Genomic DNA, 57,671 nt, shown 5'->3' on the forward strand with positions numbered 1-57,671 from the left:
GTCCCGGCATCAGAAAACCGGTCGTGGCATCTCGCGCCTGCGGCGCATGCGCTTCGACGACTCGGACGCGAGACGGGCCGCGAACGGTCGCTCGTAAGACTCGCTCGTTGTGGTTACGTCCGAGCGGGCCTGCGGCGTAACAACTTTCAGCTGAGTAGCGCGGGGGTTTCGCGTGGCGCGTAGCTCGGCTCGTGTTTCTTCAGGAAGGCGATCACCCGGTAGGTGATCGGCAGCACGATGACCTCGGCAAGGGTCTTCCAGACGAATCCGACGATCACGTAGTTCACGAACTGTCCCCAGCTGTCGATGCCGATGGCGGTGGCCGCGATCGAGCAGAAGATCAGCGTGTCGCCGAATTCGCCGACGATCGTGGAGCCGATCAGCCGCGCCCACAGGTGCTTTTCCTTGGTCTTCTCCTTGATCAGCACCAGTGACGCCGAATTGAGCATCTCACCGACGAAGTAGCCGGACAGGCCAGCGGCGACCAACTGTGGTGTGGTGCCGATGACGGACCGGAAGGCCTCCTGATTGTCGTAGAAGGTCGCGGCGGGCAGCTCGATGGCGATCTTGAAGCAGACGACCGCGAGCAGCAGGATGGCGAAACCGTAGTAGATGGCCCGGCGGGCGGCCTTGAAGCCGTAGACCTCGCTGAGGACGTCGCCGATGATGTAGGCCAGGGGGAACAGGAACCACGCACCATCGGTCGAGATCGGCAGGATCTCGACCGGGCCGACCTTCACGGAATGATCGGTGAAGAATTGGACACCTTTGGTTGCGCAGATATTCGAGATGATCAGCGTCGCGGTGAACAGGGCGACGACGGGGGTGTAGTAGCCCCGCGCGGCGACGGCGAATGCCGCGTGGGCCGCCGCGGGGCCCCCAGATTCTGGGTGTTCTTCAACTGTTTTGGACTCACTCACGCGCTTCATCCAACCAGGTTGTGGAATAGGCTGTAGCAATGACGAATCCCGGCGATTCCGACGAATGGTGGAAACAGTACGGCGGCGAAGGCGTATCGCCGGAGGCCGGCGCCCAGGGGTCGGTACCGCAGTACCCCTCGGCGCCGCAGTACCCTTCCGCGCCGCAGTATCCGCAGCAGCCGGCTCCGACGCCGCCACCGCAGCCGCAGTACCCGAGCTACCCGCAGCAGCCGGTCGCCGGCGCGCAGCAGCCGTACCCGCAGACCCCGGCCTATCCGAACGCGTATCAGCCGTACGGATATCAGCAGCAGGCGCAGGGCACCAACGGACTCGCGATCGGTTCGCTGGTCGCCTCACTGGTCGGGCTGTGCACCTGCATCGGCTCGATTGTCGGGATCGTGCTCGGTGTCATCGCGCTGAATCAGATCAAGGAGCGCGGACAGGAGGGCCGCGGCCTGGCGCTGGCCGGAATCTGGGTGGGCGCGGGCGGCATCGTGCTCGCCATTGCGTATGTGATTCTCAACATCGCGCTGTCGACGACATAGGACTCGAAAACATCAGGGGCGCTCCCGTTTCCGGGAGCGCCCCTGAGCTGTACCTGGGGTACCTGATCAGGCCTTGACGACCTGAGTGCCGCCGGCGAACTTGTCGTGCCAGCCCTGCTTGTTCGGGTCCTGCGAAGTGGTGATGATCATGTAGATGATCAGACCGAGCTCGGCCAGGCCACCGATGCACGGAATGATGCCGAGAAGAACATAGAGGTTGCGCTTCAGCGAGACCTCCGGGGTGATCTTCGCCGCGCCGCCAGGGGCTACGACCTTGAGGCCCAGGATCTTCTTGCCGAGGGTGGTGCCCTGGGAGGTCTCCATGCCGACGAAGTACCCGATCCCCGCGATCGCGCCCACCAGACCGGTCACGACCTGCCCACCGAGTCCGGAGCCCAGGATGAGCAAGATGATGACGTAGACCGGGATGCCGACGATCAGGTGATCGATGACGCGGGCACCGATGCGGGCCCCGATATCACCGGGCTGTCCGCCGTACCCATATCCCGGCTGCTCGCCATAGGGCTGCTGGGGGTAGGGCTGCTGCTGGCCGTAGGGATCCTGCGGCTGTCCGTACTGGGGCTGACCATAGGGCTGCTGGCCGTACTGGGGCTGCTGCCCGTACTGCGGCGGCTGCTGGCCGTATTGGGGCTGTCCCCCCTGCGGGTACTGCTGTCCGCCCCCCTGCGGGTACTGCTGGCCGCCCGGGTATTGCTGCCCGCCTTGCGGATATTGGTTGGGGTCGTACCCACCGCTTGTCATATGTGCGTCCTCGTCAGTGATCAGTAGATCGGTCGATGGGTACGTTACGGACATCGCGCGGGTTGCAACAACCCATTCTCGTCGAGTATCCACGGTTGCTCGGTCAGATCGGCCGGGTCGAATCGGTCGAGCAGCTCGGTGGGCGAAACCGGGGGATAGCCCAGTGAACTGGCCAGTGCGGCCGCGACCCGGTCGGGTGGATTGCCGAGGGCGAGCTGATCGGCGAGGGTCACCGCGCCGTCGCGTTTGGCCAGTCGCTTGCCCTCGGTATTCAGCACCAGCGGCACATGTGCGTAGTGCGGAATCGGAAGGTCCAGTAGCGTCGCGAGATAGGCCTGGCGTGGGGTCGACGGCAGCAGATCGTCGCCGCGGACCACCTGATCGATACCCTGCTCCGCATCGTCGACGACGACGGCCAGGTTGTACGCCGGGATTCCGTCGCCGCGGCGCAGCACGACATCGTCGACGGGGCCGCGGTAGCGCCCGTGCAATTCATCGGTGATCTCGAATTCGCGCGCGTGCGCGCGCAAACGCAAGGCGGCCGGACGGCCGTCGGTGCGATGCGCGGCCCGCTCGGCTTCGGTCAGATCGCGGCAGGTGCCCGGATAGTGGCCGAGCGGTCCGTGCGGCGCGGTCGCGGCCTGCTGGATCTCCCTTCGGGTGCAATAACACTCGTAGGTGCGGCCGGCCGCGGTGAGCCGATCGATGGCCGCCTGATAGTGGGGCAGCCGGTCGCTCTGCCGCACGACCGGACCGTCCCAGTCCAGGCCGATCGCGGCGAGGTCCGCCAGTTGGCGCTGTTCGGCGCCGGGCCGGACGCGGTCCAGATCGTCGATACGGAGCACGAATCGGCGTCCGGTCGACCGTGCGAACAACCAGGCCAGCACCGCGGTGCGCAGATTTCCGATGTGCAGATCGCCGGACGGGCTCGGGGCGTACCTGCCTGCTGGAGTTCTGATTACTGGCACGTTTGCCATGCTAGGGGCTCCGGTGCGGTTCACCGGATCAGCAGTCGTGGCTTGAGTCGGTCTTCGGGAATCGAGGTTCCGCTGTCGAGGGCGGCCAACAGTGCCTCGGCGTGCGCGATCAGGCCCGCGCCGTCGATTCCGTATGGCATATCGCTGTTTCGGTTCGGTCGGTCGGTATCCGGCTCGGCCGCGTAGGCGCGCAGCCGGGTCACCGCACGGGTGAGCAGGGTGCGCGCGCCCTTCGGATTCGCGCGCTGGATGTGGGTCAGCCCGACCGCGTATTGCGCAAGACCCTGCCACAGCATCCTTTCGGCGAACGGCCCGTTCTTCCATGCGGCCTCCAATACCTCGTGTGCGTTGAATGCCAGGCCGTCATCCAGCAGTTGCTGGGCGTAGGAAAGAGTTTGCCGCGGAGGCAGATTCAGGTCGTCCGGAATTCGCGGCACACCGACGCTGCCGACCGGCAACGGCCGCCCGAAGCGGTCGCGCGGGCGTGGATTACGGGCGCGACCTGCCTCGTCGCGCGGGCGTTCGACCATGCTGCCCATCATCCACGGACGGAGCCGAAGGCGTCCACCGGAGTTCTGTCGATCTTGATTAATTGACGGATCACGGAGTAATCACATTGTGAAAAGTTTGCTGGCCAGCAAACATATGAATGAATGTCATCTTCTGGCAATGATCCCGCAACTCCAAATCTTCGCAAGATTGGCAAATGCGATGACTGAATGGGCAAGAGATCGGCAAATTCTGCATGAACCTGCTAGTCTTTAGCGCGCGGGGGCGACCCCGTGAGGTGAATTCACCTCGAAGTGCAGTGCGATCACGACGCACCGTGAAAGTCGCGCGCTTTGGCAAGGCGCACCGCGGGATTCGGCGTTCCGCGCCGGATGCCGGTGCTAGTTAGAACGATGTCAGAAGAAAATCTCGTTCTCGACGCAGCAAAGGAGCTAGTGCCGTGGTAGTTGACTTGACGGGCGCTGTGTGGCGTAAGAGCACATACAGCGGCCCCGATGGGAACTGTGTGGAAGTCGCATTTCTCGTCGACGGCAACGTGGCGGTCCGCGACACCAAAGACAACGGCAATGGTCCGTTGTTGGCGTTCACGCCAAGCGAGTGGGACGCATTCCTAAACGGAATGTCAGAGGGGGAGTTCGGACGCGCCTGAACGACGGGTACGTCCGAACCAACAGCACGGGCCCCGGGTCGGCACGGACTCGGGGCCTTCGCGGTGTTGAGTGGCCCTTTCTCAATGGTGCTGGCCGTCGGTCTGCTGCTGAACGGCGCGTAGTACGGCGAGCTGTTTGCGCTCTTCCTCATGCTCGGCCGCCAGGTTGGCGCGGGATTCCTGCCACGGATCGGGGCGGAAGAATCCGCCGGTGCCCGGCTTGCCCGCCGAACCCAGCTTGTTCATCTTCTTCGGTACCGTCGCGCCCTGGTAGGTCAGCGGAATCGGGTGACCGTGCTCGTCGACCGGCCCGAGCGGCTGGTGGATCTCGATGTATTCGCCATCCGGCAACCGCCTGATGATGCCCGTTTCGATGCCGTGCTCGAGCACCGCGCGGTCGCTGCGCTGCAGGCCGAGGCAGATGCGGTAGGCGGCGTAGTAGGCCACAGCCGGCAAGGTCAGAATGCCGATCCGGCCGACCCACGTGGTCGCATTCAGCGAGACGTCGAATTTGAAGGCGATGATGTCGTTCACGCAGGACAGCGTCAGCACTGCATAGAAGGTGATCGCCATCGCGCCGATCGCGGTGCGGACCGGCACGTCACGCGGGCGCTGCAGCAGATTGTGATGCGCGGTGTCCTTGGTCAGTCGGCGCTCGATCCATGGATAGGCGATCAGCACCGTGAACACCAGGCCCATGATCAGCGCACCCCAGAACGGTGCGGGCACGGTATAGCGGCCCGGATACAGCTCCCAGGGCGGGATCAGGCGCATCATGCCGTCGGTCCACATCATGTAGAAGTCCGGCTGGGTGCCCGCCGAGACCTTGGCCGGGCTGTAGGGGCCGAAGGCCCAGATCGGGTTGATCTGCAGCAGGCCGCCCATGAGTGCGACGACACCGAGCGTGAACGCGAAGAACGCGCCCTGATCCAGCGAGAACACCGGCACGATGCGAGTGCCGATCACATTGCGTTCGGTCCGGCCCGGCCCCGGGAACTGAGTGTGCTTCTGGTACCAGACCAACGCGATATGCGCGGCGATCAGCGCGAGCATGATGCCGGGGAACAGCAGCACATGCGCGATGAACAGGCGCGGGAGGATGATCTCGCCCGGATAGTCGCCGCCGAACATCAACCAGTGCATCCAGGTGCCGATGACCGGAATGCCGAGCGTGATAGAAGAGAACGCCGCCCGCAGGCCGGTGCCCGAGAGTAGGTCGTCGGGCAGTGAGTAGCCGAAGTACCCCTCGAACATGGCCAGGATCAGCAGCAGTGAGCCGAGCACCCAGTTCGCCTCACGCGGTTTGCGGAACGCGCCGGTGAAGAAGATCCGGAACAGGTGCACGATGATGGACGCCGCGAAAAGTAGCGCGGCCCAATGGTGGACCTGGCGCACGAATAGACCGCCGCGGACCTCGAAGGAGATGTTCAGTGCCGTCTCGTAGGCGCGGGTCATGGACACCCCGCGCAGCGGCTGGTAGGCGCCGTTGTAGGTGACCTCGGCCATCGATGGGTCGAAGTACAGCGTCAGATAGGTACCGGACAGCACCAGGATGATGAAGCTGTAGAGCGCGATCTCGCCGAGTAAGAACGACCAGTGGGTCGGGAAAACCTTGTTGATCGACCGTTTGGTGAATGCCGCGGCCCGATATCGCTCGTCGAAGGAGTTGGCCTGTTCGCCCGCCCTACGACCTATGTCAATAGCCATGGTCGACACCTCGCTTTGGGGTGAGAGGTGATACATGTTCTACTACAGACGGTAGCAGGGGATCGAGCGGGAATCGATAGGTTTCCCGATCACAATGTGGAACAAGATCATTCAGTTTTCCCGGTGCTGGGCGCTACCCCCGGTAGCCGGTGCCATATCGTCGAGCCGTGAGTGCGGTGGCAGCCCAGGACGCGACGATGTACTGGCTGTCCGGCCGTACTCGAAATGACCTCTTCATGCTGTATTGCTTCGACGATTCCGGGTGTTCCGGTGCGGAACTGCGCGAGTTCGTCGCGCGCCGCAGTGCGGACATAGCCGATCTGTCGGTCCGGCTGCGCCCGCTGCCCGGCGATCTGGGCTATCCGGCGTGGGTTCGATGTGAATTCCGTGCCGAGCAATTTGTGGAACATTTCCTTCCGGAACCGAATTGGCCGGGTGTGTGTACGGTGCTCGGCAAACTGCTCGGCACCGGAGTGGATGCCGCGGTGCGTCCGTGGCGATTGCACGTGTTCCGTGGAGTCGACGGTGCGCCGTGGGGTGCTGGCCCCGCGATGGTGGTGGTCCTGCAGATATCACATGCGCTGGCGGATGGGCGGCGGGGTGCGGATCTTGCCAGGGCACTGTTCACCGAGGTAGATCACCGTGGTGGGGCGGCGGTGGTCGCGCGGGGCGAGTTGGTTACGCGGGGCACAGTGGCTGTGCAGGAGGGGGTCGGCCAGGACGGGATGGCCGAGCCGGTCGCCGGTGCCGCGTCGATTGTCGATGCCGCCCCGGTTGCTGCGTTGCCGGATTCGGTTGCTCGGGCCGAGCGGCTCGTTTCGTCCGAGCAAGTAGCCGGAGCAGCGCCGATTACCGGTGCCGCGCCGTTTGCCGATGACGCCTTTTATGCCGCGCCGGTTGCTGTGTTGCGGGATTCGGTTGCTCGGGCGCTGGGCGAGCATGCCGTCCGATTCGGTCGACGTCTCGGTGCGGCACTGGTCGAGGCGGCACCGGTGGATCCCATATCTGTGCGTTCGGCGCTGGCGCTGCTTCGGATGCCGATTCAGTTCGCGCGCACGGCTGTTCGGGGTTATCAGGCATTCCGGGCGCAGCAGGAGTTGGCCGAATTGACCGCTGCGGGAGGGCTTCCGGGGCCGGGGCCCGGGTTCACGCCGAGTCTGGTGAACCGGAGCGATTCGACAGCCAGGCCTGCTCATCAGGTGCGGATGATCGTTTGCCATGCCGAACGGATGCGCATCCCGGGTCACACCGTGACCGTGGTCGCACTGACCGCGGTGTCGATCGCACTCGATCGCTACCTCGCGGCGCGCGGCGCGCGAGTGGACCGCTTGGGCGCACAGGTCCCGATGGCGTTATCCGACAATCGGATCGCGGCTCGCAACAATTACCGCAGCCTCGGCGTCGAGTTGTTCGTCGACGAACCGGATCCACTTGTCCGCGCGAACAAGATCGCCGCCGCGCTCGCCGCGCGCCGTATCCGCGCTCGGCACCCGCTGCTGACCGCGCAGGACCGCGTCACGGCCGTCACTCCCGCCCTGCTACTGCGTCGCGATATCGAGCGCTACCCGCTCGACACCGTCCCCGACTCGATAGCCGGGCACACCGTGGTCTCCAGCGTCCACCGCGGGCCTGCGGATCTGGCCTTCGGCGGCGCACCCGTCCGCTTCACCGGCGGTTTCCCCGCGATCGGCTCGGTAATGCACCTGACCCACGGCGTACACGGCCTCGGTGACACCGTCACCGTCTCGGTCCATGCCGACGCCGCCGCACTACCGGACATCGATACCTACACCGACCTGCTGCGCGATGCGCTGAACGAGGTATTCGACTGTGCCATAGGAGAATTGGGTAGTTGAGAATCCCGACCGGGTGATTCGTCGCACGCCGACGCAGTCGCCTACGAACTCTGGCAGCGGCTCCCGCACCCGCTGTGGCGGTTACCCCGTATCGCCACCTGAAAGTCATTCAGCCGATGAACAAGTGGGCCACCCAGATCATGACCACGATTTTCGACAACTGACCGACGGGCAACGGTAAGTGGCGCGTCCGATGGTAGGCGATGGCCGGACCGTCATGCGACCGTATTCGTCTGTTCCGCACGCGAGCGCGCAACGACCTCGGCTCGCGGCCGCGGACTGCTTCGGCGGTTGGCGAAGCCTCAGCGTTTTTCACCGCCGCTCGACCGGTGCGAAAAGTGCCCCTTTTCGGCCTGCTCCATCAGACGCATGAACTGATCCGTACCCAGGTGGACGAGTTCCTCGTGGTCTCCGGCCTCGAAGTAGACATCGGGCACGGTGGTGAGACTTTCGTCCATCAGCGTCTGTATGCCATACGCGGTACAGACGGCCGGGATCGCGCCGACCTCGCAATCCGGGAACACGGTGCGAAGCTCGGATTCCTTGGCCAGCACCAGATGCCGTCCGGTTTGCGACCACAACTTCGACAGACGCAGGTGATGGGTAGACGGCACCACCGCGCCGACGTAGCCCTGCTCGTCTTCGAGCATGATCGTCTTGGCCAGACGGTCGCCCGGGATATGTGCCGCTTCCGCTGCTTGGGCGCTGGTAAAGCTGTGCGGATGACGTACGACTTCGTACGTGACGCCCGCATCGCGCAAACACGCTTCCACAGTCGACGAAATAGACATTGCGGACCTCCACTGATCGGCTCGTGCACCACCGAAACGCGGTGGCAATGGGCACTCGGGTACACAGCGCTAGACCGTTCTGCGGGATAGTCTGCGCCTTTCAGCGATCGGTGTCGGCCCGAACCGGCAAATCCCACCGAGAGCCGGTTGCGCCCGCGTCCACGAACGCCATATCACCACTGGTCCCATGAGCTGCTGCGATCCGCCGGTCCGTTTCAGGCGGTATCGTCACCTGTTCGACAAGGTGGAACGCCTGTCAATCGGTCGCGGGTCCGTCGGTGGCGGCCTCAGCTGGGCCGAGGGCTTGTGGGGGTGCGGTCAGGGCCTGCATCGCGCCGAGACCTGCGCCTATTCCCGCGCCGATGGCGGCGAGCGGTGCCGCCATGATGGCCGCGCCGTATGCGGCGCCGATGGGCCCCGCCGCGAGACCGATCGGTGCGAACGGCAAGCCGATCGCCAGACCGAGTGCACCGCCGAGACCTGCGCCGATCAGTGCGAACGGGCTCGCCACCACTGCGCCTGCGGCAGCACCGAGCGCCGCGGAGCCGACGGTCTGACTCGCTACTCGATCGGAGCGAGTGCGTTCCAAACCGATCGAGTCGAAGAACGTTGCGAGATCGGCCTCGGTAACCGCCGCGGCGTCGTTGAGTTGGATGGCGGGCTCCCGTGGCAGCCAGTCCGGCGCCTCGACCTGCAGGTTGCCGAAACGCAACATGCCCGGTGGCGGCGCGATCGGCGGCACCGGGGCGACCGGGACCGGGCCGTGCAGGGACTCGACCGGCGACAGATACTCGTTTTTCGGTACCGGCCGCGCCCACTGCAGCGAACTGCGCGTGTCGTCCGGGATGCGCGTTCCCCGGTACGGGCGCACATTCGGCGCTTGGGCGGCGGGCCAGTCCGAGGACTGCTTCGTCTGCGCTGCCTGCCCGGCGGGGGCCTCCTCGCCTGAATCCGTGGTGTCGGCCACGAAGGCGGCGAGGCCGTGCTCGGTCTGGCTCACCGGAACGTACCGGCCGGGCTCGGCGTTTGCGGTGCCGCCGTTACCCACCAGAGTGAGAACAACGGGAACCGCTCCCGCCACGACCATCGACCCCGCTTTCTGTTGACGCGGACTGACTTTTCGGTGCTTGCCTGTGCCCATCTATTGCCTTTCACAGTGCAGAGAGACCTTGTTTATTCGCATTCGGATCCCGGGGCGGCTTCGGATGGTCGAGTACGCTGTGACAGGTTCGAGCCACGGCTGTGACCAGGACTTTCCGGGCTGTTAAGCACCCTGGATCGTCGTGCACATGTCCACCATCAACCAGTCGTGCCGCAACAATGAAGATGACCGGGGCGGACTTGCAGAGCGGTGGGAGTTGGATCCCGGGGTGTCCCTATGTCTTTCGTCGAGCGGCAGCGCGGTAAGGCTGCTTGTTGTCGAGCATGGCGTAGACGACGCCGGTCCGGAGTCGGGCAGAGCGGATGAGGGCGGAGTCGTGTTTCTTGCCCTCGGCACGTTACCGACCTGCGGGCTCGACGATGCCGTGACCGATGGGAGTTACCCGTGAACAAAAACAGCAGGTCAGAGCAATGCATTGCCCTGACCTGCTGTTTTTTGGCGGAGGATAGGGGATTTGAACCCCTGAGGGCGTTAACCCAACCCGCGTTCCAGGCGAGCGCCATAGGCCACTAGGCGAATCCTCCGTGCAGCAGCATACCGGGTGCCCCCGGTCGGTCACCAAATTGGGGCTGGTCGGGGCGGGAAGTCCCAGTTCGGTCCCGTTTTCTGCCCTGGTGGTGCACCCGGTGGTGATCATTGTCGGATCCGCCCGCTACACTTGCCAATGGATCCCGCGCGGCGCGCATCCTGTGAACTCCCCCAGGGCCGGAAGGCAGCAAGGGTCAACGGGCTCTGCCGGGTGCGCGGGGTCCCCTATATTCACTCCAATTCGGAGCAACCGCCGGGTAACGTGAACACGGTCCGCCGGACGTCGAACGCGCTCGGCTGGATCAAACGGTCCGACCGCGGTACATCGGCTCGGACGTCAATCACCCCTTCGCTGCTTCGAAAGGCTGCTCAGGATGCCCCGGCAAATGCAGATCGGTTTGATGAGCCCCCCGGAGCTCGTGTCCGAACACGAGACCCAAACCGCGAATTACGCGACGCTCGAGACCGAGAAGCTCACGCTGGATCTGACCAGGGGTAAACCTTCGCCGGAACAACTCGACCTCTCCGCGGAACTGCTCACACTGCCCGGCCCCGGCGATTACAAGGACGGCACCGGCACCGACTGCCGCAACTACGGTGGGCTGCACGGTCTTCCGGAATTGCGCGCGATCTTCGGTGAGCTGCTCGGCATTCCGGTCGAGAACCTGATCGCGGGCAATAACGCCAGTCTCGAGCTGATGCACGATGCGATCAGTTACGCATTGCTGTACGGCACACCGGATTCCGAGCGCCGCTGGGTGGCTGAGCCCAAGCTGAAGTTCCTGTGTCCGAGCCCCGGCTACGACCGGCACTTCGCGATCACCGAGGCGCTCGGCTTCGAGATGATTCCGATTCCGATCCGTCACGACGGTCCGGATGCGCACGCCATCGCCGAACTGGTGGCCGATGATCCGCAGATCAAGGGGCTGTGGGCGGTGCCGAACTATTCCAACCCGACCGGCGTCATCTTCTCCGAAGAGATTGTCCAGGAGTTGGTTTCGATGCCGACCGCGGCACCGGACTTCCGGCTGCTCTGGGACAACGCCTACGCGGTGCATCCGCTGACCGATACCGCCGCCCCCGTCCTCGACGTGCTCGGCATGGCCGCCGCGGCCGGAAATCCCAACCGGCCCATCGTTTTCGCCTCCACCTCGAAGATCACCTTCGCCGGTGCGGGGGTGAGCTTCCTCGGTGCGTCCACGCCGAACCTGAACTGGTACCTGGACCACGCCTCGAAGAAGAGCATCGGTCCCGACAAGATCAACCAACTGCGCCACCTGCGCTTCTTCAAGGACGCCGACGGCGTGCGCGCGCATATGCAGAAGCATCGCGCCATCCTCGAACCGAAATTCGCGCTGGTACTGAAGATTCTGGAGGATCGGCTCGGTGCGTCCAAGGTGGCGTCCTGGACCGAGCCGAAGGGCGGCTACTTCATCAGCCTCGATGTCCTGGAGGGCACCGCGGCCAGGGTGATCGCGCTGGCCAAGGACGCGGGCATCGCGCTAACCGCGGCCGGTTCGGCCTTCCCGTACCGGAATGACCCGGAGGACAAGAACATTCGCATCGCCCCCAGCTTCCCGCAGCTGCCGGAACTGGAAAAGGCGATGGACGGTCTGGCCACCTGCGTACTGCTCGCGGCCACCGAGAAGCTGCTCCAGAAATAGCTTGCCGAGCCGGTGGGCGCATATCCACATCAATACGCGCCCACCGTATTCGGCTCAGCGCTCGATCACGGCCTCGGTCGAAACTCGACGGCCACGATCAGCGGGGTTTATGGGCGAGCACCGCGAACATGGTCACCGATAGGTGGACATCACCGTTTTCGGCGCCGCGTTCCAGATCCGCGATGAGCTGGTCGCGCTGTGTCTCGGTGATGGAACCGCGCGCGACCGCCATGGCCGAGATGCGGTTGACCAACGCGCCTGCGCCGACCGTTCGATCCTGTACCAGGGCGTGCGAGCCGATCTCGTCGATCACCAGGCCCGCCTTGGTCAGCAGTCCGGGTAGCCTGCGGCCGGAGAAGGGATTGGTGGTCGCGGCGATCAGGGTGTCGATGACCTCGCGGACCACCTGCCGATCGCCGGGGTGCACGATTGCCGTACCCCAGTCGCTGTCCACCACCACGACGCGGCCGCCGGGTTTGAGCACCCTGGCGATCTCGGTGGCGGCGCGATTCGGCGCGGTCAGGTGTTGGAACACCCGCTCGCAGAGTGCGGCGTCGAAGGTCTTCGCGCCGAACGGCAGCCCGTAGGCGTCACCGGTTTGGAATTTGGCCGTCGAACCGGCCTGTGCGGCGCGGCGTTCGGCGGAGGCGAGCAGCTGCGGATCGGGTTCGACGCCGATCGCGGTGCCGGTCGGGCCGACTGCATCCGCGAAGGCGATGACCTCCGAGCCCGTGCCCGACCCGATATCGACCGCACTCTCGCCGGGCTGCAGCGCCAATGCTTCCTGTGCCCACGTGCGCAGTCGGCGGATGCCCGGCAGTGCCGCCTGCAGATCCCGCACGTCGACCAATTGATCCTGGCCCGCGCTGTCGAAGCGATCCGGGCGCAACCCCTGCATATTCATGGGCCCGATTCCGTCTCTTGGTATTGCCGTCGTCTGAGGCATGGCGCTGAGCCTACTTCGGTGCCGACGGCATCGCACGGCAGGTATGTGAGGTGGGTCACGATTCGAGCATGCCACCGATCCGGGTGGGCCGGGACCATGTGATGGTGCCGAGTGAGATGATCGGTGAGTCCGGTACCAGCGAAAGGAAGTCCCGTGGCCAAAGCGAAGTCCGCGACTGTCAAGCTGTGTCTCGCCCAGGAGCCGGCGGCGGACAAACTCCTTTCCGAGGATCCCTTCGCATTGCTGACGGGCATGCTGCTCGATCAGCAGTTCCCGCTCGAACACGCCTTCCGCGGGCCGAAGAAGATCGCCGATCGAATGGACGGCTTCGATATCCAACGGATCGCCGACGCCGATGCCGAGGCATTCGAGGAACTGTGCGCGACCCCGCCCGCCATTCATCGCTACGGCCGGTCCATGGCCCGCCGCACCCAGGAACTCGCGCGCTATGTGGTCGAGCATTACGACGGCAAGACCGAACGCATCTGGACCCAGGGCGATCCGGACGGCAAAGAGGTACTGCGCCGCTTGAAGGATCTGCCCGGCTACGGCGATCAGAAGGCCAGGATCTTCCTCGCGCTGCTCGGCAAGCAGCTCGCTGTGCGACCGACGGGGTGGGAAACCGCGGCCGGCGCCTACTCCGAACCCGGCTCCCGGCGCTCGGCCGCCGATATTGTCGACGGCGAATCCCTTTTGGAAGTAAGGGCTTTCAAGAAGCAGATGAAGGCCGCGGCCAAGAAGTCCTGAGGTCGCTCCGGGTTTGCTTATTCGAATCTGTCTGCATTTTTCCCTCGTGCCCGATTGAGTTCTCGCCGATGCTTTCCCCTCGAGAGCAACACCGAGATGAGGGAATGCAGTACATGAGGATGAGGAAACTCGCCGTCGCCGCGGCCCTGGTGACCGCGGCGACCGGGGTGGCCGCGGGCACCTCCGGCGCCGCCCCGGCCGCGACCGAAAACGACAATGGCGCAATAAATTTCACCGCCGAGGCGGTAAACGATTCATCGATCATCAAGACCGACGCGGGTTCGCTTGCTGTCGAGGGCGATGTCTTCGAAATCAAGGCGGCCGATGGGACCGTGCTAGCGGGCACTCCCCTGCGGTTCCGGATCGATGACTTCGAATTCCCCATCGCCGCACAGATTTCCGATCGCACCGCGACATTGACCCCGCAGATCGATCGCGAGCAGGCGGTCTACAAGCCGGTGGCGCTGCCGTATGAGGACAAGGCGCCGTGGAAGACCGAATACGACCGTGAAGTCGCGGCCTGGACCCGCCTGACGAGCACCATTTCGGCGGGGGCCACCATCGGCACGCTGGTCGGTGGTCTCGTCGGCGGTGCGGCCGGCTGCGTGCTCGGCGGTATCGCCGGCGCCACGGTCGCCTCGGCCACCATCGTCGGTCTGTTCGGTGCGTTCATCCCGGCCGCGGCCATCGGCTGCCTCGGCGGCATCATCGCCATCGGCGCGCTCGGCACCCTGGCCGGCCAGATCCTGATCACGGCTCCGGTCGCGATCGGTGCGGCGATCCAATACTTCACCACTATCAACCAGCCGCTCGTACCGGCCAAGTAGGTCGTACGGCATCCGTGGCCCCACCGTCGCCACAGAAACCGGCCCCGCCCAGTATCTCTCGACTGGGCGGGGCCTTCTTGTGTCCGGGAAGCGGGGGTCGACCGGGGCTGGCATGCTCAGGCTGTTCAGACTCTGCAAGCAGAAGGGATAGTGATGAATTTCGAGATCACGCGTGTTCTGCGGATCGCGCTACTCTTCGCCACGGGCGGTGCCACGCTGCTGATCGGTGCGGGCACTGCCGCTGCCGACGACTGGCCCTCCGACGGCGGCGGCGCATTGGAGGTCTATGAGACCAAGAACTTCGCGGTCCAATCCGATCCCGACTACTGGAATCCGCTTTCCGACCGGAACCGGTTGACCTCACCGTTCGGTATCAGCACCCGGATCGTGTGCACCAGCTTCCATGGCGTACAGCAGGATTGCTGGCAAGCGGACCTCGATGGCAATCCGCATAAGCTCACCATCGCCCCACTCGACGTGCCATACGCCGGGTCCAGTGGCACCGGCCACTTCGGGCCCAAGCACTACGTCTACCCGGGCTGACCCCGCGACCACGGAAACCGGCCCCGCTCAGCACCTCGCAACGGGCGGGGCCTTTTCGTGCCGTCGGGCAAGATCACGACCAGGCGGTTTATGCACGAGCATTACTTGCATTGACATTTAATGCGTGTGCATCTAAATTACCGAACGTGACTATGACAGCTACCGCATCCGAGACCCGGACCGCCGCGCCTACCGAGCACACCCCGAGCCGTTGGGGCCCGACGTTGTGGGCCGTGCTGTTCGTCGCCGGTCTGGCGATGTTCCTCGACGCACTCGACGTCTCCATGGTCGGCGTCGCCCTCCCGTCCATCGGATCCGAACTCGGCCTGAATACCGAGAGCCTGCAATGGATCGTGAACGGCTACATCCTCGGCTACGGCGGCCTGCTGCTGCTCGGCGGCCGAGCCGCCGACCTGCTCGGCCGCAGACAGGTATTCCTCACCGCCCTGGTGGTTTTCGGACTCGCCTCGCTCGCTGGCGGTCTGGTCGATGACGGTGCGCTGCTGATTGCCAGCCGCATCATCAAGGGCGTCGCCGCCGCATTCACCGCACCTGCCGCACTCTCGATCATCACCACTACCTTCAAGGAGGGGCACGATCGCAACCGCGCGCTGTCGATCTTCACGGTCTTCGGCGCCACCGGTTACGCCTCCGGCCTGATCGTGTCGGGTCTGCTCACCGGCGTCGACTGGCGACTGACCTTCTATGTCCCGGTGCTGGTCGTCGCCGCCGTGGTGCTCACCGCCTATTTCGTGGTGCCACGCAATGTCGAGAAGGAGCAGGGCCGCGTCGACTTCGCCGGTGCCGCACTGCTGACCGGTGGCATGCTGGCCGCCGTCTACACCATCGTCACCGCACCCGAAAAGGGCCTCACCGCAACGGTTGTCGCGACCGCCATCATCGCCATCGCCCTGCTGAGCGCCTTCTTCGTGGTCGAGAACAAGGTGGCCCACCCGCTGGTGCGGTTGAGCATCTTCAAGGTGAAGTCGATCGTGCGTGCGAATCTGGCCGCGCTGGCCATCTTCGGCTCCTACATCAGCTTCCAGACCATTGTGTCGCTGTACCTGCAGAACACCCTGGGCTGGCAGCCGCTGGAGATGGCGTTGGCCCTGGCGCCGACGGGCATTATCGTGGCGATCCTGTCGCCGATCGCGGGCAAGCTGATCGACCGCTACGGCACCACGCCGATGATCATCGCCTCGATGACCTCGTTCGTGATCGGGTATGTCTGGTTCATCTCCTTCGGCGGCAGCGCCGATCCGACCTACGCCGTGGACTACCTGCCCGCGTTCCTGCTGCTCGGCCTGGGTTTCGCGCTCGGCTTCTCCTCGGTCATGGTGCAGGCCACCGAGGGCATCGCCGACCACGAGCAGGGGCTGGCCTCCGGACTGGTGCAGACCTCCGGGCAGATCGGTGGAGCGGTCGTGCTGGCCGTGGTCACCGGGCTGATCAGCGGCGGCGCCGCCACCGGTATCGCGCAGTACCGGCCGGGTCTGTACCTGGTCACCGTGGTCGCGCTGGTCGGGCTGATCGCCTCGGCTACCGCACTGCTGGCCCGTCGTCAGCTGGTCGCGGAAGCGGCATAACCGAACAGCCCGGGATCGGGCGCGCCAGTCACCCCATGGGGGTCGCCAAATGGCGACCCCCATTCGGCGTTTTCAGGCGCATCGTGTGCTGGGCCACAGTATGATCGGAACATGGTGCGCGGCAAGGATTTCGATGCGAATCACGCATTCGGCGAGGTCGCGCGCCACTGGCAGGGCTTGGTACACGGCGATTTCGGTGTTAACTTTGATCCCATGTCTGCGAGCCGTCCGACCGTCCTGCGGGTCACCTACGTGACCGCCGCATTGGGTCTGCGACTGCCGTTGACTCGCGAACTGTGTTGTTCCTGCTGCAGCTGAGCCGCTCTTTCGGCTCGCGCGCTGCCCCGCCGCCGCACGTGTAGGCACGTCCCGTGGTATGGGACTTCAGCAAGGAATCTTCATATGTCCCTCCCCACCCTTGATCGATCCACTTCCAGGGTCGTCACCGGTCGTGTCCGTGTTCAGCGCCCCGTCGTCGCACCGGAACTGCGCATCGCCGACAATCCGGCGGCAGCCGTGCTGCGCGCCGCGACCGGCGGTCCGGTCTCCCGTGACAATGCCGCGCGCACAACAGGTTTGAGCATCGCGACGGTCAACCGCCAGGTGTCGGCGCTGTTGGCCGCCGGACTGCTGCGCGAGCGGCCCGACCTGACCGCATCGGGTGCGGTCGGTCGCCCGCGGATTCCGTTCGAAATCGACCACGAGGCCTATCTGACCCTCGGCATCCACATCGGCGCCGCGGTCACCAAGATCGTCGCGGCCGACCTACGTGGACGCATCCTCGGTGGACTGGCGATCGCGACCCCGCAGACCGGTCAGGACTTCGCGACCACGACCGTCGCGCGTAGCGCCAAGGCCTTCCTGCAGCGCTGGCATCGGCGCAAACCGCTCTGGGCCGGCGTGGCCATCGGTGGGCGGGTCGATACCGCGACCGGTGTCGTCGATCACCCCAAGTTGGCTTGGCAAGGCGCGCAGGTCGGTTCGGTGCTCGGCGAGGTGCTCGAGCTGCCGGTTTCGGTCGCGCCGCACGTCGAGGCCATGGCCGCGTCGGAGTTGCTGTTGCCGACCGGCGAGCCGCGTGATGGTGCGCGCGCCGGTGGGCCTGGCAGCAGCCTGTACTTCTATGTCCGCGAAACCGCCGGTATCGCAGTGACTTTGGACGGCCGGGTGCATACGCCCAGCAGCGGTCCCGGCTCGATCGCGCACTTCCCGACCGGCTCCGATGTCGAATGCACCTGCGGACGGCGCGGCTGCCTCGAGGTGACCGTCGGGGATCGGTCGCTGCACGCCAGAGCCGTTGGGCGCGGGATCATTCCGGCGCACAAGGGCACCGGTGGCACCACCATCGCCGACCTGTACCGCGCCGCCGAGGCGGGTGCGGCGGATGCGCAGGAGCTGCTCGCCGAGCGCGCCACCATACTCGGGCACACCGTCGCGATGGTCCGTGACATGCTCAATCCCGACCGGGTGATTCTCGGCGGCCAGGCCTTCACCGGCTACCGCCCCGCGGTCGCCCACGTCGCGCGTGCCTTCACCCACTCTTCCCAACTGCCACCGACCGATATCCGCATCAGCGGATTCGGCGGCAAGGTCCAGGAATTCGCCGCGGTGGTCACCGCACTCAGCACCATCTATGCCGATCCCCTCTCCGCCATCCGCCGCACCGCACTGACCGACTAGGTCACTGCCGAGCCAGTCGACGACCGGCCCCGGGATGACCCCCGTGGCCGGCCGATCACGTTGTACCCCGACCACCGCCGGCACCGCGGTCTCGGCCCGGCATAGCGAATTGGGTTATGCGAAGAGTGCTTCGAGGGCGGTGATGAAGTAGGGGAAGTGGCCCGCGAAGCGTTGGAGGTTGCGGTCGCGTTCGAAGGTGCCGAACCAGTAGAGGCCGGGTTGGGAGTCGGCGGCGAGGTTCAGATCGCGGAAAGCGCGGATCCAGTTGTCGGCGCGGCCGCCGATCACCATGAACGGCAGCGCTCTGGAGAAGACCAATTCCTGGTCGGCGGGTGGGATCTGGTCGCGGCTGGTCGCGTCGAGGCCGCGCTGCAGTGCGCGGATCTGCGCGACGAGTTCGCGGCCATGGGCCGTGCGGACCGGTAGGAATCGCGGCAGCAGCACAGTCGCGACCCCGGCGAGCAGGATCGCGACACCGACCAGTGCGCTGCCCGAGGTGAGTGCCAACGCGATGGTCGCGGCGATACCGCCGACAATCAGCGCCCCACCCAACAGGATCGGCAGACCGACCCGGGCCCGATCGATGAAGGCGCCGCGCTCGACCGCGTCGGCGAGCATTGCGCTGCGCACCGGCTGGGACTGCGCGCGGCCCGGCGCGCGCAACTCGCCGACGGTCACCGAATCGGTGCCGTCCGGCAGCAGTGCGCGGTAGACCGCCTTCTCGTAATCGCGCAGCTGGTCATCCGGTGTGTTGACCCGATCGATGCGCCAATCGCTATCGCTGACCGGCGCGATCCAGATGTACCGGCGCACCGCGAGGTCGATCACCGTCGCGGCGATATCGCTCGGATCGACATGTTCGTCGAGCAGTACGCCCGCCTCGCCGGGCAGAAGGCCCGCGGGGGAGGTGAACTGAACCTGATTGCCGTCGCGCAACAGCGGGTCGATCGTCTCCGAACCGGCAGTGGCCGCGGCGTTTTCCCGCCTGGTCTTGACCACGTAGGCCGCCATGGCGGCAAGTGCGAGCAGCAGCACTCCGAACGCGACGAGCACCGGAGTCGTGAAGGAGAAGGCACCCGCCGCTTTGTGGTCGCGAATATCGGCGTTGGCGGGGACCGTGCCCGGCGGCAGCTGCAGAGTCAGGTCGATATTGTCGCCCTTGCGCAGGTCGGTCTGGCGCCAGTAGAGCACCCCGTCCGCCTCGATCTGCAGATCGGAGCACTGCCGCAGATTGCCGGGCGGGCCCAGTTTGCAGTCCACCACGCCCATTTCGTAACTCGGGCTGATCAGGGATGCGTCGATCGATGCGACATCGGCATTGATGGTGCCGAGCCAGCGGAAGACTTGGGTGCCGGGTGCGTCGCTGACCGTGTTGTGGATCGCATAGGTAAAGGTCGATTCGCCCGGCTTGGCGTCGATGGTGAACAGATCGTTCGCGACCGTCGCGGTGCCGGTGCCCTTGGTATCGACATCGGTGACCTTGAAGACGCGTTCGACGTCGTCGCCGACCTTGAGGCGCAGTGGCAGTGTCATTTTGAAGCTGCCGTCGGCGGGGACGACGACCTTCTCGGTGACCTCGAGCACGCCCTCGCGGCTCAGTTTCAGATCCGCGACAATATCGACGCCATCGGTTGCGGGCTCCGTGTGGGCAACCGGTGCGGCGGCCAGCATTCCCGCGGTTGCGAGAAGCAGCGCGCTCGCGGCGCCCCCCCGTAAAGTCAGCATGGCTGCCTACTCTAGACAAGTTGCTAAGCTGCGTCAGCAGCCCGGCGCGAGCGACGGGCCCGCAGGCGGTAGCGCAGCGTGACCACGAAGGGACCTGGGAGCGCCGCAAATTCAATACCGTAGGCGATCATGAGACGAGGGGGTACGGGGGACGTGAACCAACCACCGTACGGCTATGGGCCGGTTCCGCCTGGTGGACAACCGGTTCCGCCGCGTCCCGGACCCGGTTCGCCCTATGGGCAGCCCGGATATCGTCCCGTGCCGGGCCAGCCCGGTTATGGCCAGCAGCCGGGTTATTATCCGCCCGGTTATGGCCAGCAGTCCGGTTATGGTCCGCCGCCTGGTTATGGCCAGCAGCCCGGGTACCCGGTGCCCGGATACGGACAGCGTGCGCCGATGCCGCCGCCCTACGGACCACCCGGACGTCGACCGCAGCAGCGCAAGAGCGGTGGCGGATGGATCGCGCTGCTGTTGATCGTCGTCTTCGTGGTCGCGGGTGGTCTGGTGCGTGGTGCGATTTCGCACGGCAGGACCAGCAGCACCTCGTCGGGCTCCGGTCCGAGCATGACCTACACCCCCGATTCGAATGGCGGCGTATCGGAGACCGGAACGAATCCACTACTGACCGATGCGAATACCACGTTGATCCCGGCGAAGTGCTCGTACTCGCCGTGGAGCACGCAGGTGGACACCGCGCGCAAGTTCTTCGAGACTGCCGCGAGCTGCCTGGAGTCGGCGTGGAAACCCGTACTGGCACAGAAGAATCTGCCGTTCCAGTCGCCGACGCTGAATGTCAGCGCCACCACGGACGGCATCACCACGCCGTGCACCGGTTCCACCAGTAATTTCGCCGCGTTCTACTGCCCGGCGAACAAGACGATCTACATGCCGCTCAGCCAGCTGCAGACCGATCTGTTCAAGGACAACTGGATCGTCTACCTGTCGGTCTTCGCGCACGAGTACGGCCACCATGTACAGGCCATGGCCGGAATCCTGCGCAAGGCCAATAGCGATCGCGTCGACGCGGGCGTGCGCAGTGAAAAGGGTTTGGAGCTCTCGCGCCGAATCGAGTTGCAGGCCAACTGTTTCGACGGCATGTACCTCGGCTCCGCGTCCAATGGCGGTTCGCTGACCACGTCGCAGATCACCCTCGCCCGCCGCGACGCACACGGCCGCGGTGACCAGCGCGGCGATATGCGCGATCACGGAACCGCGGAGAACGGTGGTACCTGGTTCGAGATCGGCGTGGACAAAAACCGTGCGGCACAGTGCAATACGTTCACCGCATCGACCGGTTCGGTGTCGTGAGCAGATGACGCAGCCGCCGCACGGCTATGGTGCGCCGCCCGGATCTCCGCGGCCCGGGTATCAACCTGCACCTGGCTTGCCGCCCGGAGCTCGTCCGCCCGAGCACCAACCAGCACTGGAGCACCAGCTGTCTGGGCCTCTGCCGCCGCTCGTATCTCACTCGCCCGGGTACCAGCCACTGCCGGGATCTGCCGCGTCACCGGGTTATCCGCCTGGTCATCGTGCACCGAACGCTGCCCCGTATGGTCCGCCGGTGCCGTACCGGCGGCCCGGTTATCCGCCGCGTCCGTACTCGCCACGGCGACGGAGTTCGGGTGCGGGGCTCAGTGCTCTGCTCGGTGTACTGACGGTCGTCGTCTTGGTCGTCGGACTGTTTGTCTCATCGGCGATTTCGGCCGACAACGAGAAGAAGCGGCACCGCCCGTCGGCCTACCCGCCGCCGACGCCGAGCTACACCTATGCTCCGCCGACATCGTCGACCTCCTCGCCGAGCCCGACATCGCGCGCCGCGGCGGTGACCACCAGCCGCGCCGCCGCGCCGACCACGACGAAACCCGCTGGGCCGCAACCGGTTGTCAAAACCGGTGACAACCCGCTGTTCGGTGACAGCGACTCGGGTCTGATCAATACCGAGTGCGGCTATCCGGCCTGGGCAGCGACGGTCGATGCGGCCACCCGGTTCTTCCAGGCTGCCGCCACATGTCTCGACAAGAAATGGCGTACCGCGCTACAGGGCGCGAACCTGCCGTACTCCAGCCCGGCCGTGAGCGTGCCGGCACGCGGGGCGGCCGCGGCATCACCGTGCGGCTCGGCCAGTGGCAATTCCGCCGCGTTCTACTGTTCGGCGAACCACACGATCTACATGCCCTTGGACACGATCCAGATCGAGCAGTTCGGCGACGACGCGGTGATCTACTTGACGTTGTTCGCGCACGAATACGGCCATCATGTGCAGGCGATCTCCGGCATCACGCAGGCGATGAACGATCAGCGCTCCGACGCGGGAGCCCGCAGCGCGCTCGGGCTCGAACTGTCGCGTCGCCTCGAGTTGGAGGCACAGTGCTTTGCCGGAATGTATGTCGGCACCTCGGTCGTTGACGGTGCTTTCGACAAGGCACAACAAAGCCGGACCACGGCTAGTCAGTACCGGCGTGGCGATAAGTCCGGCGATGCCCGCGATCACGGCACCTCGCAGCACTACGGGGCATGGTTCGACCAAGGCCAGACCTACGACCGGACATTTCAGTGCAACACGTGGAATATGTCGTCGGACGAGGTGTCCTAGCGAGCGCTTTCGCGCTCCGGCTTGATACTGCGGATCAGTGATCGCCACCCTGCGGCTGCCCGAAGTGCCCCTCGCCGAAGCGCCGCGGCGCATGTCCGTGCACGCCCTCGGCATACGCGGTCTCCGCATGCAGTGCGAAGTCGATGCCCGCGGTCTCGTCTTCCTTGCTGACCCGGAAGCCGAGGAACCGGTCGATGGCCTTGCCGAGCACGAAGGAGACGGTGAACGCGTACGCCGAGACCACCAGTACGCCGACCAGCTGCTTGCCGAATTGCGCGAGTCCGCCGCCGTAGAGCAGGCCCTCGACGCCACCGGTCATCACCTGGTTGGCCAACAGCCCGATCAGCAGTGTGCCGACGATACCGCCGACGAAGTGCACACCGACCACATCGAGCGAATCGTCATAGCCCGCCTTGAATTTCCAGCCGACCGCGAACGAACACACCACACCGGCCGCCAGACCGACGATGAGCGCGCCGAGCGTATTCACCGAACCGCACGAAGGCGTAATCGCGACCAGACCGGCCACCACACCCGAAGCCGCGCCGAACGTCGTCGGCCGACCATCGCGGATCTGCTCGACCGCGAGCCAGCCGAGCATGCCCAGACAGCCCGCTACCAGAGTGTTCAGGAATACCGCTGCCGCAACGCCATTCGCAGACAGCGCCGATCCGGCATTGAAACCGAACCAGCCGAACCACAGCAGACCCGCGCCGAGCAGCACGAACGGCAGATTGTGCGGGCGCATCGCATCGGTCTTGAAGCCGATGCGCGGGCCGAGCACGAGGGCCAGCGCCAGCGCGGAGGCGCCGGAGGCGATCTCCACGACCATGCCGCCCGAGTAGTCGAGCGCGCCGAAGGAGGCCAGCCAGCCGTCCGGACCCCACACCCAGTGCGCGATCGGCACATAAACCGCCAGCGTCCACAGCGGCACGAAGACCATCCAGCCCGCGAACTTCGCGCGGTCCGCGATCGCGCCGCTGACCAGTGCCGCGGTCAGGATGGCGAAGGTCAGTTGGAAGGTGGCGAACAGCAGCTCCGGAATGGTGCCGTGTACGGAATTCGGATCGATGCCCGCCATGCCGAAGTGGTCGAGGTTACCGATCACGCCGCCACCGGCGTCCGCGCCGAAGGCCAGGCTGTAACCGGCCAGCAGCCACACCACAGTTACCAGCGGAATCGCGATGAAGTTCATCATCAGCATGTTGAGTACGCCGGTCGAGCGCACCATCCCACCGTAGAAAATGGCCAGCGCGGGCGTCATCAGCAGCACCAGGGCCGTGCTGATGAGCAGCCAGGCGGTGGCCGCGGGATCGATGGTTGAGGACACGGGGTGACTCCTTCCAACGCGTGCATGCGTTGCGAAGAAGTTACCGAATGGTCACAGCGCTCCCGAGCGCAGCTGGGGGTATCGGCTCAGACAGTTCAGCACCGCGCCTTCTTGGCCAGGGCACGCAGCCCGCGCCGACCGGGCACCGGAAGGTCCTCACGCTCGGCTATCCATTCGGCGGTGGTGAGCCACCGGCGCTGGATGCGCGCATCGGCGGTGTCGTGGAAGATCCGGCGACCGCGGTCGTCGCGCAGGTCGTGGGCGAGGGTGGACCAGCGCGGCGGACGGTCGTATTCGGCCAGATGGTCGCGCAGGTACATCGCGACGATCGTGCCGATCGTATTGACCGGTCGCAGCGAGACCCGGTTGCCGTACTTCGCGGAGTAGAACCGCCTTGCGGCACAAAGGGATCCGGGATTGGCATCGGAGGCGATCCAGCCCGCGCGCTGTGCCCGTTCGACCAGCCAGAGGTGTTTCACGGCGGTCGGTGCGATATTGCCGATCCGGTCCCTGATCAGGGTCATCACCGGTTCGGACTGGAGCACATCGCGGCGGGTGGGGCCGGTGCCGTGCGCGATCCAATGGTCCTCGGCCAGCCTGGCCAGTATGCGGCCGAAATCATCGATGCTGCGCTGGGCCCGGCGGCCGAGGCGTTCGATGCGCTCGGCCTCCCGACGCATCTCGTTCTGTGCCGTGAGGGTGCGGATCGCGGCCATGGTCGGGACCTGACCGCGCTCCAGTAGTTCGAGGATGGCGGCGGCGGTCGACGGATCGGCGGCCGCGGCCACCGGTAGCGAATCGCGCTTGATCGCGAAGTCCTGGGGGCTGATCGCCCGGCTGAGCAGGTCGACGGCGGCATGGTCGTCGGCGAAATCGGTGCTCGAAAGCCAGGCTGCGGCGATGTCGTCACACGACGTCACGGTCGAAATTTCCTCCGGTGGAAGTGGTGTGAGTCGGCGAAAAGCGCCGGATATCATGGGATTCCAGGTTGTGCCCCGGTCGGGATGAGGGACCGGCCGGGGCCACCAACCTGATGAAGGTTTGGCTACCGAAGTTGCCGATAACCACGGTAGCCACGCGATTGCATCGGTGTCATGCTGGTTGATTGATTCGTTATCTCCGCATATGGATCCCGAATCGGGGCGCGAGTTCAATTAATCGCCGCCAAGTGCACTGGACGGGCGCCAAACTTCGCCGTTAGGCCGTTATCGATCTTCGATTGCTCCGACTTTGCCACCTTCGGCGCTGATCAGTGGGGGCTAACAAAGATCTGAGCATCTTGTGATCTACATCACATTTCTGTCGCGAATCGCCCGGCAGCGCGCCGCGCCCGGCCTGTCGGTCGAGGGGAATGTGCTTTGTCGGTGGGCGCCGGTAACCTCTGGCCGTGGCTCTGTACCGGAAGTACCGACCGGCAACGTTCGCTGAAGTGGTGGGTCAGGAGCACGTCACCGACCCGCTGAGTACCGCGCTCGACACTGGTCGGATCAGTCATGCCTATCTGTTCTCCGGTCCCCGAGGCTGTGGCAAGACCTCCTCGGCGCGCATCCTCGCGCGCTCGTTGAACTGTGTGCAGGGCCCGACCTCGACGCCGTGCGGCGTCTGCCCGTCCTGCGTCGCGCTCGGTCCCGGTGGGCCGGGCAATCTCGATGTGATCGAACTCGACGCCGCGAGTCACGGCGGTGTCGACGACACTCGCGAACTGCGCGATCGGGCCTTCTACGCGCCCGCGGAGTCGCGGTACCGGGTGTTCATCGTCGACGAGGCGCATATGGTCACCACGGCCGGGTTCAATGCGCTACTCAAGATCGTCGAGGAGCCGCCGGCCCACCTGATCTTCATCTTCGCCACTACCGAGCCGGACAAGGTACTGCCCACCATCCGCTCCCGTACACACCACTACCCGTTCCGGCTGCTGCCGCCCGCGACCATGCGCGGACTGCTCGGCAAGATCTGCGAGCAGGAGCGGGTGCCGGTCGAGGATGCGGTATACCCGCTGGTGATTCGCGCCGGCGGTGGGTCGCCACGCGACAGCCTGAGTGTGCTCGACCAGCTGCTCGCGGGCGCCGGTCCCGAGGGCGTCACCTATTCGCGGGCGGTTTCGCTGCTCGGCGTCACCGATGTCGCGCTGATCGACGATGCGATCGACGCGCTCGCCGCCGGCGATGGCGCCGCCCTCTTCGGCACCATCGACCGCGTCATGGAGGCAGGCCACGATCCGCGCCGCTTCGCCGTCGACCTCTTGGAGCGTTTGCGCGACCTGATCCTGCTGCAGGCTGTCCCCGACGCCGCCGATCGCGGCCTGGTCTCCGGCCCCGGCGATGTCCTGGAACGCATGCGTGAACAGGCCGAACGCACCGGCCCGGCCACGTTCGCCCGGCACGCCGAACTGCTGCACGAAGGTCTCGGCGATATGCGCGGCGCCACCGCTCCCCGCCTCCTGCTCGAAATCGTCTGCGCCCGCATGCTGCTCCCGTCGGTCTCCGACGCCGAATCGGCAACCCTGCAACGCCTGGAGCGCCTCGAACGCGGTATCGGCACCGCAGCGATGATGCCGCCCGCCGCCTCCGCGTCGTCTGCTCCGGCGCAGTCCGAACCGCCGACCGCCGCAGCACCGCCGCGCTCGCCCGATGAACCCCCACGCCGACGCGGCGCCGAACTCCTCGCCGCCGCCCGCCGCGAAAAGGACGCCACCCGCGCGGGTGCGAACCCGGCGAGTGCGCCCGCGCAGGCTGATGGCCCGGCGCAGGCTGGTGGCCCGGCGCAGGCTGGTGGCCCGGCGCAGGCTGGTGGCCCGGCGCAGGCTGGTGGCCCGGCGCAGGCTGGTGGCCCGGCGCAGGCCGGTGCTTCGGGGCGGAGCCTGCCTGCCGAACGTGCGGCGGCCGCGGAACAGCGGTCGACGGCCGGGCGTGGTGCCGAGCCAGCGGGAGCGGCTGGCGGGCAGGACCCTGGCGCTGGACAGCACACAACTGTCGAGCCCGGCATCGGTAGCCAAAACTCGGCTGGTGCGCAGAATTCGGCGGTCGAGCAGCGTGCCGCAGCCCAGAATTCGCAGGCCACGTCCGTGCGCCGGCATTCGGCTGCCGGGCAGAGCACAGCCGCCGGGCGAGGTGACGCGGAGGTCGGATTCGCTTTCGTACCAGGCGATTCGACGGCGGAGCGCGGTGGCACGCGGACCGGCGCGGCGCCGAGCCGCACACCTGCCGACCAGGAGTCGAGCACTGGACCGCTCGCCACAGAGCCGGTCGGATTCGATGCCTCGGCCGGGGCAAGCGGCGCACGCGCCGACGCGGCGCCCGAGATCCGGTCGACGGGTGCTGGAGCTGCGCCGGTCGACGCCGCCCGGAGTGAGCTTTTCGCCTCGCCCGAGGAGACCGCGGATCGAGCCGCCGCATCCAGCCGAGGTGCCGCGGAGTTCGCTGGTGGGGCGGGTTCGCCAGCCGCCGCGGGATCGCTGGAATCCGAAGGAACGCAAGCGCTCTCCGAGAGCGCGGCACCGCGAGGGCACGGCGCCGCGGGTGCTGGCGAGACCGCGGCGTCGTCGAATTCGGGAGCCGCTCGGTCGATTCCGGTTCAGCAGTCCGAGCGAGGTGCACCGGATCAGTTCGGGGCCGATCCGTCGGCGCCTGCGAGCGAACCGCTGCCCGGGTCGGGCGCGAGTGCCGAAGCACACCACGATGCTGCGGCGGGGCGTGGTGCTGCGGATCGGGGCGGCGCTGGTGCCGCCGCGCAGGCGAGCGAGCGGGCGGGTGCGCAGCGGCCGGAACGAGGTGTCGCGGATCGGCCGGGGGCGGCGCATGTGGGTCAGTCGGCGACCGGATCGGGCTCGGGTGGCGCGGGCGTGGGTCCTGCTGCCGTGCGGCCGGGTGGTGCGGCGCAGCCCGTTGGCGCACAAGATGCGGTCGTGCAGCCGGGGGCGGCGCAGCGCGGTGCCGAAGATCGTGTGGCGGAGCAAAGTGGTGTGGACGCTGGGGAGCCGCAGGGTGGGGATGCGGATCTGTTGCGAGCGGTGGAGGGGGCCTGGGCGGAGATTCGGGCCAAGGTCCGCGAGTTCGGGCCCACGGTGCAGGCGTTGTTGTCGGGAGCGTCGGTGGCTCGGATCGAGGGGGAGGTGATCGTATTCGCACATCAGCATGCGCCGCTGGCGCAGCGGTTGTCGGACCCGCGGAATGTGGAGGCGGTGCGGTCGGCGGTGCGGGCCGTGCTCGGCAGCGATCATCCGGTGCGCTGGGAGGCGGGCGGGGTCGCGCCCAGGCCTGCGGCCGCCGCGCCGAAGACGAGTCGGGGGCGTGGTCCGGCCGGGCAGCAGGCGGCCAATGCGCCGGGGCGTGAATCCGGCACCCCGGTCGGGCGCGGTTCGGATGCGCCGCCGCGGTTCTCGCGGCCGAGTCAGACCAGGGCGGCGGCCGCCGATCCGGCGGCGGGCGCTGGTGAGCGGCCCGCGCCGAGCGGTGACGCGCGCTCGTTCCGCGGCGACGACGATATTCCGCCACCCGATTACCCGGATCTACCGGATGACCCGGGACCGATGGATTACGCGCCGATCGATGGGGTCCCGCCGCCCTCCACGCCGGAGGAGGAGCAGGAGATGCTGGCCGAATCGCAGAACCCGGTGGCCCCGGGGGATCGGCGCGACCCGGATGAGGTCGCCTTGGAGTTGCTCAAAAGTGAGCTGGGTGCCACACGGCTCGACGGTTGACAACCGTCGTTCATAAGACGTTAAGTTAACCGGAGTTCGCACACGACGGTAGTATGAACGGGTGGCCGCGAACTGCGGTGTCGCGACGTTCTATCGTATGCCCAGGGCTACTGGGCGGTAGGACTCGTGATCACCGCTGCTTGTCGGCTTTTGTACAGCGTTAGGACGATCGGGTTCCGGCCCGGTCGGCGAGGTCCCCCGCGGCCACGCCGCAAACGTGGTGTCGCTGCACAACGCGCTCGAACGGATGACGTTCGGACGCCGCATAGAGCGTGGATGGACGCATGTTCGCCCCCGCTGCACCCTAAGGAAGGAAACACTCCGATATGACCACAGAGGCCTACATTTACGAGGCCATCCGCACCCCGCGCGGACGCGGCAAGAAGAACGGTTCGCTGCACTCGGTCAAGCCGATCGATCTGACTGTTGGTCTGATCCAGGAGCTGCGCGGCCGTTTCCCGAATCTCGACGAGGACCGGATCTCCGACTTGATCCTGGGCGTCGTCGCGCCGGTGGGTGACCAGGGTGCCGATATCGCCCGCACCGCCGTGACCGTGGCCGGCCTGCCCGACACCGTCGGCGGCTTCCAGCTCAACCGCTTCTGCGCCTCGGGCCTCGAGGCCGTCAACCTGGCCGCGCAGAAGGTCCGCTCCGGCTTCGACGACCTGGTCATCGCTGGTGGTGTGGAGTCCATGTCCCGCGTGCCGATGGGCTCCGACGGTGGCGCCTGGGCGCTGGACCCGGCCACCAATTACGACACCTACTTCGTCCCGCAGGGTGTCTCCGCCGACCTGATCGCCACCATCGAGGGCTTCTCCCGCGATGACGTGGACGCCTACGCCGTGCGCTCGCAGGAGCTCGCCGCCAAGGCCACCACCGGCGGCTACTTCGCCAAGTCGATCGTTCCGGTCAAGGACCAGAACGGCCTCATCGTCCTCGACAAGGACGAGCACATGCGTCCCGGCACCACCGCCGAGGATCTGGCCAAGCTGAACCCGTCCTTCGCCGTGGTCGGTGAAATGGGCGGCTTCGACGCGGTGGCCCTGCAGAAGTACCACTTCGTCGAGAAGATCAACCACGTACACCACGGCGGCAACAGCTCGGGCATCGTCGACGGTGCCGCGCTGGTGCTGGTCGGTTCGGAAGAGGCGGGCAAGGCCTCCGGCCTGACCCCGCGCGCCCGCGTTGTCGCGACCGCCACCAGCGGTGCCGACTCCACCATCATGCTGACCGGTCCGACTCCGGCCGCCAAGAAGGCGCTGGCCAAGGCGGGCCTGACACTCGACGACATCGACCTGGTCGAGATCAACGAGGCCTTCGCCTCCGTGGTGCTGAAGTTCCAGAAGGATCTGCAGATCCCGGACGAGAAGCTGAACGTCAACGGTGGCGCGATCGCGATGGGCCACCCGCTCGGCGCCACCGGCGCCATGATCACCGGCACCATGGTCGACGAGCTGGAGCGCCGCAACGGCCGCTACGCGCTGGTCACCCTGTGCATCGGTGGCGGCATGGGTGTCGCGACCATCATCGAGCGCGTCTAACCCCAACCGACAGCACAGAATTCAAGGAGACACAGAGCTGTGAGCGAAACCAACATGATCGGTTGGGAGCAGGATTCGGACGGCATCGTCGTTTTGACGATGGACGACCCGAACCAGGGCGCCAACACCATGAACGAGCTGTACAAGTCGTCGATGACCGCCACTGTCGACCGGCTCGAGGCCGAGAAGGACAACATCACCGGCGTGGTGATCACCTCGGCGAAGAAGACCTTCTTCGCGGGCGGCGACCTGAAGAACATGATGAAGGTCGGCCCGAACGACGGCCAGGCCCTCATGGACGAACTCGACACCATCAAGTCGGCGCTGCGCCGGCTGGAGACCCTGGGCAAGCCGGTCGTCTCGGCGATCAACGGCGCCGCCCTCGGCGGTGGCCTGGAGATCACCCTCGCGACCCACTACCGCATTGCCGCGGATGTGCCGGGCGTGCAGCTCGGCCTGCCCGAGGCGACCCTTGGCCTGCTGCCCGCCGGTGGCGGTGTCATCCGCACCGTGCGCATGTTCGGCCTGCAGGGCGCGCTCATGCAGTTCCTGCTGCAGGGCAACAAGTACCGCCCGGTCAAGGCCAAGGAGATCGGCCTGATCAACGAGGTGGTCGGCTCCATCGAGGAGTTGGTACCCGCCGCCAAGGCGTGGATCAAGGCCAACCCCGAGGGCGGCGTACAGCCGTGGGACAAGAAGGGCTTCAAGATCCCGGGCGGTACACCGTCCAGCCCGGCCTTCGCCGCCAACCTACCGGCCTTCCCGGCCAACCTGCGCAAGCAGCTCAAGGGCGCCAACATGCCCGCCCCGCGCGCCATCATGTCGGCCGCCGTGGAGGGTTCGCAGGTCGATATCGACAATGCGTCGCTGATCGAATCGCGCTACTTCGTCTCGCTGCTGACCGCCCCGGTCGCGAAGAACATGATCCAGGCGTTCTTCTTCGACCTGCAGTCGATCAACAACGGCGGTTCGCGGCCCAAGGATGTCCCGAAGAAGGAGATCCGCAAGGTCGGCGTGCTCGGCGCGGGCATGATGGGCGCGGGCATCGCCTACGTCTCGGCCAAGGCGGGCTACGAGGTCGTGCTGAAGGACGTCACCATAGAGGCGGCCGAGCGCGGCAAGAACTACTCCGAGAAGATCGAGGCCAAGGCGCTGTCCCGCGGTAAGACCACCGAGGACAAGTCCAAGGCGCTGCTGGACCGGATCAAGCCGACCGCGGATGCGGCCGACTTCGCCGGCGTCGACTTCGTGATCGAGGCGGTCTTCGAGAACACCGAGCTCAAGCACAAGGTGTTCCAGGAGATCGAGGACATCGTCACCCCGGACGCGCTGCTGGGCTCCAACACCTCCACCCTGCCGATCACCGGTCTGGCGACCGGTGTGAAGCGTCAGGAGGACTTCATCGGCATCCACTTCTTCTCGCCGGTCGACAAGATGCCGCTGGTGGAGATCATCAAGGGTGAGAAGACCTCCGATGAGGCGCTGGCCAGGGTGTTCGACTACACCCTCGCGATCAAGAAGACCCCGATCGTCGTCAACGACAGCCGCGGCTTCTTCACCTCGCGCGTGATCGGCACCTTCGTCAACGAGGCGATCGCCATGCTCAACGAGGGCATCGAGCCCGCCACCATCGAGCAGGCCGGTCTGCAGGCGGGCTACCCGGCCGCGCCGCTGCAGCTGTCGGACGAGCTGAACCTGACGCTGATGCAGAAGATCGCCAAGGAAACCCTCGAGGCCGCCGAGAAGGGTGACAACACCCTGGGCGTCAAGCGGCACCCGGCGCAGGATGTCATCGACTACCTGGTCGAGCAGGGACGCCCGGGGCGTCTGGGCAAGGCCGGTTTCTACGAGTACGACGAGGACGGCAAGCGCCTCGGCCTGTGGCCAGGGCTGCGCGAGCACTTCAAGACCACCGCCGGTTTCGGTGTGCCGCTGCAGGATCTGATCGACCGCATGCTGTTCATCGAGGCGATCGAGACCCAGAAGTGCTTCGACGAGGGGGTGCTGACCACCACCGCCGACGCCAACATCGGCTCGATCTTCGGCATCGGCTACCCGGCCTGGACCGGTGGTGTGCACCAGTTCATCGTCGGTTACCCGGGCGGCCAGGCCGCCTTCGTCGAGCGTGCGGACTACCTCGCCAAGACCTACGGCGAGCGTTTCGAGGTTCCGGCCTCGCTGCGCAAGTAAATTCGTGCGGTAACCCGCAACGCGGGTCCGTAGCGACTGCTTGCAGGTCATTTGAAAGGGACAGCCCGCCATCGCATTTCGCGGTGGCGGGCTTGCCCGTTCAGGGCGTTTTCGGATGCCGTTAACCCCTACGATCGACCTCGTCGATACGGTGGCTGATTGTGGTCAGACGTAAACGGTCCCTGCTGGTAGCGTCCATCGCGGTCGCGTCTGTCATCGGCCCGGCGGCCAATGCCGCGCCCGCGCCGATCGCCTCCGATACGGCACCGGTGCGTCTGCTCGGCCAGCAGCTCATTCCGTATGGCACGGACTTCCGAGGCACCACTGTCGGTGGCCTGTCCGGTATCGATTTCCAACCGGGTACCGGCGAATATGTCCTGATCAGCGATGACAGATCGGAACGCGATCCGGCGCGGTTCTACACCGCCCGGTTCGGCGTGGACGACGGCGGCGTCGGTCCGGTGGCACTCACCGGCACCCACCCGCTGCGCACCCCGGACGGCGCGCGGTACGCGGCGAAGTCCTTGGATCCGGAGGAGATTCGGGTCGACCCGTGGACCGGCGACTACTACTGGACACAGGAGGGGGAGCGCACCGATTCCGTCCTCGCCGACCCCTCGGTCCGCATCACCCACCCGGATGGCACGTTCGTCGCCGAACTTCCGATTCCGGAGAACGAGCGGATGCGCCCGGCCACGGGCCCGCGTCAGAATCTCGCGCTCGAGGGCGCTACTTTCGCGGCGGGCGGCGCACTGTTCGTGACCTGCGTCGAGGGCCCGCTGCTGCAAGACGGTCCGGTCGCAACGGTGAAAACCGGTGCCACTTCACGTATTACGGTGCAGGCGCGCTTCGGCCCGCTGCTCGCGCAATACGCCTACCCGATGGAGCCGGTTTTCGCGGAGTCGAGTCCCGAGCCGGGCCAGGGTATGAACGGCATCGCCTCGATCCTGGCCGCCGATCCGCTCGACCCCACGAAATTCCTTGTCCTGGAACGCTCTTATGTGCTCGGTGTCGGCAATAAGATCCGGATCTATGAGGCCGATACCAATGGCGCGACGAATATCCTCGATGCGTCGCTCGGCACCGCCCGACCGGTCACCAAGCGCTTGCTGGTCGACCTCGCCGACCTCGGGCTCGACCCCATCGACAATATCGAGGGCATGACCTGGGGTCCGCGCCTACCGTCGGGCGAGCGCACCTTGGTATTGGTCAGTGATAACAACTTCTCGGATATGCAGGTCACTCAGATCGTGGCACTGGCCGTCCGGTAGGGGATTATTCGAAGATGAAGTCCGCCAGCGCATTTCGCGGTGGCGGGCGATGTGGTTCAGCTGAGACGTAGATCCTCGGCGGCCTGGGAGTAGGCGTCGGCGGCGCGGGTGAAGTAGTCGAAGAGCACTTCGCGCTGTTCGGCTGAGTAGCCGCCGATGATTTCGCCGATGGCGCGCCGCGCCGGGGCCAGGATCTCGTCGAGATCGGCCGGTTTGTCGATCAATTCGACGATCACCTTGCGGCGGTCGCCGGGCACGGGGACGCGCCGCACATAGCCCGCGTCCTCCAGGCGATCGATGAGGCGGGTGGTCGGGCCGGTGGTCAGTCCGCTGCGCGCGCCCAGTTCGCCGGGTGTCATGGCGCCGTTGAGTTCCAGGATGTTCAGTGCGTAGAGATCGGTCGCGCCCAGGTCGACGGCGCGCGCGCCCGCCTGTCCGTGCAGCATTACCGCGCTCAGATAGCGGCGGTAGACCTCGCTCGCGTCCGGGCGCATCGGCGGTGTTGACACGGATACCTCCATCTTCTAATCTCTTCTTCAACGAAGAGACTGCTTTGGCGAAGAAAGCTCTTTCAAGAAGAAATCTAGCATGGAGGACCGAGATGAACACAGCACCACGTAGCGATTCGATGGGAGGCGACGGGCGGGCGACGGGTGGACACAGCAATGACCACCGGGAGATCCAGGCCGTACTCGCGGATCTGGTCGACGCGTGGGGTCGCGGCGATGCCGACGCCTACGGGTCGGTCTTCACCGAAGACGCCACCTACACAAGCTTTCTCGGCACCCTCTACCGCGGCCGCGCCGATATCGTCGCCTCGCACCGTGCCCTGTTCGGCAGCGTCCTGAAGAGCACCCGGCTGGCCGACGACATCGTCGACATCCGCTTCTACGGTCCGGATACCGCCGTGGTCAACAGCCACGGCGACACCTACAAGGGCAAGCCGAAGAGCCTCGACCAGCTCGCGAAGACACAGACCTACACCCTGGTCCGCCGTGACGGCCGCTGGCTGATCGCCGCCTTCCAGAACACCAAGCGCAACAAGCTCATGGCGCGCATCACCTACCTGTCCACCCCCGCCGCCCGCCCGGCCGTCGAACGCTGAGGCGGTCGCAACCGCGCTGTTTCGAAAGCCCACCCACTCGGGTTGATACCGCGCTACTTTGGAGTATGCGCAGACATTTCGGGCATCGCGAGATCGTTTCGTGATGCCCGATGTCCGTGTGCTTCTTGATCGCCGGTGACGCCGATTCGATGCGAATTCGAGGTGGTCACGTGAATCCACAGATGCGTTCGGGCAAGGCAAACACCGAATCGACTCCGGCCGGATCGGACACACAGCGACATGCGCCCATCGTGATCGTCGACGAGCTGGAGGCGATGGGCCTGTCGGATGCTGTCGAGATCGGCCGGGGCGGGTTCGGTGTGGTCTACCGCTGTGTCCAGTACGCACTGAACCGGGTAGTCGCGGTCAAGGTGCTCTCCTCGGAGATCGATGCCGAGAGCCGTGAACGATTCCTGCGCGAGGAGCAGGCGATGGGGCGGCTGTCCGGCCATCCGAATATCGTCGACATCCTGCAGGTCGATGTCACTCCGACCGGTGAGCCGTTCATCGTGATGCCCTATTGCACCCGGGGTTCGCTCGAGCAGGTCATTCGAGAACAAGGGCCGCTCACCTGGGCGGATTCCCTGCGCGCCGGGGTCAAGCTGGCGGGCGCGATCGAGAGCGCGCATCGGGCCGGGATCCTGCACCGGGACGTCAAACCGGCGAATGTCCTGCTGAGCGCATACGGCGAACCGCAGCTGACGGATTTCGGAATCGCCCGGATCCCCGGCGGTTTCCGCACCTCGAGCAGTTTGATCACGGGCTCACCCGCCTTTACCGCGCCCGAGGTGCTCAAGGGCGACGAGCCGACCGTCCGCTCCGATGTGTACGGACTCGGCTCCACGCTGTTCGCCCTGCTGACCGGCCATGCCGCCTTCGAACGGCAGTCGGGGGAGAAGGTGGTCGCGCAATTCCTGCGGATCACCACCCAGCCGGTGCCCGATCTGCACGGCCACGACATTCCCGACGATGTCGCCGACGCCATCCAGTACGCGATGGATACCGATCCGGATAGCCGGCCCGCCTCGGCGTTCGAGTTCGGTGAGATGTTGCGCACCGTGCAGTACGACCATGATCAGATGCCCGATGAGATGGCGCTGTTGGATACCTCGGTGGTGACGCCGGACGAGGCGGACCAGCAGAACGCGACCGAGGCGACGGTGGCGCGAGCTGCCGTGACCGCACGCCGCAGTTGGCCGTTGACATTGCGTCCCGCGGTTTCCCAGCATCCCGGCAACGCGAGTCCGATCGCGCATTCACTACCGCCGACGGCCACGACGAAATTCCGCCCGCCCACCCCGGCCCGCGATCCGGTGCCGCGCCCGCGCCTGCTCGATACGCTGCGCGCCGGTGGCCGCCGCAGGCTCGCCATGATCCACGCACCGGCCGGCTTCGGTAAAAGCACGGTGGCCACGCAATGGCGCAACGAGCTGACCGGGGGCGGGGTCCCGGTGGCCTGGCTCGGCATCGACCAGGACGACAACAATGAGATCTGGTTCCTGGCCCACCTCATTCAGGCGATTCGTCGGGTCCGCCCGGATATCGGCGAGGGTTTGGATCAGGTGCTCGAGGAGCGGCCAGCCGATGCGGCCGCCTATGTCATCTCCACGCTGATCGATGAGATCCACGCCAGCGGGACCACCGTCGTGGTGATCGTGGACGACTGGCACCGGGTCAGTGATGCGGGCGCGCGGCGGGCGATGGATGCGTTGCTGGACAACGGATGTCACCATCTGCGTTTCGTCGTGACCAGTCGGGAGCAGTCGGGTCTGCCGACCAGCCGGATGCGGGTGCACGACGAACTGGTCGAGATCGGCTCCTCGGCGCTGCGCCTGACCACGGCGGAGACCAAGGACATCCTGGTGCAGCGCAACGGCTTCGCGCTCACCGATAACCAAATCGAGGAGATCCGCACCGCCACCGACGGCTGGCCCGCCGCGGTCCAACTGGTGAGTTTGTCGTTACGCGGCAAAGCCGATCCGGATAGTTTGATCGCCAATCTGGCCGAGGGCGGTAACGGCATCCGCGAGTATCTCGCCGAAAACGTGCTGGACACCCTCGAACCCAAGATGCTCGACTTCCTGACCTCGATCTCGATCACCGAGCGGGTCTGCGGTTCGCTGGCCTCGGCGCTGTCGGACGAGCCGGACGGCGAATCGATGTTGGAGCAGGCCGAACAGCGCGAGTTGTTCGTCCGGCGCATTGCCCACGATCCCGAGTGGTTCCGGATGCAGCCGCTGTTCGCCGAACTGCTGCGGGCGCGCTTGGAGCGAGCCGATCCGGGCAAGTTGAAGGCATTGCACCGCAAGGCATCTCGCTGGTACGCCGAACATCAACTGCTGCGCAAGTCGGTCGATCACGCGCTCGCGGCAACAGATCTGAAGATGGCGCTGGATCTGCTCGAGAGCGGCGGCATGGACCTCATCGATAAGTCCCGCCTCGCGACGCTGCTCGGCACGGTATCGAAACTGCCGGTGCAGCAGGTCGCTTCGCGATCCAAACTGCTGATGGCCGTGGCCAGGGCGAATGTGAATCTGCAGGAGTCGAGTGCGGCGCGCCAGGCCTTGGGCCGATTGTCCAATGTGCTGGCGCGCGGGTCGTCCACCGATGCCGAGGTGGATCGGCAGCGCTGCCAGGCCGCGGTGCTCGCGGCCTCGGATCAGATCGCGCGTGACCATACCGAGGGAGTGCTCGACCGGGTGGCCGAATGCCTGGAAAGGCCCGATGAATTACCGGCCTGGACCGTATCGACCGCCGCGAATCTGACCTCCTTCGTGCGACTATGCGAATTCGACTTCGACGGTGCGCGCGAAATCCAGGAGTGGGCGGCGCCGTATCATGCCCGATCCAAGGATCCGCTCGGCGAGGTGTTCGGACTGTGCGGAAAAGGTGCCGCAGCCTATGAACAGCTCGATATCGCCGCTGCCACAAGCTGTTTTCAGCAGGCTTGGGAGACCGCGCGGGAGAAATCGGGACCACGCTCGCATGCGGTGCGGGTGGCCGCGGCGCTGCTCGGCGAAATGAATTACCGCCGAGGCGAGCTGGATATCGCCGATCGGCTGCTCGACGACAGTCATCAGTTGGTCACCCGGATCGGGCCGGTGGACTTCCTCATCTCCACCTTCGTGGTCGGTGCCAGGGTCAAGGCCGCGCTGGGTGATCTGTATACCGCCACCGTCCGGCTCGACGAGGGTGATCGAATTGCCGCCGACAACAGGCTGGCCCGGCTCGCCGCGCATATCCGCGCCGAGCGGCTGCGCCTGGGACTGCTCACCGATACCGCGGCCCGGCGGGTCGCCGATGCCGTGACCGGATACGAATCGGATATCTCCGGAACCATCCACCAGACCCATCGGATGAGGGGCGCGGCGGCGCTGGCCGCCGAGGCGGAGGAGATCGCCGCGATCCGCGCACTGCTGTCCGAACGTCAGTTGCGCACCGATGATCGCGCGGTGCGCCGGGCCCGCGCGCTGCACGGCCGCATGGTCGAACAGGGTCGTCCCCGTGCGCAATTGGATACCGTACTGCTGCTCGCCGAGTGTCTGGCGGCCTCGGGCTGGGTCGGCGAGGCCACCGGACTGCTGCTGCCCGCGGCCGCCACCTGCGCCGAACACGGTTGGACCATGCCGCTGCTGGATGCGGGCCCCGGTGTGCTCGGAATTCTGCGCGTAGTGCGCACCGAAATGCGATCCGCGCCAGGCCAGTCCGGCGAAACGGCACTGCCCGCCCTATTCCTGGATGAACTCCTGGGCTAGGGCGGGCAGCATCGGTTGCTGGTTACGGCTGCCACCACGGGCGCAGCGGCAGACCCGATTCGCCGTTCGGGCCCAGCTTGACGCCGAGCACCTGATGCAGCTGAACCACATTGCGCTGGAAGCCGAGTCGGCAACCGGCCATGTACAGGCCCCACACCTTCGCGGTGCCCTCGCCGACCTCCGCGACACAGCCATCCCAGTTGGCGACCAGATTCTTACACCATTCGTGCAGGGTGAGCGCGTAATGCTCGCGCAGGTTCTCCTCGTGGATCACCTCGAGTCCGATGTTCTGGATCTCGGAGATGATCCGACCCGAGCCGATCAGCTCGCCGTCCGGGAAGACGTAGCGGTCGATGAAATCACCGGCCTTGGTGGTGCGGGTGTTGTCCGGTCGGGTGATGCAGTGGTTCAGGAACAGGCCGCCGTCGCGCAGCTTGCCCTTGATGTAGTCGAAGTAGAACGGGTAGTTGTGTACCCCGATGTGCTCGGTCAGGCCGATCGAGGAGACGGCGTCGAAGCCGGCCTCCGGGATATCGCGGTAGTCGGAATGCCGCACCTCGGCCAGGTCGGACAGACCCTCTTCGGCGATCTTCTGCTGCGCCCACTCCGCCTGTTCCGCGGATAGCGTCGCGCCGATGACCTTGACGCCGCGCTTGGCCGCGTAGCGCACCATGCCGCCCCAGCCGCAGCCGATGTCGAGCAGCCGGTCGCCCTCCTTCAGCCGCAGCTTGTCGAAGACCAAGCGGTACTTGTTTTCCTGGGCCTGTTCCAGGGTCCAGTTCTCGTCCCCGTAAGTCGCGCAGGTGTAGGTCATCGACGGGCCGAGGACGTATTCGTAGAAGGTATTGGAGACGTCGTAGTGGTGGTGGATGGCCTCGGCATCGCGAGTCTTGGAGTGCCGCAGGCCCTCCAGCGCGATCCGGCGCCAGCGCGGCAGCGTCTCCTGCGGCGGCGGCGCGATCGGCTTCAGCCGCTCCCACCCCAGCGAGCGGGCAATGGTGACCAGCGCGAGCGCCGACGGACGACGGAACTTCAACCCGTCCATCGCCCTGAGAATGTCGTACGGGTCGCCCGGATGTACGCCGGTGGCGGTCATATCGCCGGAGATGTAGGCGCGGGCCATGCCGAGATCACCCGGCGCGGTGGCCAGGTAGTTGATGCCGCGCGGGGATTTGATCTCCAGGGTGTATTCCGAATCCTCCGGTCCGGTCACGCTGCCGTCGTAGGCGGTCAGCCGAATCGGAACCTCGCCGTCGATCAGCGTCTCGAAGATCTCGGCAATGCTGAGTTTTGTCCCGAGGTCCGCGAAGACATCGGAACGGTCCTTGAATGTAGTCATTTGCGTTGCACCGCCTTCGAATACAAATCCAGCAGTCGCTGGTCCGGGTCGTAGCGCTTCTTCAAATCGGTGTAGGTCTCGCCGCCGTACAGAGCCGCGAATTCATCCTTGCCGTAATACGAATCCGAGTACAGGGATTTGTGCCCGTCGAACTCGGTGACGGTCTGCTCGATCGCGCGGTTGGCTTTGCCGTCCTGCTGACCTGCGACAGTCGGCACCGCGGACCAGAATCCGACATTGACGTAGGTACGGTTCGGCTGCAGCGGATACAGCGGCCATGGACGCCCCGCCCGCGCTGCGCCGTTCTCGCGCAGTCGCAGCGGGCACAACCAGAGCGGTTCGATCGGAATTTCGCGCAGGAACCATTCGACGAAATCCGCGGTCCGCTCGACCGGGACCTCGATGTCCTGCACCACTCGCTCGCGTGGCGGATTGCCCTTGCGGGCCTCCAGTTTGTCGCCGATATCGTACTTGTGATCGAGTGCGATGAGCTTCCAGTAGAAGCTGCTGCGCCGGTAGCGCTTCGGCCAGATGCGGCGGATTTTCGGGTTCTGGGTGCCGAAGGCGCGCGAGCACCAGAACCAGTCGGTGTCCCAGCGCCATAGATAGTCGTGGATGGTCAGCCGGTCGCGTTTTGGCCGGTCGGAGTCGTGCTGGACGGATCGGTAGTAGATGTCCATGCCGGTGTAATCGCTGACCGGGCCGGGTTCGTCGGTCTGGCGTCCCAGCGTCAGGTAGCTTTCGTCGGCGGTGAAAACCACACCGTCGAGGTAGTCGACGCGTTCACCGTCGTAGGCCTTGTCGGTGACGATCTGAGCGAGAGTGGATTCCAGCTCGCGCAGGTCGTGAAAGCGGACGTGCCGCAGTGCCACATAGGGCTGGACGGTCTCCAGTTCGATCTTCAGGCGGACCGAGTAGCCGAGGGTGCCGTAGGAGTTCGGGAAGCCGCGGAACAGATCCGCGTGCTCGCCATCCGGTGTCGCGGTGATGATCTCGCCCGCGCCGGTCAGCACATCCATCTCCAGCACCGACTCGTGCGGCAGGCCGCTGCGGAACGAGGTGGATTCGATGCCGAGTCCGGTGACCGCGCCGCCGAGGGTGATCGTCTTGAGCTGCGGCACCACCAGCGGGGCGAGCCCATAGGGCAATGTCGCGGCTACCAGATCCTCGTAGGTGGTCATTCCGGCGACGTCGGCGGTTTTGGCCTCGGCGTCCACCGCGATGACCTCGGCGAGGCCGGAAACGTCCAGGCCGGGAGCGGTGTTCTTGGCCCTGGCCCGGAACAGATTCGAGGTCTTCTTCGCCAGTCGCACATTGGCGTTCGGAGGTATCGCGCGGTAACTGGCCAACAGTCGGTCCACACCCGCACGATGCGCGGCGAACCCTGATTCGTGTGCGGCCGATGCGTGTCCGGCCTTCCCCAACAGACTCACTGCCACTCCTCGACGCTAGTACGCACCGGTAACACAAGCCACTGCGAGGTCACCGACGAGGGATAAATGTCACGCTTCTGTTGCATCGGGAATACCCAGGACTCGCCGTGTCAGTCCGGCGGTATTCCGGGCGGTTTCGAACACCCGCTTCGCACGATGTATCGCATGGATCCCCTCCAGCGCAATCTGATCGAGAAGCCTAACAGTGCGGACCGGTCGGCGCGCGGTGATCAACATCGCGGCGTTCGGACCGACCTGGCCGCCACACAGTGGTGCGGACAGGGCAGGATATAGGCAGTCGTAGCGACTGCTCGCAGGTCGCGCGAAAAAGGTCAGCAGCCGGACAAGGAGCTCATCGTGGGACAGGTCAGCGCCAGCAGTTCGATCGCCGTCGCGGCGGATCCGCAGCGCGCACTCGAGGCGATCGCGGATTACGAGAAGGTGCGTCCGCGCATCCTCTCCGCGCACTACCGCGACTACAAGGTGGTCGAGGGCGGCCAGGGCGCGGGCACCGTCGCCGAATGGACCCTGCAGGCCACCGAGAAGCGTTCCCGCAATGTCCACGCGGTCGTCTCGGTATCGGATTCCATTGTGACCGAACGCGATTCGAATTCGACTCTGGTCAACACCTGGACGGTGACGCCGGACGGTACGGGTTCGCGGGTCACACTGCGCACCTCGTGGAAGGGTGCGGGTGGTGTCGCCGGAATCTTCGAGGGGATCTTCGCGCCATTGGGGCTGAAGAAGATTCAGGCCGAGGTACTCGCGAACCTGCAGCGCGAACTTTCCTGAGATAGCCGGAAAAGGCCCGACCCGGCGCGTCGGGCCTTTTCCTTATCCGGCCCCGATATCGAAGAGATTGCCCTCGGGATCGGCCAGTGTCGCCCATTGTGTGCCGTATTCGTCGAAATCGCCGACATGCTTGGCACCGAGGCCGATCGCGCGATCGATCTGATCGCGCCAGTCCGCGGCCTCCAGGTCCAGGTGGATCACATTCTTCCCGGGCGTCTTGTCCGGCACCTGGATGAACATCAGCACCGGTGCCATGCCTGCGGCCATCCCGACCGTCGCGAACTCCGGGCTCGCCTTCTCGTCCAGCGGGCGATTCAACAGCTCGGACCAGAAACCGGCGAGCGTCGCGGCATCGGCGCAGTCGAAGGTGATATGCCCGATCGTGAGTGTCATTGCGGTTCTCCTCTTTCAGAGCCGACCGGTGGGCCAGCAGACTTCGGTGCGGTAGGCATTCGGGTCGTCGATTTCGCCGGGCCCCAGGACATACAGCTCACGGATGGGTTCGGCGAGTGAACTGTCGTGTTCGGCGACGTGGCTGCCGAGGGCGCCATAGGTGCGGTCGAAATCGTCGAACGGTCCGAAGTGCACGGCGATCGCGAAGCGGCGCGCGGGCAGTTCGATGACCGAGAGTTCGCGCGGTGGCGTGATCCGCGCATCGGCCGGAATCGGTATGTACGCGGCGACCTCGCCACCATCGTTTTCGAAGAATTCCATCGAATAGGTGGCGCCGTCGACACCGGCGGGCGCGATACTCGTCGCGGCCAGCGTCTCGTGCAGCAGCGGATACGCGGCCGCGCACCAGTCACCGATCGCATCCCTGCTCACCGAATCGACGTACGCGAGCGCTGGGAAGGCCGCGATCGACCGGTATTCGACGGTGAGCGGCGCGGCCGGGGTGAGCAGCGAGCGCAGCGAAGCGACCACCGACTGTGTGCGCTGCAACTCCGCTTCCATGCGCGCTAGATGTCCGCGCAATGCGGCATCCCGGGATTCGGTGTCCGAAGCCGCCAGCACCGCCTTGATCTCCGGCAGTGGCATATCCAGCCCGCGCAGCCGACGGATCAGATGCGCCTGCCCAACCTGGTCGATCGAATACCGCCGATACCCGGACCCCGCGTCGATCGCGACCGGTTCGAGCAGTTCGACCTCGTGGTAATACCGCAGCGTCTTCACGCTGAGATAGGTCAACCTGGCGAACTCCCCGATCGAAACTGTCGTTGCCATACCCGACAGCGAACACCCTCCCCCTACGGGAGAGTCAACCCGGTCGGATGTGCACCCGGCCGCTGCCGCCGAGATCGATAACACCAGCGCATGGTCATCAGCTGTCCGGTTCGAGATCCCCCGTACGCTGTTCTGGTGAGTTACGACCACGTCTTGTTGCCGTCCGGTGTCGCGATGACGATCGCGCAGGTCGATGCGTATCTGGCCACCCAGCAGGGCAGGCCCGAGACGGAAACGGTCGCGGCGATGGCGGCCGAGCTCAACAGGCGCAATGCCGAACTACCCGAGCAGGACGGATTCCTGAGCACGGTTCCGATCGGCGGCGCCGGGACCGGTGCGGTGCTGCCCGTACCGTGCCCCTACGATGCGATCGGATTCGTCCGGCAGTTGCTGTTCGAGATCGCGACGCCGCTGAACTACGCCGTCTACGATCCGCAGCTGGCCTGGCTGATCGATCCGGCCGGACATGTGCCCGCGCTGGTCACCCACGGTGGCGCGGGCGAATTCCCCTATCTGACGAAAGTCCTTGCCGACCAGTGGGTTTCCGAGCTCGCCCCACCGAATCCGTATCTGGTGGTCGAGCGTGACGAACAGATCTACATCCAGACCTACCGCGACAAGTCCGGGACCTTCACCCTCGAATATCGAGACGGCGCCCCGGACCAGCATTTCGGTATCACCGTGACCGACCCGCACACCGTCGCGGATCTGATCTGGGACTGGGCGATCGACGACCGCACCCGGCTGCACGCCCTGCCCTGGAGCCGAATCACCGTCTGACGCTACTGATTCTGAACCGCAAGCCGACCGGCCAGGGCAATGAAAGAGGCCCCGAATACCCGGCGCATCCAGGTGACCACGGCGGGCCGGGAAATCACCTGGTTGCGCACGGCGGCCGCGCAAGCACCGTAGCTGGCGAACACCATGAAGGTGGCGAGCATGAACAGTCCGCTCAGTTCGAGCATGCGCGCCAACGCATTCGGCGCGGTAGCCGGCACGAACTGGGGCAGGAAGGCGAAGAAGAAGATCGTCAGCTTCGGGTTGAGGATATTGAGCAGTACCGCCGAGGTGATCACCTGTCGGGCCGACGGCGTTGCGACCGCCGCCTCGGGCACGGCCAGCGCACCCTTGTCTCGGAACGTATTCCACGCCATGTACAGCAGGTAGGCGACACCGAGATACTTCAACGTCTGAAAGGCGACGGCGCTCGCGTTGAGCAGGGCGGCCAGACCGGTGACGGCCGCGATCATGTGCGGGATGATGCCGAGCGTGCAGCCGAAGGCCGCGATCACGCTGGCCCTTGTGCCCCGGGAGAGTCCGGCCGCCAGCGTGAACAGCACGCCGGTTCCGGGTGTGGCGACGATGACGAGCGTGGTCAGCAAGAACTCGATGCTCATCCCCGACACAGTAACCCGTGTCCGGCCGAACGCAAGCGGCGATCTACAGTGCCCGCCGACCCGATAGCGCGCGGCCGAGGGTGAGCTCGTCGGCGAATTCGAGATCGCCGCCCATCGGCAGACCGGATGCCAAACGCGTCACCGATAGTCCGGGAAAATCACGCAGCATCCGCACCAGGTAGGTGGCCGTCGCCTCGCCCTCGGTATTCGGATCGGTCGCGATGATCACCTCGCTGACATCGACACCGTCCTCCTGATTGCCGATGCGCGCCAACAATTCTCGAATGCGCAGCTGATCCGGTCCGACGCCGCTGAGTGGATCGAGCGCGCCGCCGAGCACGTGATAGCGCCCGCGGAATTCGCGGGTGCGCTCGATGGCCTGCACATCCTTCGGCTCCTCGACCACACAGATCATGGTGCGGTCGCGGCGTGGATCCGAACAGATGCGGCACATTTCGTTATCCGAGACCGTGCCGCAGACAACGCAGAACTGCACGCCGTCGCGCACCTTCTGCAATGCGGCCTGCAGCCGGTCGATTTCGGGCGGCTCGACCTGGAGCAGATGAAATGCGATGCGCTGCGCGCTTTTCGGACCGACGCCGGGCAGCTTTCCCAACTCGTCGATCAGATCCTGGACCGGGCCCTCGTACAAAGATGTTCCCGGATCAGAAGTCGGGCAGACCCGGCAGCGATCCGCCGCCGGCCAGCGGGCCGAGCCGCTCGGCAGCCAGCTGCTGTGCGTTGGACATGGCGTTGTTGACCGCGCCGATCACCAGATCCTGCAGCCCCTCGACATCATCGGGATCGACGATCTTCGGGTCGATGCTCAGCGCGACGATCTCACCGGTCGCCTTGATGGTTACCTTGACCAGGCCGCCACCGGCCTCGCCCTCCACTTCGGTCGCCGCGATCTCGGCCTGGGCCTGCATCACTGCCTGTTGCATCTGCTGCGCCTGGGCGAGTAACTGCTGCATATCGAACTGACCACCGGGCTGCACGGCTTGTCCTCTCTGCGGAAAGTGTCGTTGTTCAGCCTAGTGGGCGCGCAAACCGCCGTGTCCGCAGCCCCGAGCCGTCAGATAACAGTTCGATTGTGAACCAGATGTCAGCGACACCACCGTCTTACGATCGTCGCAGCGTCGGGGTATGGGTGTGGTTAGTTCTGGAGAAAGCAATGCGCGCAAGCCGAGTTCTTTTCATGGGCACCGTGGTGCTCACGCTGGGATTTCCCAGTTTGTTCCTTGGGGCCGCGGGTCCCGCCGCCGCCGACTCCGGCATCGTCGATCCCGAGGTTGTCGATCCCGAGGCTGTCGATTCCGAGGTCCTCGACGCGCCGGTGGACTATGGCGGTGGGTGCGTCCTCTATCCCGACGATCCGACAGCGACCATCGATTCGCTGCGCTCGCGCTGCTCGGCCGAACAGCAGGACGCGATCTTCCACGCCGCCCCGCGCGGCGAGGTGCCGTCGGGAGTCACGAACGGCTGGGTGACCAGGCCGCCCATCATGGAGGTGGTGGCTCCGGCCTTGTGGATCGGTAAGACCTTTTACACCGGCCCCGACGGCGGCTTTCTGGTGAACCGGGTCACCCCCGCGGACCTGCAGGCCTGGCAGGCCGATGTCTACACCGCACCCGCGATCACCGATGGCGGGCCGACCTGGGCGTTGAACTACGCCCCGTCACCGACCCCGCAGGTCTACGACGAGATCCGCGAGGTCACGCCCCATGTCTGGTTCGGCTACTCCTGGTGGCGCGGCTACTTCCAGACCACCTTGCTGCTCACTTTCGCGCTGACCTACTAGGGCCGGCGGCTTCGTCTCGGGCGGTGCGTGTGGCATCCGGGGACGCGCATGCGCAGCCCCCGGCAATGTCACCGCAGTCGACGACGAAGATGTGCCGTGGGTGGGCGAGATCGATGCAGTCCGCATCGGTGCATTCGGCGATGCGGCCGAGGTGGACGATGAGGGTGCCGTGGCAGTGGTCGATACCGGATTCGCAAGACGGACAGGTCGGTGCACGCATATGACCTCCAGACGAGATCGGTTCGTGAATCGGTCATAGCACCCGCCTCGGATAGGTGGTGGGAGATCGCCGCGCGTGTCGCGCGACGGCATCGTCGGCGGCGGCTATCCGGAAACCGACTGCTCATGCGGCAGCACAGCCGCTCGGGGTGTGATGAACTTGCTGCATGGGCATCAAGGTGTCGCTCGAACACCGGACCACCTACACCTTCGACCGGCTGGTGCAGGTCCATCCCCATGTAGTGCGACTGCGGCCCGCACCGCATTCGCGGACCAAGATCGAGGCATACTCGATGCGGGTCACCCCGGGTGATCACTTCTGCAACTGGCAGCAGGACGCGTTCGGAAACTTTCTCGCCCGGCTCGTCTTTCCGAATCCGGCACACGAACTGTCCATCACCGTGGGGTTGATCGCCGATCTCGAGGTCATAAACCCGTTCGACTTCTTCATCGAGGACTACGCCGAGCACTTTCCGTTCGCCTACCGCCCGGAGTTGGTCGCGGATCTCGATCTGTATCTGCGACCGGTCGACGAATCCGAGCCGGGTTCGGGACCCGGCGTGCTGGTTCGCGAGTGGGTCCGCGCGCATACGCCGACCGATCGGCCGCGCACGATCGATTTCCTGGTCGCTGTCAATCAAGCGCTGCGCGATGACGTCGGGTACACGATTCGGCTGGAGCCCGGTGTGCAATCGCCGGACCACACCCTGCGTGGCGCGATCGGATCCTGTCGCGATTCGGCCTGGTTGCTGGTGTCGATCCTGCGGGAATTCGGGCTGGCGGCGCGGTTCGTGTCCGGATATCTGGTGCAGTTGGCCCAGGACGTGCCCTCGCTCGACGGACCGTCGGGACCGCCCGCCGATTTCACCGATCTGCATGCCTGGACCGAGGTGTTCCTGCCCGGTGCGGGGTGGGTCGGCCTGGATCCGACCTCTGGCCTGTTCGCGGGCGAGGGTCATATTCCACTGGCCGCGACACCGCATCCGACCTCGTCGGCACCGATCACCGGCGCGACCGGGCGTACCGAGACGACGATGGATTTCGCCAATACCGTGCGACGGATCCATGAGGATCCGCGAACCACATTGCCCTACACCGCATCCCAATGGGATCAGATCACCGCTGCGGGCGCGGCCGTGGACGAGCGCATGGCGGCAATGGATGTCGGGTTGACCATCGGCGGTGAGCCGACATTCGTATCGATCGATGATCAGACCAGTCCGGAATGGACAACCGAGGCGGATGGTGCGCACAAACGCGAACGCGCCATCGATCTCGCCGATCGGTTGCGGCGCATCTATGCGCCGACCGGATTGGTGCAGTATCGGCAAGGTAAGTGGTATCCGGGAGAACCGTTGCCGCGCTGGGAGATCGCGGTCGTGTGGCGCGGCGATGGTGCGCCGGTGTGGACGCGACAAGATCTGCTCGCGGATCCGTGGACACCACCGAAGATGGTTGCCCGGCTGCCGGAGGGGGAGTCCGTCGGTGTGGAGCCGATGGCCGAGCACACGGCGCGACCGCGGGCAACGGGAGCATCGGCCGATGCCGCTGACCTCGCGAATGTGGCTGTACTGGAATATGATTCGACGAAGGCGCGCCCCGATCCGGACGCCGAATCATCGATTCGTACGCGGTGGCCAGCGGTTGCCGATCCCGAGTCCGCACGGGCACTGATCGCACATGTCGCCGCCGGTCTCGGCCTGCCGGACACCCAGGTGCGTCCGGCCTACGAGGACCCGTTGGCTCGGTTGGCGGGCAGTGTTCGTGCGCCGGAAGGGGATCCGGTGGGCCCGGCGGAGGATCCGGAGCCGGATTCGGCGCAAGCGCGCAAGGAACTGTTGGCGCGGCTCGATGCGGCCGTGACCGCACCCGCGGCGTATGTGCTTTCGCTGTATCGACGCGCGGACGGTGCCGGGTGGGCCAGTGCCGACTGGCGGATGCGGCGCGGTAAGTCGCCCGATCAGCCGGAGGGGCGAATCGTTTTGTCGGAGGGCGATTCGCCCGCCGGTCTGCGCTTGCCGCTCGATGCCGTGTCGTGGCAGCCGCCGCGGCCGCGCCCCGACAGCGATCCGCTCTTCATGGGACCGCTCCGATTCCCGCGAACCGAACCAACCGCCGTGGTCGAGGCCCCGGATTGGGAGCCGACCACCGCACTCGTCGGTGAGGTGCGCAACGGCAGACTGCACGTCTTCCTGCCACCGCTGGAAGAACTCGACGACTTCCTCGAGCTGATCCAGCGTGTCGAGGCCGCCGCGGTCGCGGTGGGGCAGCCGGTGGTGCTCGAGGGCTACGCCCCGCCCTTCGATGCCCGGCTGCGCACGCTCTCGGTGACCCCGGATCCCGGCGTGATCGAGGTGAATGTGCAACCGACCGCATCCTTCGGTGAGCAGGCCGAATTGCTCTCGACACTGTACGAGCAAGCAAGGCTGGCCCGGCTCGGCACCGAATCCTTCGATGTCGACGGCACACACAGCGGAACCGGCGGCGGCAATCACATCACGCTCGGCGGGGTGACGCCCGCGCGCTCGCCGCTGCTGCGCCGTCCGGATCTGCTGGTCTCGATGCTGACCTACTGGCAGCGGCATCCGGCGCTGTCCTATCTGTTCGCCGGTCGCTTCGTCGGTCCGACCTCACAGGCGCCTCGGGTGGACGAGGGCCGCGCGGACGCACTGTACGAACTGGAGATCGCCTTCGCCGAAATCGCCCGGCTGAGTGGGGATTCGGACGCGCCGTGGCATATCGATCGCGCGCTGCGTCATCTGCTCACCGATCTCACCGGCAATACCCACCGGGCCGAATTCTGCGTCGACAAGCTCTACAGTCCGGAAACGGCAAGGGGCCGGCTGGGATTGGTGGAGCTGCGCGGCTTCGAGATGCCACCGCATTTCCAGATGGCCATGGTGCAGTCGCTGCTGGTGCGCGGGCTTGTCGCACGGTTCTGGGCGGAGCCGTTGCGGGCGAAGCTGATTCGGCACGGTGCGAATCTGCACGGCCGCTATCTGCTGCCGCACTTCCTGATGACCGATATCGCCGAGGTGGCCGCCGACCTGCGCGCACACGGCATCGAATTCGATACCAGCTGGCTCGACCCGTTCACCGAATTCCGCTTTCCGCGCATCGGCACCGTGGTGCTCGGCGACGTAGAACTCGAACTGCGCGGTGCGATCGAGCCGTGGAATACCCTCGGCGAGCAGACCGTGGCCAGCGGCACCGCCCGCTATGTCGACTCCTCGGTGGAGCGGTTGCAGGTCCGGGTGGTCGGCGCCGACCGCGACCGCTTCGTGGTGACCTGCAATGGCATGCCGGTTCCGCTGCTGGCCACCGATAAGGCCGACGTACAGGTGGCCGGGGTGCGCTATCGCGCGTGGCAGCCGCCCAATTCGCTACATCCGAGTATCACCGTCGACGCACCGCTGGTATTCGATCTGATCGATGCCGAGACCGGGCTGTCCCGCGGCGGCTGCACCTATCACGTCGCCCATCCCGGTGGCATGGCCTACGAGGAGCCACCGGTCAATGCGGTGACCGCGCAATCGCGCCGCAACCGGCGGTTCGAGGCGGCCGGGCATACCACGGCGAGGGTCGATCCGGGGGTACTACGTGCGAAGATGGCAGCACAGTCCATCGACATCGGCGCGCCGGGCATCCTCGATCTACGGCGGGCGCGCACGGTGTGGGGACTGGTCAGCGATTGATAAGCGTGGGGCGGACAGGTGTCCGCACTCCAGACAACGTCTGGCAGGGGAAGCGAGGTCGGCGCGGTGACTATGCGCGACGAAGCGCGGAGCACGGGTGCCCGGGAATCCGGTGCCGAGGGGGAGACGACGCTGCTGAACGCCGGACGGCTCAGTGTGCGCGAGCAGGTCGCCGAACAGTTCGCAAAATATCGCGCCGAGGGTGCGGACACCGCGGGCTATGACGAATGCGGTCGGCCGATGGACGGGTATTACGACGAGTTGGTCGATCCCACGGGTGGTTTGCGGCGCATATGGTCGGAGCTGTCCGCCGACTTCATCGAATTGGGCACGTCCGGACTCGGGCGGCTCGACAGCCGGGTGCGCAGGCTCATCGATGACGACGGCATCTACTACACCGAAGCGGCGGCGGCAGGCGAACCGACCGCCTGGCGGCTGGATCCCATTCCGCTGTTGGTCTCCGCCGACGACTGGACCCGCCTGGAGGCCGGGTTGGTGCAGCGCTCGCGGGTGCTCGACGAGGTGCTCACCGATATCTACGGCGCGCGTCGCACTATCACCACCGGTCTTTTGCCGCCGGAGGTGGTATTCGGCAACAGCGGATATGTGCGGGCCGCGCACGGCATCACGATTCCGGGGCGGCACCAGCTGTTCCTGCACGCCTGCGATCTGAGCCGGTGGAGCGACGGACAGTTCCGGGTGATCGCCGACTGGGCGCAGGCACCGTCGGGTGCCGGATACGCGCTGGCCGACCGGCGGGTGGTGTCGACGGCGATTCCCGAAGCCTTCGAACGTTCCAATCCGCGGCCGCTCACGCCGTTCGCGCGGGCCATGCGGTTGATGTTGATCGAATCCGCGCCGATGGCTGATGACAATGATCCGGTCGTCGTGGTGCTCAGTCCGGGTGTGCATTCCGAAACCGCCTTCGACCAGGCCTATCTCGCTTCGACGCTGGGTTTTCCGCTGGTGGAGAGCGCGGATCTGGTGGTGCGCGACGGTGCGCTCTGGATGCGCTCGCTCGGCACCTTGAAGCGGGTCGATGTGGTGCTGCGCCGGGTGGACGCCGAATTCTCCGATCCGCTCGATCTGCGGCCGGATTCGCGGCTCGGCGTGGTCGGGCTGGTCGAGGTGTTGCGGCGCGGCGCGGTGACCGTGGTGAACACGATCGGCAGTGGGTTGCTGGAGAATCCGGCGCTGGCCGGATTTCTGCCGCGGATCGCGCGGGCGCTGCTCGGGGAGGAGCTGGCGCTCGAGAGCGCGCCGACGTACTGGGGTGGCAGGGACAGCGAACGGTCGCATCTGATCGCGAATCTGGATCGGCTGATCATTCGCTCGGCGGTCGACGGTGCGACGCTGTTCGGTCCGGAACTGTCCCATGCGCAACGTGCGGAACTCGCCGCTCGGATCGAGGACCGCGGTTGGCAGTGGGTGGGGCAGGAGCCCGCGCAGTTCTCGGTCGCGCCCGCGGTTCAGGGGTACGGCGGGCTCGCCTCCGCGCCGGTTGGTATGCGATTGTTCTCGCTGGCCCGACGCGGCGGCTATACGGCGATGGAAGGTGGTCTCGGCCAGCTGCGCCAGCGCCTACTGCCGGAGCGGGTCGTTATCAAGATCGCCGCCAAAGACATTTGGGTCCGGGCCGCTCCGACCGCCGTCGCCGCCATCAGCACCGAACCCGCCCCCGAGGAACGCGAACGCCGCGCCCCGGCGATCGAACCGGTCAGCTCCCCTCGCGTACTCAACGACCTGTTCTGGATGGGCCGCTACAGCGAACGCGCGGAAGCCGTTGTGCGACTGCTGATCGCAACGCACGAGTGCTATCAGGACTACCGCTACCGTCCGTGGCTACAAGGCGCCGACGCGCTGCCCACACTCATGGCCGCGCTGGCCCGCACCACCGGCACGCTGGCACCGCTGAGTGTGCTGCCCGAAGCCGCGATGGCGGCGAAGGCGGCTGCGGAGCCGAGTTCCGGTGCGGAGACGGAATCGGAGCCGGTTGCGGCGATTACCGCGCGGACGGTGGTGCCCGAGGCGGGGCGGGAGGGGCATGACTATTTGGTGGCGTTGACCGTCGATCGGGATCTGCCGGGGTCGATGGCGTTTGCGATCCAGCGGTACGGGTCGGCGGCGCGGGCGGTGCGCGATCAGTTGTCGGCGGATACCTGGATGATTCTGGGTGCGGTGGATCGGGCGCTGGCGGAGTATCGGTTCACCGGTGACGATCAGGAATCGGCATTGTCGGCGGTGCATTCGCTGTCGTTGGCGGCGCTGCTTTCGCTGTCCGGTATCGGTGCCGAATCGCTGGTGCGCGACACCGGTTGGTACGTCATGGATATCGGCAAGCGCATCGAACGGGGGCTGTCGTCGACCGCATTGCTCGCGGCCGCGCTGACGAAGTCTTATCCGCCGGAGGCCGAGCGGGTGGTCACCGAAACGGTGCTGAAGGCGACCGAGTCGTCGGTGAGTTACCGTCGGCGGCACCGGGATTCGGTGCGGGTATCGGCGGTGGCCGGGCTGCTGCTGTTCGATGCCGGGAATCCGCGCTCACTGGCCTATCAGCTGGATCAGCTCGACGCCGACTTCCAGGCGCTACCGGGTGCCTCGGGATCTTCACGCCCGCAACGACTGCTGGCCGATGCCCAGCGCATGCTGCGCCGGGTGGACCCGGCCGATCTGGATATCACCGATGCCGAGGGCCGACGTACCGAACTGGCCGAGTTGTTGGAGGGCGTGCATTTGCGGTTGCGCAAGATCTCCGAATCGTTCGAGACCACGAAACTGGCACTGCCGGTTGGCATCCAGCCGCTGTGGGGTAGCACGAGGGTCGTTGGATGATCGCGCGCAACGCCGCCGCCCGGCGCTATCGGGTCGAGCATCGCACCACCTACAAATACTCCGACGAGGTCACCAGCTCCTACGGGCGTGCCTTTCTGACGCCGCGGGAGTTTCCCGGACAACGCCTGCTCGCGCATGACATCCATATCGATCCGATGCCATCGGACCGCTCGATCGGCACCGATGTGTACGGCAACACCACCTCGTATTTCCATGTCACGGCAGTACATACGAAGCTCGCGGTCATCGGGGAATCCGTGGTCGAGGTCGATATACCCGATGCGGCAGCGGTAAGCGCGACCAGCAAGCCGTGGGAGCAGGCCCGGCCGAACACCGGCAATGGCCCGTTCGCGGTGGAATTCACCCTCGACCTGCATCCGCCCGAGATCACCCCCGAGGTCACCGCATACGCCGCCGAATCCTTGACGCCCGGCAGGCCGCTGGTGGAAGCGGTGACCGAACTCAACACCCGCATTTTCGCCGACTTCACCTACAAATCCGGCTCCACCACGGTGTCCACCAAGGTCGCCGATGTCTTCGCCGCGCGTGCGGGCGTCTGCCAGGACTTCGCCAGGATCGGCGCGGCGTGCCTGCGCTCACACGGGCTGGCCTCGCGCTATGTATCCGGTTACCTGGCCACCGATCCGCCGCCCGGTAAGGAACGCATGATCGGCGCGGACGCGACGCACGCATGGTCCGCGGTGTGGGTGCCCGGCGATACCGCACACGACCGGACCGGCCATTGGATCGGCTTCGATCCCACCAATGACCAACTCGCCGACGAGCGGTACGTCACCGTCGCGTGGGGTCGCGACTACGCCGATGTGCCGCCGCTGCGTGGCATCATCTACACCGACGCCAAGGAGAGTTCGATCACCGTATCCGTCGACGTAGCGCCGGTGGAGGTATAGCGGTATGCGCGATTTCACCTGTCCGAACTGCGGACAACAGTTGGCCTTCGAGAACTCGGTGTGCCTGTCCTGTGCCAGCCCGCTGGGTTTCAGTCTCGCGGATCGGGCACTGGTGGTGATCGGCGATCCGCCAGGGGACGCGGCGGTGGATCGGTCGAAGGGCGTTGTCGATCGCGACCGGTTCCGGCTCTGCGACAACTTGCATGTGGCGCAATGCAATTGGTTGGTTCCGGTGCCCGGTACCGAGGTCTCGGCCAGCACGATCGTGCCGCCGCCGTCGGGTAGCTCGGAGGATGCCTGGCAGATCACGGCATCGCTGCCGCATGCGGATCATTTCCCGGCACCGGATGGTGATGTGGGACCACGACTCTGTGAATCCTGCCGCCTGACTCGCACCCGCCCCAACGATCTCGATGCCGCCGGCCTGCAGGCCTTCGCCGAGGCCGAGGCCGCCAAGCGCCGACTGATCATGGAACTGGTCGAACTCGGCCTGCCGGTCGTCGGCCGCGACCGGAACCCGCACACCGGCCTGGCCTTCGACCTGCTCTCCAGCGTCACCGACCGGGTCATCACCGGTCATGAAAACGGCCTGATCACGGTGGATCTGGCCGAGGCGCACGACCCCCATCGCGAACAATTGCGCATCGAAATGGACGAGCCGTATCGCACCCTGCTCGGCCATTTCCGCCATGAGATCGGCCACTACTACTTCTCGGTGCTGATCGCCGATGACGGTACCGCACAACGCTTCCGGAACCTGTTCGGTGACCCGAACGCCGACTACCAAGCGGCCCTGGACCGCCACTACGCAGCGGGCGCGCCCGCTGGCTGGGAAGCCAGCTACGTCTCCTCCTACGCCACCATGCACGCCGCCGAGGACTGGGCCGAAACCTTCGCGCACTATCTGCACATCCGCGACACCCTCGACACCGCCGCGGCCTTCGGCTTCGCCCCCGCCGGCGCGACCCTGGACCGTCCTCAGGTCGGCCGCGCCGGCTTCGACCGCATTATCGACCTCTGGCTGCCCCTTGCCTGGTCGCTCAATATGGTCAACCGCTCGATGGGCCACGACGACCTCTACCCCTTCGTCCTGCCCGATCCGGTCCTGGAGAAAATGCGCCTCGTTCACGAACTCTGCGGTGCCTCCGACCCGCGCTGACCGCGCGCCGTGGATGCGCGCGGTCAACGCCGGGCTGATCGGCGTCTAGCCGACGCCGTTGGTCGCGATCATGTGCTCCGCGATGCCGTCCGGTCCCCATTGGTTTTGCGCTAGTGCCTCGTATACGCAGATGAGCAATAGAATCCGGCCCCGCTGTCCGGCCGTCAACTCGGTATCCAGATACGACTCCTGGGCTCGCATGCCAGGGCCGGACACCCGGCGAGGGCTGGGCTCGGACAGTAACCAGAACAACTCCGGCCCGATCAAGGTCGAGCGTCCGCCGGTTTCGGTGAACCAGCGGGACGAGTATTCGATCATCAGCTCGATGAATGCTTCGCCGTTGCCGACCGATTCGGCGAACTGGTTCAGGGCGCCCGATCGGTCCAGGCCGCTCTGGATTACCGACGCGAGCCGACCGGCGACCTCCCGGAATTGATCTATACCCTGGTCTTGCCAAACGGTTATAGCCATCATTTACTCCATCGACGTGTCCGATTGTGGCTGAAGCAGTTTCGGGTCAGAAGGGGTTGATCTTTGTCTGGCCGTTCGGGCCGGTGGTGACGAACGTCGGGGTGATCTTCGGCGCGCGGGCGGTCCCGGGCAGTACGTTGGGCACCACTGATTTCGGAGCGACGAGCAGCGGGTCGGTATTCTCCAGGATCGCGGGAATCCGTGTCGGCACGACGCGCTCGGGCGTCGGTGCCGAATCCCAATCCTCTTCCGCCGCCGGATCCCAGTCCTCTTCCGCTGCCGGATCCCAATCCTCATGCACTACCGAATCCCAATCCACCTGCGGCGCTGGGGCGCGATCCGGTTGCGGGGCTTGCACATGATCCTGCTGCAGTGCTTGGGCGTAAGCTTCCTGCAGCGCTTGGGCGTGCGCTTCCTCCAATGCTTGGGCGTGCGCTTCCTGTAGCGCTTGGGCGTGCGCTTCCTGCGGTGCTGGGGCCTGAGCTTCCTGCGGTGCTGGGGCTCGATTCTCGGCTCGCGCGTCTTCTCGCCGCCGCCCGAACAGCATCAGGGTGAGATGCACCGCGAACAGCATCGTCATCGGCATACCCGCGTACAGCGCCAAAGACACAGGGCTACCCCCGATTTCGCGTGCGTACTCGATATTTCCGGCGACCGACACCAGGGTCCAGAAAACGAATAGTGCCGTCGCGTACCACCAGCCGGTACTCCCCCTCCGGAAGGTGGCGGTGGCGATGATCGAACCGACGACCAAGCCGTCGATGGCGATCGGCACATTCGCGGCGAGCGCGGGAGCCACCAGGTTTCGCACTGCCAGGTCGTGCAATGCGGCGAACGACATTTCGAATGATGTGAGGGCGACAACGCCGGTGACGATTGCCGAAGCATGTAACGGACGTGGCCGCCACGCCCGTAGTCGGCTCACTAGGGATCGCCGAGGATTTGCCGGTGCAGACTGCTCTTCGATCCGATCCGATCTCGTTGGTGTGATCGTCGCCATAGCGGGAGCGTATCGTGCATCACTCCGTATTCCGTCGAGGCACCCGGCGAAACCGCGGCGCGTTGTCCGTATATCGGACATCGCGCCCAAATCCGCCATGGCCGATGACGGTGCGGTCACGTCCGCTGCCGATCACCGGCGACCGGCTCGGATCAGTGCTCAGGCGCGCAACCGTTCTCGGCGAAGTTGGTCCACCTCCGGGAGGTGCAGCGGGGGGAGTTCATCTACGCCGAGGACCCGCATGAGCAGGAGGTCGGCGAGTTCCGGATTGCGGGCGAGGGCGGGGCCGTGCATGTAGGTGCCGATGGTGGAGCCTTGGACAACGCCCTCGAGGCCGTCGCCGACCCCATTGCCTACGCCGCGGGTGACGTGCGCGAGGCCGGTGGCGTCGCCGCCGAGTTTGGTTCCGCCACGGTGGTTTTCGAAGCCGGTGAGAGCGGCGGTGAGGCCGGGGATCGTCGGGGTGGTCGTCACCTCGCCGATGGCGCGCTTGGCCTGCGGGGAGGTCGTGACATCGATGAGTCCGACACCGTCGACGCGCTCGCCGGTGGACGTCTCGTACCAGTGACCGAGTACCTGAATGGCGGCGCAGATGGCAAGTACCGGAGCGCCTTTCGCGGCGGCCCGCTGCAGACCGGGATAGCGCTGCAGATGCCGGGTGGCCAGGCGCTGCGCCGAATCCTCCGCTCCACCAAGGGTGTAGATGTCGAGCGACTCGGGAACCGGGTCGGACAGGGTGATTTCGACAATCTCGGCATCGTGGCCGCGCATACCCAGTCGTTGCCGCAG

45 protein-coding genes, 1 tRNA gene, 1 other RNA gene and 5 pseudogenes (1 of these 52 running past the window's edge) are annotated in these 57,671 nt (G+C 65.9%); 29 read left to right on the forward strand and 23 right to left on the reverse strand.

What is annotated here, in order from left to right:
• Positions 1-146: 146 nt before the first annotated feature.
• Positions 147-929 carry a queuosine precursor transporter gene (locus AB0L58_RS19740; protein WP_364388584.1) on the reverse strand — a complete coding sequence of 261 codons (783 nt, stop codon included), beginning with the start codon at positions 927-929 and terminating at the stop codon, positions 147-149.
• 29 nt (positions 930-958) lie between these two features.
• On the opposite strand from AB0L58_RS19740, the gene AB0L58_RS19745 reads away from it, so the two are divergent.
• Positions 959-1,465, forward strand: a complete 507-nt coding sequence (locus tag AB0L58_RS19745; RefSeq protein ID WP_364388586.1) for a DUF4190 domain-containing protein — start codon at positions 959-961, stop codon at positions 1,463-1,465.
• A 66-nt stretch (positions 1,466-1,531) separates the two neighbouring features.
• Here AB0L58_RS19745 and AB0L58_RS19750 read toward each other — a convergent pair whose 3' ends face one another.
• From AB0L58_RS19750 to AB0L58_RS19760, 3 genes are read right to left on the reverse strand one after another with little or no spacing between them, the layout of a single operon-like run.
• Complete coding sequence (locus AB0L58_RS19750; protein WP_364388588.1) at positions 1,532-2,227, reverse strand: RDD family protein; 696 nt, start codon at positions 2,225-2,227, stop codon at positions 1,532-1,534.
• Positions 2,228-2,271: 44 nt separating this feature from the next.
• Positions 2,272-3,186: a tRNA glutamyl-Q(34) synthetase GluQRS gene (gene gluQRS / locus AB0L58_RS19755; RefSeq protein WP_364388851.1), complete on the reverse strand. Its 915-nt coding sequence runs from the start codon at positions 3,184-3,186 to the stop codon at positions 2,272-2,274.
• A gap of 38 nt (positions 3,187-3,224) precedes the next feature.
• On the reverse strand, positions 3,225-3,734 hold the full coding sequence (locus AB0L58_RS19760) for a DUF309 domain-containing protein (RefSeq protein WP_364388590.1): 510 nt from the start codon (positions 3,732-3,734) through the stop codon (positions 3,225-3,227).
• A gap of 443 nt (positions 3,735-4,177) precedes the next feature.
• Between AB0L58_RS19760 and AB0L58_RS19765 the strand changes: the two genes are divergently transcribed.
• Complete coding sequence (locus AB0L58_RS19765) at positions 4,178-4,363, forward strand: DUF397 domain-containing protein (RefSeq protein WP_364388853.1); 186 nt, start codon at positions 4,178-4,180, stop codon at positions 4,361-4,363.
• 81 nt (positions 4,364-4,444) lie between these two features.
• On the opposite strand, the gene AB0L58_RS19770 is transcribed toward AB0L58_RS19765, so the two are convergent.
• Positions 4,445-6,070, reverse strand: a complete 1,626-nt coding sequence (locus AB0L58_RS19770) for a cytochrome bc complex cytochrome b subunit (protein WP_364388593.1) — start codon at positions 6,068-6,070, stop codon at positions 4,445-4,447.
• A 167-nt stretch (positions 6,071-6,237) separates the two neighbouring features.
• Between AB0L58_RS19770 and AB0L58_RS19775 the strand changes: the two genes are divergently transcribed.
• A complete protein-coding gene (locus AB0L58_RS19775; RefSeq protein WP_364388596.1) occupies positions 6,238-7,926 on the forward strand; it encodes a WS/DGAT domain-containing protein in 1,689 nt (562 codons plus the stop codon).
• Positions 7,927-8,228: 302 nt separating this feature from the next.
• Here AB0L58_RS19775 and AB0L58_RS19780 read toward each other — a convergent pair whose 3' ends face one another.
• Together AB0L58_RS19780 and AB0L58_RS19785 are read right to left on the reverse strand one after the other, a co-directional pair.
• Complete coding sequence (locus AB0L58_RS19780; protein ID WP_364388598.1) at positions 8,229-8,687, reverse strand: YbaK/EbsC family protein; 459 nt, start codon at positions 8,685-8,687, stop codon at positions 8,229-8,231.
• 286 nt (positions 8,688-8,973) lie between these two features.
• Positions 8,974-9,804, reverse strand: a complete 831-nt coding sequence (locus AB0L58_RS19785; protein WP_364388600.1) for a hypothetical protein — start codon at positions 9,802-9,804, stop codon at positions 8,974-8,976.
• A gap of 202 nt (positions 9,805-10,006) precedes the next feature.
• On the opposite strand from AB0L58_RS19785, the gene AB0L58_RS19790 reads away from it, so the two are divergent.
• Positions 10,007-10,267, forward strand: a complete 261-nt coding sequence (locus AB0L58_RS19790) for a hypothetical protein (protein WP_364388872.1) — start codon at positions 10,007-10,009, stop codon at positions 10,265-10,267.
• A gap of 48 nt (positions 10,268-10,315) precedes the next feature.
• On the opposite strand, the gene AB0L58_RS19795 is transcribed toward AB0L58_RS19790, so the two are convergent.
• Positions 10,316-10,403: transfer RNA gene (locus tag AB0L58_RS19795), tRNA-Ser, on the reverse strand.
• A gap of 139 nt (positions 10,404-10,542) precedes the next feature.
• Here AB0L58_RS19795 and ffs point away from each other — a divergent pair.
• Both ffs and AB0L58_RS19805 read left to right on the forward strand, forming a co-directional pair.
• Positions 10,543-10,637: signal recognition particle sRNA small type (gene ffs / locus AB0L58_RS19800), an RNA gene on the forward strand.
• A gap of 144 nt (positions 10,638-10,781) precedes the next feature.
• A complete protein-coding gene (locus tag AB0L58_RS19805; RefSeq protein ID WP_364388602.1) occupies positions 10,782-12,071 on the forward strand; it encodes an aminotransferase class I/II-fold pyridoxal phosphate-dependent enzyme in 1,290 nt (429 codons plus the stop codon).
• A gap of 97 nt (positions 12,072-12,168) precedes the next feature.
• Here the strand turns inward: AB0L58_RS19805 and AB0L58_RS19810 are convergent, their stop codons facing one another.
• Positions 12,169-12,975, reverse strand: a complete 807-nt coding sequence (locus tag AB0L58_RS19810; RefSeq protein WP_364388604.1) for a methyltransferase domain-containing protein — start codon at positions 12,973-12,975, stop codon at positions 12,169-12,171.
• 195 nt (positions 12,976-13,170) lie between these two features.
• Between AB0L58_RS19810 and AB0L58_RS19815 the strand changes: the two genes are divergently transcribed.
• From AB0L58_RS19815 to AB0L58_RS19840, 6 genes are all read left to right on the forward strand, one after another.
• Entirely contained in the window at positions 13,171-13,764 is a 594-nt protein-coding gene (locus AB0L58_RS19815; RefSeq protein WP_364388606.1) for an HhH-GPD-type base excision DNA repair protein, read from the forward strand.
• Between the two features lie 113 nt (positions 13,765-13,877).
• Positions 13,878-14,591, forward strand: coding sequence for a hypothetical protein (locus tag AB0L58_RS19820; protein ID WP_364388608.1), 714 nt, complete (start codon positions 13,878-13,880; stop codon positions 14,589-14,591).
• Positions 14,592-14,744: 153 nt separating this feature from the next.
• Positions 14,745-15,134: a hypothetical protein gene (locus AB0L58_RS19825; protein ID WP_364388610.1), complete on the forward strand. Its 390-nt coding sequence runs from the start codon at positions 14,745-14,747 to the stop codon at positions 15,132-15,134.
• Positions 15,135-15,391: 257 nt separating this feature from the next.
• Positions 15,392-16,720, forward strand: a complete 1,329-nt coding sequence (locus AB0L58_RS19830; protein WP_364388855.1) for an MFS transporter — start codon at positions 15,392-15,394, stop codon at positions 16,718-16,720.
• Positions 16,721-16,831: 111 nt separating this feature from the next.
• Complete coding sequence (locus AB0L58_RS19835) at positions 16,832-17,038, forward strand: hypothetical protein (protein ID WP_364388612.1); 207 nt, start codon at positions 16,832-16,834, stop codon at positions 17,036-17,038.
• An 84-nt stretch (positions 17,039-17,122) separates the two neighbouring features.
• Complete coding sequence (locus AB0L58_RS19840; protein ID WP_364388614.1) at positions 17,123-18,400, forward strand: ROK family protein; 1,278 nt, start codon at positions 17,123-17,125, stop codon at positions 18,398-18,400.
• Positions 18,401-18,514: 114 nt separating this feature from the next.
• Here the strand turns inward: AB0L58_RS19840 and AB0L58_RS19845 are convergent, their stop codons facing one another.
• Entirely contained in the window at positions 18,515-20,125 is a 1,611-nt protein-coding gene (locus AB0L58_RS19845) for a DUF2207 domain-containing protein (RefSeq protein WP_364388616.1), read from the reverse strand.
• Between the two features lie 129 nt (positions 20,126-20,254).
• Here AB0L58_RS19845 and AB0L58_RS19850 point away from each other — a divergent pair, with 129 nt between their 5' ends.
• Positions 20,255-21,433 (forward strand): neutral zinc metallopeptidase, encoded by a 1,179-nt coding sequence (locus tag AB0L58_RS19850; protein WP_364388618.1) that lies wholly within the window; start codon positions 20,255-20,257, stop codon positions 21,431-21,433.
• A gap of 253 nt (positions 21,434-21,686) precedes the next feature.
• Positions 21,687-22,718 (forward strand): neutral zinc metallopeptidase, encoded by a 1,032-nt coding sequence (locus tag AB0L58_RS19855; RefSeq protein ID WP_364388620.1) that lies wholly within the window; start codon positions 21,687-21,689, stop codon positions 22,716-22,718.
• Positions 22,719-22,752: 34 nt separating this feature from the next.
• Here the strand turns inward: AB0L58_RS19855 and AB0L58_RS19860 are convergent, their stop codons facing one another.
• Positions 22,753-24,048, reverse strand: a complete 1,296-nt coding sequence (locus AB0L58_RS19860; protein ID WP_364388622.1) for an ammonium transporter — start codon at positions 24,046-24,048, stop codon at positions 22,753-22,755.
• 95 nt (positions 24,049-24,143) lie between these two features.
• The gene (locus AB0L58_RS19865) at positions 24,144-24,968 is read right to left on the reverse strand and encodes a hypothetical protein (RefSeq protein WP_364388624.1); all 825 of its coding nucleotides are present in this window, start codon (positions 24,966-24,968) and stop codon (positions 24,144-24,146) included.
• A gap of 467 nt (positions 24,969-25,435) precedes the next feature.
• Between AB0L58_RS19865 and AB0L58_RS19870 the strand changes: the two are divergent.
• The 4 genes and pseudogenes from AB0L58_RS19870 to AB0L58_RS19885 all read left to right on the forward strand — a co-directional run.
• Positions 25,436-27,163: pseudogene (locus AB0L58_RS19870) on the forward strand (DNA polymerase III subunit gamma and tau); the annotation flags it as partial.
• Positions 27,164-29,073: 1,910 nt separating this feature from the next.
• Positions 29,074-30,288 carry an acetyl-CoA C-acetyltransferase gene (locus AB0L58_RS19875; RefSeq protein WP_364388626.1) on the forward strand — a complete coding sequence of 405 codons (1,215 nt, stop codon included), beginning with the start codon at positions 29,074-29,076 and terminating at the stop codon, positions 30,286-30,288.
• Positions 30,289-30,327: 39 nt separating this feature from the next.
• Positions 30,328-32,478, forward strand: a complete 2,151-nt coding sequence (locus tag AB0L58_RS19880) for a 3-hydroxyacyl-CoA dehydrogenase NAD-binding domain-containing protein (protein ID WP_364388628.1) — start codon at positions 30,328-30,330, stop codon at positions 32,476-32,478.
• Positions 32,479-32,639: 161 nt separating this feature from the next.
• On the forward strand, positions 32,640-33,749 hold the full coding sequence (locus AB0L58_RS19885; RefSeq protein WP_364388630.1) for an esterase-like activity of phytase family protein: 1,110 nt from the start codon (positions 32,640-32,642) through the stop codon (positions 33,747-33,749).
• Positions 33,750-33,805: 56 nt separating this feature from the next.
• Here AB0L58_RS19885 and AB0L58_RS19890 read toward each other — a convergent pair whose 3' ends face one another.
• Positions 33,806-34,258 (reverse strand): MarR family transcriptional regulator, encoded by a 453-nt coding sequence (locus AB0L58_RS19890; protein ID WP_364388632.1) that lies wholly within the window; start codon positions 34,256-34,258, stop codon positions 33,806-33,808.
• Between the two features lie 92 nt (positions 34,259-34,350).
• Here AB0L58_RS19890 and AB0L58_RS19895 point away from each other — a divergent pair, with 92 nt between their 5' ends.
• Together AB0L58_RS19895 and AB0L58_RS19900 are read left to right on the forward strand one after the other, a co-directional pair.
• Positions 34,351-34,854, forward strand: a complete 504-nt coding sequence (locus AB0L58_RS19895; RefSeq protein ID WP_364388634.1) for an SgcJ/EcaC family oxidoreductase — start codon at positions 34,351-34,353, stop codon at positions 34,852-34,854.
• 170 nt (positions 34,855-35,024) lie between these two features.
• Complete coding sequence (locus AB0L58_RS19900; RefSeq protein ID WP_364388636.1) at positions 35,025-38,609, forward strand: protein kinase; 3,585 nt, start codon at positions 35,025-35,027, stop codon at positions 38,607-38,609.
• A gap of 22 nt (positions 38,610-38,631) precedes the next feature.
• Here AB0L58_RS19900 and AB0L58_RS19905 read toward each other — a convergent pair whose 3' ends face one another.
• Both AB0L58_RS19905 and AB0L58_RS19910 read right to left on the reverse strand, forming a co-directional pair.
• Positions 38,632-39,948 carry a class I SAM-dependent methyltransferase gene (locus AB0L58_RS19905; RefSeq protein WP_364388638.1) on the reverse strand — a complete coding sequence of 439 codons (1,317 nt, stop codon included), beginning with the start codon at positions 39,946-39,948 and terminating at the stop codon, positions 38,632-38,634.
• Positions 39,945-41,381: an FAD-binding oxidoreductase gene (locus AB0L58_RS19910; protein WP_364388640.1), complete on the reverse strand. Its 1,437-nt coding sequence runs from the start codon at positions 41,379-41,381 to the stop codon at positions 39,945-39,947. The genes AB0L58_RS19905 and AB0L58_RS19910 overlap by 4 nt, the downstream gene beginning before the upstream one ends.
• A gap of 357 nt (positions 41,382-41,738) precedes the next feature.
• Between AB0L58_RS19910 and AB0L58_RS19915 the strand changes: the two genes are divergently transcribed.
• Entirely contained in the window at positions 41,739-42,173 is a 435-nt protein-coding gene (locus AB0L58_RS19915; protein ID WP_364388643.1) for an SRPBCC family protein, read from the forward strand.
• A gap of 42 nt (positions 42,174-42,215) precedes the next feature.
• Here the strand turns inward: AB0L58_RS19915 and AB0L58_RS19920 are convergent, their stop codons facing one another.
• Together AB0L58_RS19920 and AB0L58_RS19925 are read right to left on the reverse strand one after the other, a co-directional pair.
• A complete protein-coding gene (locus tag AB0L58_RS19920; protein ID WP_364388645.1) occupies positions 42,216-42,566 on the reverse strand; it encodes a VOC family protein in 351 nt (116 codons plus the stop codon).
• Positions 42,567-42,581: 15 nt separating this feature from the next.
• Positions 42,582-43,397: a MerR family transcriptional regulator gene (locus tag AB0L58_RS19925; RefSeq protein ID WP_364388647.1), complete on the reverse strand. Its 816-nt coding sequence runs from the start codon at positions 43,395-43,397 to the stop codon at positions 42,582-42,584.
• A 135-nt stretch (positions 43,398-43,532) separates the two neighbouring features.
• On the opposite strand from AB0L58_RS19925, the gene AB0L58_RS19930 reads away from it, so the two are divergent.
• Complete coding sequence (locus AB0L58_RS19930; protein ID WP_364388649.1) at positions 43,533-44,177, forward strand: hypothetical protein; 645 nt, start codon at positions 43,533-43,535, stop codon at positions 44,175-44,177.
• A 2-nt stretch (positions 44,178-44,179) separates the two neighbouring features.
• On the opposite strand, the gene AB0L58_RS19935 is transcribed toward AB0L58_RS19930, so the two are convergent.
• The 3 genes from AB0L58_RS19935 to AB0L58_RS19945 are packed head-to-tail and all read right to left on the reverse strand — an operon-like array spanning position 44,180 to position 45,792.
• The gene (locus tag AB0L58_RS19935; protein ID WP_364388651.1) at positions 44,180-44,794 is read right to left on the reverse strand and encodes a LysE family translocator; all 615 of its coding nucleotides are present in this window, start codon (positions 44,792-44,794) and stop codon (positions 44,180-44,182) included.
• Positions 44,795-44,837: 43 nt separating this feature from the next.
• A complete protein-coding gene (recR, locus tag AB0L58_RS19940) occupies positions 44,838-45,446 on the reverse strand; it encodes a recombination mediator RecR (protein ID WP_364388653.1) in 609 nt (202 codons plus the stop codon).
• 13 nt (positions 45,447-45,459) lie between these two features.
• The gene (locus AB0L58_RS19945) at positions 45,460-45,792 is read right to left on the reverse strand and encodes a YbaB/EbfC family nucleoid-associated protein (RefSeq protein WP_364388655.1); all 333 of its coding nucleotides are present in this window, start codon (positions 45,790-45,792) and stop codon (positions 45,460-45,462) included.
• Positions 45,793-45,968: 176 nt separating this feature from the next.
• Here AB0L58_RS19945 and AB0L58_RS19950 point away from each other — a divergent pair, with 176 nt between their 5' ends.
• From AB0L58_RS19950 to AB0L58_RS19980, 7 genes and pseudogenes are all read left to right on the forward strand, one after another.
• A complete protein-coding gene (locus tag AB0L58_RS19950; RefSeq protein ID WP_364388657.1) occupies positions 45,969-46,595 on the forward strand; it encodes a hypothetical protein in 627 nt (208 codons plus the stop codon).
• 386 nt (positions 46,596-46,981) lie between these two features.
• A pseudogene (locus AB0L58_RS19955) lies at positions 46,982-48,253 on the forward strand (transglutaminase family protein); the annotation flags it as partial.
• 207 nt (positions 48,254-48,460) lie between these two features.
• Positions 48,461-50,509: pseudogene (locus AB0L58_RS19960) on the forward strand (transglutaminase family protein); the annotation flags it as partial.
• 72 nt (positions 50,510-50,581) lie between these two features.
• A complete protein-coding gene (locus AB0L58_RS19965) occupies positions 50,582-53,341 on the forward strand; it encodes a circularly permuted type 2 ATP-grasp protein (RefSeq protein ID WP_364388857.1) in 2,760 nt (919 codons plus the stop codon).
• Positions 53,338-54,252: a transglutaminase family protein gene (locus AB0L58_RS19970; protein WP_364388659.1), complete on the forward strand. Its 915-nt coding sequence runs from the start codon at positions 53,338-53,340 to the stop codon at positions 54,250-54,252. The genes AB0L58_RS19965 and AB0L58_RS19970 overlap by 4 nt, the downstream gene beginning before the upstream one ends.
• Positions 54,253-54,256: 4 nt before the next feature.
• A pseudogene (locus AB0L58_RS19975) lies at positions 54,257-54,475 on the forward strand (zinc-ribbon domain-containing protein); the annotation flags it as partial.
• A gap of 144 nt (positions 54,476-54,619) precedes the next feature.
• Positions 54,620-55,411: pseudogene (locus tag AB0L58_RS19980) on the forward strand (putative zinc-binding metallopeptidase); the annotation flags it as partial.
• 45 nt (positions 55,412-55,456) lie between these two features.
• Here AB0L58_RS19980 and AB0L58_RS19985 read toward each other — a convergent pair.
• The 3 genes in view from AB0L58_RS19985 to AB0L58_RS19995 are tightly spaced (at most 60 nt apart) and all read right to left on the reverse strand, a layout consistent with a single transcriptional unit that may run on beyond the window.
• A complete protein-coding gene (locus AB0L58_RS19985; protein WP_364388661.1) occupies positions 55,457-55,882 on the reverse strand; it encodes a hypothetical protein in 426 nt (141 codons plus the stop codon).
• A 46-nt stretch (positions 55,883-55,928) separates the two neighbouring features.
• On the reverse strand, positions 55,929-56,981 hold the full coding sequence (locus AB0L58_RS19990) for a DUF2637 domain-containing protein (RefSeq protein WP_364388663.1): 1,053 nt from the start codon (positions 56,979-56,981) through the stop codon (positions 55,929-55,931).
• A gap of 60 nt (positions 56,982-57,041) precedes the next feature.
• Positions 57,042-57,671: the 3' portion of a glutamine amidotransferase gene (locus tag AB0L58_RS19995; protein ID WP_364388665.1), read on the reverse strand. The gene runs 90 nt beyond the window's last position; only the last 630 of its 720 coding nucleotides appear in the window; its start codon lies beyond the right edge, outside the window — the gene reads right to left on this strand; its stop codon occupies positions 57,042-57,044.

This window comes from Nocardia sp. NPDC052112 (genome assembly GCF_040680135.1).
Classification (GTDB): Bacteria; Actinomycetota; Actinomycetes; order Mycobacteriales; family Mycobacteriaceae; genus Nocardia.

Bases quoted from the DNA above. Each gene is read 5' to 3' on its own strand.
- AB0L58_RS19835 (WP_364388612.1), top strand. From the start codon at position 16,832: ATGGTGCGCGGCAAGGATTTCGATGCGAATCACGCATTCGGCGAGGTC.
- AB0L58_RS19845 (WP_364388616.1), bottom strand. From the start codon at position 20,125: ATGCTGACTTTACGGGGGGGCGCCGCGAGCGCGCTGCTTCTCGCAACC.
- AB0L58_RS19990 (WP_364388663.1), bottom strand. From the start codon at position 56,981: ATGGCGGATTTGGGCGCGATGTCCGATATACGGACAACGCGCCGCGGT.
- AB0L58_RS19770 (WP_364388593.1), bottom strand. From the start codon at position 6,070: ATGGCTATTGACATAGGTCGTAGGGCGGGCGAACAGGCCAACTCCTTC.
- AB0L58_RS19850 (WP_364388618.1), top strand. From the start codon at position 20,255: ATGAGACGAGGGGGTACGGGGGACGTGAACCAACCACCGTACGGCTAT.
- AB0L58_RS19740 (WP_364388584.1), bottom strand. From the start codon at position 929: ATGAAGCGCGTGAGTGAGTCCAAAACAGTTGAAGAACACCCAGAATCT.
- AB0L58_RS19790 (WP_364388872.1), top strand. From the start codon at position 10,007: ATGTCCACCATCAACCAGTCGTGCCGCAACAATGAAGATGACCGGGGC.
- AB0L58_RS19820 (WP_364388608.1), top strand. From the start codon at position 13,878: ATGAGGATGAGGAAACTCGCCGTCGCCGCGGCCCTGGTGACCGCGGCG.
- AB0L58_RS19920 (WP_364388645.1), bottom strand. From the start codon at position 42,566: ATGACACTCACGATCGGGCATATCACCTTCGACTGCGCCGATGCCGCG.
- AB0L58_RS19745 (WP_364388586.1), top strand. From the start codon at position 959: ATGACGAATCCCGGCGATTCCGACGAATGGTGGAAACAGTACGGCGGC.
- AB0L58_RS19965 (WP_364388857.1), top strand. From the start codon at position 50,582: ATGCGCGACGAAGCGCGGAGCACGGGTGCCCGGGAATCCGGTGCCGAG.
- AB0L58_RS19830 (WP_364388855.1), top strand. From the start codon at position 15,392: ATGTTCCTCGACGCACTCGACGTCTCCATGGTCGGCGTCGCCCTCCCG.
- AB0L58_RS19750 (WP_364388588.1), bottom strand. From the start codon at position 2,227: ATGACAAGCGGTGGGTACGACCCCAACCAATATCCGCAAGGCGGGCAG.
- AB0L58_RS19895 (WP_364388634.1), top strand. From the start codon at position 34,351: ATGAACACAGCACCACGTAGCGATTCGATGGGAGGCGACGGGCGGGCG.
- AB0L58_RS19805 (WP_364388602.1), top strand. From the start codon at position 10,782: ATGCCCCGGCAAATGCAGATCGGTTTGATGAGCCCCCCGGAGCTCGTG.
- AB0L58_RS19970 (WP_364388659.1), top strand. From the start codon at position 53,338: ATGATCGCGCGCAACGCCGCCGCCCGGCGCTATCGGGTCGAGCATCGC.
- AB0L58_RS19875 (WP_364388626.1), top strand. From the start codon at position 29,074: ATGACCACAGAGGCCTACATTTACGAGGCCATCCGCACCCCGCGCGGA.
- AB0L58_RS19950 (WP_364388657.1), top strand. From the start codon at position 45,969: ATGCGCGCAAGCCGAGTTCTTTTCATGGGCACCGTGGTGCTCACGCTG.
- AB0L58_RS19810 (WP_364388604.1), bottom strand. From the start codon at position 12,975: ATGAATATGCAGGGGTTGCGCCCGGATCGCTTCGACAGCGCGGGCCAG.
- AB0L58_RS19985 (WP_364388661.1), bottom strand. From the start codon at position 55,882: ATGGCTATAACCGTTTGGCAAGACCAGGGTATAGATCAATTCCGGGAG.
- AB0L58_RS19935 (WP_364388651.1), bottom strand. From the start codon at position 44,794: ATGAGCATCGAGTTCTTGCTGACCACGCTCGTCATCGTCGCCACACCC.
- AB0L58_RS19840 (WP_364388614.1), top strand. From the start codon at position 17,123: ATGTCCCTCCCCACCCTTGATCGATCCACTTCCAGGGTCGTCACCGGT.
- AB0L58_RS19785 (WP_364388600.1), bottom strand. From the start codon at position 9,804: ATGGTCGTGGCGGGAGCGGTTCCCGTTGTTCTCACTCTGGTGGGTAAC.
- AB0L58_RS19905 (WP_364388638.1), bottom strand. From the start codon at position 39,948: ATGACTACATTCAAGGACCGTTCCGATGTCTTCGCGGACCTCGGGACA.
- AB0L58_RS19760 (WP_364388590.1), bottom strand. From the start codon at position 3,734: ATGGTCGAACGCCCGCGCGACGAGGCAGGTCGCGCCCGTAATCCACGC.
- AB0L58_RS19925 (WP_364388647.1), bottom strand. From the start codon at position 43,397: ATGGCAACGACAGTTTCGATCGGGGAGTTCGCCAGGTTGACCTATCTC.
- AB0L58_RS19825 (WP_364388610.1), top strand. From the start codon at position 14,745: ATGAATTTCGAGATCACGCGTGTTCTGCGGATCGCGCTACTCTTCGCC.